34 protein-coding genes and 1 tRNA gene are annotated in these 54,482 nt (G+C 74.3%); 24 read left to right on the top strand and 11 right to left on the bottom strand.

The features are described 5' to 3' along the window. Window positions 1–112: 112 nt before the first annotated feature. Entirely contained in the window at window positions 113–1,630 is a 1,518-nt protein-coding gene (locus AB0469_RS37310) for an FAD-dependent monooxygenase (protein WP_366456020.1), read from the bottom strand. 330 nt (window positions 1,631–1,960) lie between these two features. Here AB0469_RS37310 and AB0469_RS37305 point away from each other — a divergent pair, with 330 nt between their 5' ends. From AB0469_RS37305 to AB0469_RS37270, 8 genes are read left to right on the top strand one after another with little or no spacing between them, the layout of a single operon-like run. Beyond that, a complete protein-coding gene (locus tag AB0469_RS37305) occupies window positions 1,961–2,194 on the top strand; it encodes a phosphopantetheine-binding protein (RefSeq protein WP_366456019.1) in 234 nt (77 codons plus the stop codon). Next, window positions 2,191–3,441 carry a cytochrome P450 gene (locus AB0469_RS37300; protein WP_366456018.1) on the top strand — a complete coding sequence of 417 codons (1,251 nt, stop codon included), beginning with the start codon at window positions 2,191–2,193 and terminating at the stop codon, window positions 3,439–3,441. The genes AB0469_RS37305 and AB0469_RS37300 overlap by 4 nt, the downstream gene beginning before the upstream one ends. Further along, window positions 3,438–4,181 carry a thioesterase domain-containing protein gene (locus tag AB0469_RS37295; protein WP_366456017.1) on the top strand — a complete coding sequence of 248 codons (744 nt, stop codon included), beginning with the start codon at window positions 3,438–3,440 and terminating at the stop codon, window positions 4,179–4,181. Before AB0469_RS37300 ends, AB0469_RS37295 begins: the two co-directional genes overlap by 4 nt. Window positions 4,182–4,240: 59 nt before the next feature. Then, the gene (locus tag AB0469_RS37290; RefSeq protein WP_366456016.1) at window positions 4,241–7,330 is read left to right on the top strand and encodes an acyltransferase domain-containing protein; all 3,090 of its coding nucleotides are present in this window, start codon (window positions 4,241–4,243) and stop codon (window positions 7,328–7,330) included. 41 nt (window positions 7,331–7,371) lie between these two features. Continuing rightward, window positions 7,372–12,852 (top strand): SDR family NAD(P)-dependent oxidoreductase, encoded by a 5,481-nt coding sequence (locus AB0469_RS37285; protein ID WP_366456015.1) that lies wholly within the window; start codon window positions 7,372–7,374, stop codon window positions 12,850–12,852. 9 nt (window positions 12,853–12,861) lie between these two features. Continuing rightward, the gene (locus AB0469_RS37280; protein WP_366456014.1) at window positions 12,862–19,449 is read left to right on the top strand and encodes a type I polyketide synthase; all 6,588 of its coding nucleotides are present in this window, start codon (window positions 12,862–12,864) and stop codon (window positions 19,447–19,449) included. A 4-nt stretch (window positions 19,450–19,453) separates the two neighbouring features. Then, entirely contained in the window at window positions 19,454–22,585 is a 3,132-nt protein-coding gene (locus AB0469_RS37275; protein ID WP_366456013.1) for an acyltransferase domain-containing protein, read from the top strand. Between the two features lie 39 nt (window positions 22,586–22,624). Next, window positions 22,625–25,984, top strand: a complete 3,360-nt coding sequence (locus AB0469_RS37270; protein WP_366456012.1) for an AMP-binding protein — start codon at window positions 22,625–22,627, stop codon at window positions 25,982–25,984. Between the two features lie 123 nt (window positions 25,985–26,107). Here the strand turns inward: AB0469_RS37270 and AB0469_RS37265 are convergent, their stop codons facing one another. Both AB0469_RS37265 and AB0469_RS37260 read right to left on the bottom strand, forming a co-directional pair. Continuing rightward, entirely contained in the window at window positions 26,108–26,869 is a 762-nt protein-coding gene (locus AB0469_RS37265; RefSeq protein WP_366456011.1) for an alpha/beta fold hydrolase, read from the bottom strand. A gap of 47 nt (window positions 26,870–26,916) precedes the next feature. After that, window positions 26,917–28,221: a PLP-dependent aminotransferase family protein gene (locus tag AB0469_RS37260; protein WP_366456010.1), complete on the bottom strand. Its 1,305-nt coding sequence runs from the start codon at window positions 28,219–28,221 to the stop codon at window positions 26,917–26,919. A gap of 200 nt (window positions 28,222–28,421) precedes the next feature. Here AB0469_RS37260 and AB0469_RS37255 point away from each other — a divergent pair, with 200 nt between their 5' ends. The 4 genes from AB0469_RS37255 to AB0469_RS37240 all read left to right on the top strand — a co-directional run bounded on the left by AB0469_RS37255 (window position 28,422) and on the right by AB0469_RS37240 (window position 32,395). Further along, on the top strand, window positions 28,422–29,276 hold the full coding sequence (locus AB0469_RS37255; protein ID WP_366456009.1) for an alpha/beta hydrolase: 855 nt from the start codon (window positions 28,422–28,424) through the stop codon (window positions 29,274–29,276). A gap of 176 nt (window positions 29,277–29,452) precedes the next feature. Continuing rightward, window positions 29,453–30,940 (top strand): MFS transporter, encoded by a 1,488-nt coding sequence (locus AB0469_RS37250; RefSeq protein ID WP_366456008.1) that lies wholly within the window; start codon window positions 29,453–29,455, stop codon window positions 30,938–30,940. Window positions 30,941–31,104: 164 nt separating this feature from the next. Beyond that, on the top strand, window positions 31,105–31,581 hold the full coding sequence (locus tag AB0469_RS37245) for a carboxymuconolactone decarboxylase family protein (protein WP_366456007.1): 477 nt from the start codon (window positions 31,105–31,107) through the stop codon (window positions 31,579–31,581). Between the two features lie 118 nt (window positions 31,582–31,699). Further along, on the top strand, window positions 31,700–32,395 hold the full coding sequence (locus tag AB0469_RS37240) for a hypothetical protein (RefSeq protein WP_366456005.1): 696 nt from the start codon (window positions 31,700–31,702) through the stop codon (window positions 32,393–32,395). On the opposite strand, the gene puuE is transcribed toward AB0469_RS37240, so the two are convergent. After that, complete coding sequence (gene puuE, locus AB0469_RS37235; RefSeq protein ID WP_366456004.1) at window positions 32,389–33,300, bottom strand: allantoinase PuuE; 912 nt, start codon at window positions 33,298–33,300, stop codon at window positions 32,389–32,391. The two genes, AB0469_RS37240 and puuE, sit on opposite strands and share 7 nt — an antisense overlap. A 135-nt stretch (window positions 33,301–33,435) precedes the next feature. Here puuE and AB0469_RS37230 point away from each other — a divergent pair, with 135 nt between their 5' ends. Both AB0469_RS37230 and AB0469_RS37225 read left to right on the top strand, forming a co-directional pair. After that, complete coding sequence (locus AB0469_RS37230; protein ID WP_042811172.1) at window positions 33,436–34,551, top strand: LLM class flavin-dependent oxidoreductase; 1,116 nt, start codon at window positions 33,436–33,438, stop codon at window positions 34,549–34,551. Then, window positions 34,548–35,213, top strand: a complete 666-nt coding sequence (locus tag AB0469_RS37225) for a CE1759 family FMN reductase (RefSeq protein ID WP_366456003.1) — start codon at window positions 34,548–34,550, stop codon at window positions 35,211–35,213. Before AB0469_RS37230 ends, AB0469_RS37225 begins: the two co-directional genes overlap by 4 nt. 115 nt (window positions 35,214–35,328) lie before the next feature. On the opposite strand, the gene AB0469_RS37220 is transcribed toward AB0469_RS37225, so the two are convergent. Further along, complete coding sequence (locus tag AB0469_RS37220; protein ID WP_366456002.1) at window positions 35,329–35,946, bottom strand: ATP-dependent endonuclease; 618 nt, start codon at window positions 35,944–35,946, stop codon at window positions 35,329–35,331. A gap of 160 nt (window positions 35,947–36,106) precedes the next feature. Between AB0469_RS37220 and AB0469_RS37215 the strand changes: the two genes are divergently transcribed. Next, window positions 36,107–36,200: transfer RNA gene (locus AB0469_RS37215), tRNA-Ser, on the top strand. A 305-nt stretch (window positions 36,201–36,505) separates the two neighbouring features. Further along, the gene (locus AB0469_RS37210) at window positions 36,506–38,092 is read left to right on the top strand and encodes an FAD-dependent oxidoreductase (protein WP_366456001.1); all 1,587 of its coding nucleotides are present in this window, start codon (window positions 36,506–36,508) and stop codon (window positions 38,090–38,092) included. A 55-nt stretch (window positions 38,093–38,147) separates the two neighbouring features. Here AB0469_RS37210 and AB0469_RS37205 read toward each other — a convergent pair whose 3' ends face one another. Next, the gene (locus AB0469_RS37205; protein WP_366456000.1) at window positions 38,148–38,741 is read right to left on the bottom strand and encodes a TetR/AcrR family transcriptional regulator C-terminal ligand-binding domain-containing protein; all 594 of its coding nucleotides are present in this window, start codon (window positions 38,739–38,741) and stop codon (window positions 38,148–38,150) included. A gap of 161 nt (window positions 38,742–38,902) precedes the next feature. Here AB0469_RS37205 and AB0469_RS37200 point away from each other — a divergent pair, with 161 nt between their 5' ends. The 4 genes from AB0469_RS37200 (at window position 38,903) to AB0469_RS37185 (ending at window position 43,762) form a co-directional block, all read left to right on the top strand. Further along, a complete protein-coding gene (locus AB0469_RS37200; RefSeq protein ID WP_366455999.1) occupies window positions 38,903–40,072 on the top strand; it encodes an alpha/beta fold hydrolase in 1,170 nt (389 codons plus the stop codon). 127 nt (window positions 40,073–40,199) lie between these two features. Then, window positions 40,200–40,592: a nuclear transport factor 2 family protein gene (locus AB0469_RS37195; protein ID WP_366455998.1), complete on the top strand. Its 393-nt coding sequence runs from the start codon at window positions 40,200–40,202 to the stop codon at window positions 40,590–40,592. Between the two features lie 273 nt (window positions 40,593–40,865). Beyond that, entirely contained in the window at window positions 40,866–41,108 is a 243-nt protein-coding gene (locus AB0469_RS37190; protein WP_366455997.1) for a hypothetical protein, read from the top strand. Window positions 41,109–42,217: 1,109 nt separating this feature from the next. After that, entirely contained in the window at window positions 42,218–43,762 is a 1,545-nt protein-coding gene (locus AB0469_RS37185; protein ID WP_366455996.1) for an FG-GAP-like repeat-containing protein, read from the top strand. A gap of 103 nt (window positions 43,763–43,865) precedes the next feature. On the opposite strand, the gene AB0469_RS37180 is transcribed toward AB0469_RS37185, so the two are convergent. Then, window positions 43,866–44,594, bottom strand: a complete 729-nt coding sequence (locus tag AB0469_RS37180; protein WP_366456021.1) for an SDR family oxidoreductase — start codon at window positions 44,592–44,594, stop codon at window positions 43,866–43,868. 220 nt (window positions 44,595–44,814) lie between these two features. Here AB0469_RS37180 and AB0469_RS37175 point away from each other — a divergent pair, with 220 nt between their 5' ends. Further along, a complete protein-coding gene (locus AB0469_RS37175; RefSeq protein ID WP_366455995.1) occupies window positions 44,815–45,486 on the top strand; it encodes a hypothetical protein in 672 nt (223 codons plus the stop codon). 409 nt (window positions 45,487–45,895) lie between these two features. Here the strand turns inward: AB0469_RS37175 and AB0469_RS37170 are convergent, their stop codons facing one another. Further along, window positions 45,896–47,032 carry a hypothetical protein gene (locus AB0469_RS37170; RefSeq protein WP_366455994.1) on the bottom strand — a complete coding sequence of 379 codons (1,137 nt, stop codon included), beginning with the start codon at window positions 47,030–47,032 and terminating at the stop codon, window positions 45,896–45,898. A 159-nt stretch (window positions 47,033–47,191) separates the two neighbouring features. On the opposite strand from AB0469_RS37170, the gene AB0469_RS37165 reads away from it, so the two are divergent. From AB0469_RS37165 to AB0469_RS37155, 3 genes are all read left to right on the top strand, one after another. After that, the gene (locus tag AB0469_RS37165) at window positions 47,192–47,791 is read left to right on the top strand and encodes a hypothetical protein (protein ID WP_366455993.1); all 600 of its coding nucleotides are present in this window, start codon (window positions 47,192–47,194) and stop codon (window positions 47,789–47,791) included. Between the two features lie 196 nt (window positions 47,792–47,987). After that, window positions 47,988–48,290 carry a hypothetical protein gene (locus AB0469_RS37160; protein WP_366455992.1) on the top strand — a complete coding sequence of 101 codons (303 nt, stop codon included), beginning with the start codon at window positions 47,988–47,990 and terminating at the stop codon, window positions 48,288–48,290. A 185-nt stretch (window positions 48,291–48,475) separates the two neighbouring features. Continuing rightward, entirely contained in the window at window positions 48,476–50,728 is a 2,253-nt protein-coding gene (locus AB0469_RS37155; RefSeq protein ID WP_366455991.1) for an LppP/LprE family lipoprotein, read from the top strand. Window positions 50,729–51,620: 892 nt separating this feature from the next. On the opposite strand, the gene AB0469_RS37150 is transcribed toward AB0469_RS37155, so the two are convergent. From AB0469_RS37150 to AB0469_RS37140, 3 genes are all read right to left on the bottom strand, one after another. Further along, on the bottom strand, window positions 51,621–52,091 hold the full coding sequence (locus AB0469_RS37150) for an RpiB/LacA/LacB family sugar-phosphate isomerase (RefSeq protein ID WP_366455990.1): 471 nt from the start codon (window positions 52,089–52,091) through the stop codon (window positions 51,621–51,623). A gap of 69 nt (window positions 52,092–52,160) precedes the next feature. Next, entirely contained in the window at window positions 52,161–52,379 is a 219-nt protein-coding gene (locus AB0469_RS37145) for a hypothetical protein (RefSeq protein WP_366455989.1), read from the bottom strand. A 725-nt stretch (window positions 52,380–53,104) separates the two neighbouring features. Beyond that, the gene (locus AB0469_RS37140) at window positions 53,105–53,716 is read right to left on the bottom strand and encodes a ricin-type beta-trefoil lectin domain protein (RefSeq protein WP_366455988.1); all 612 of its coding nucleotides are present in this window, start codon (window positions 53,714–53,716) and stop codon (window positions 53,105–53,107) included. Between the last annotated feature and the right edge of the window lie 766 nt (window positions 53,717–54,482).

Genomic DNA, 54,482 nt, shown 5'->3' with positions numbered 1-54,482 from the left:
CTGTGGCCCGTCCCGCCCGTGGGCGAGGTCCCCGCCCCGGCGGCCCTGCTGACCCGGCCGGGGGTCCGGCGGCCGCCGTCTTCCGTGTGCCACCGCACCGGCGGGCGCGGCCTCACCCCCGCAGGGCCGGGCCGAACCAGGTGGTGAGGGCCGTCCGCAGCGCGCCGGCCTCGGCCGCGCCGACGGCGTCCGCGGCCCAGGCCACGTGGCCGTCGGGCCGGATCAGCAGGGCCGCCGGGGCGGGGACCTCGCCCACGGGCGGGACGGGCCACAGCGCGTCCTCGGCGCGGGCCACGACGAGGTCCACGCGATCGGCCCAGCCCTCCGCGGCCGATGCCACCGCGGCGCTCCCGCCCAGGTCGAGCAGGACGGGGCGGGCGGCGTGCAGCAGCCCGTAGACGCCGATGACGCCCCCGTCCGTCTTGAGGTCGGCGTCGAAGACCCGGCGGCCCTCCATCGGGTGGTCCCCGCCGACCGGGTAGCGGACGTCCAGCGCGGTCAGCATGTGCCGCAGGACCCGGTTGACGTCGTCGAAGACCATGAGCGAGCCGAACACCTCGCGCAGCGCGTCCGTCGCCGCGCCGGGGCGGGCCAGCGCCGCCTGCGCCCGGGTGTTGTGCAGCACGCGCTCCCCGACGGGGTGGCGCTCGTCGTGGTAGCTGTCCAGCAGGCTCTCCGGAGCCCGGCCCCGTACCACCGAGGCGAGCTTCCAGCCCAGGTTGACCGCGTCCTGCACGCCCATGTTCAGCCCCTGCCCGCCGGCCGGGAAATGGATGTGCGCCGCGTCGCCCGCGAGCAGCACCCGGCCCTTGCGGTACTGCGCGGCCTGCCGCGCCGCGTCGTTGAACCGGGAGACCCACCGGGGGGAGTGCATGCCGAAGTCCGTGCCGGCGACCCTGACCAGGGACTCCCGGAGCTGCTCGAACGTCGCCGGCTCGTCGCGGTCCGCGACCCGGTCGTACTCGGAGGTGATCACCCGGTACCAGCCGGGCTCGAAGGCGATCGCCGAGTAGTCGCCGCCCGGGGTGCGCCGCACCCAGACGTAGTCCTCGGGCAGGCCGGGCAGTTCCACGTCGCCGATCAGCGCGGTCATCGTCGCCGCGGTGCCGGGGAAGTCGATGCCCGCCAGCCTGCGCACCGTGCTGCGCCCGCCGTCGCAGCCCACGAGGTACCGGGCGCGCAGCTCCGCGGGCGCCGCGTCCCCCGTGTCCAGCTCGACCGTCACCCCGTCCCCGTCCTGGCGGATCCCGCTCACCCCCGCCGACCGGCGCACCCGCACGCCGAGTTCCGCGGCCCACTCCTCCAGGAGCCGCTCGACGGCGGACTGAAGGATCATCAGCGGATAGGGGTGCCTGGACTCGGACTCGTCGAAGTCCAGGTAGAGGCCGGAGAAATGGCCCACCGGCTGCGGTTCCCCCTCGGCCAGGAAGCGGTCCAGCACCCCGCGCTGGTCCAGCACCTCCAGGGTGCGCGAGTGGATCCCGCCGGCCCGGGACTCGCCCGTCCGCTCCGCGAGCCGCTCGACCACCACCACGTCGGCGCCGGCCAGCCGCAGCTCGCAGGCGAGCATCAGGCCCGTCGGCCCGGCGCCCGCGACGACCACGTCCGCGTCCGTACCCGTATGCCCCACGTCGTTCCCCCTCGTTCGACTGCGCCTCTAACGTCGTTAAATCCCCTTCACGTTCACTGAACGCGAATCAGCCGGTCAAGGAACGCCACGGCCGGGGCGGGGCGGGCCGCGCGCGGACTTCCCCTGTCCCGCCGGCGGGACGGTCCTGGGAAGCGGGCCCGCTGACGCACTCTCAACCCCACCGGCCGGGCGGGCACCGGAGCACCGCCGAAGCGGTGTGAGCGGACGCGCATCCACGCGACACTCGATCCGGCCATTCGAGGAATGTGTCCCGCCGGCGGGACGGCGCGGCCGGGGACTCCCGGTCGGCGGAGGAAGGACGGACGGGCAATGGGATCGTTGGGGCAGGAAATCGCGGAGCTCTGGGGAGCACACCTGGGCGGCCGCGAGGTCGGCGTGGAGGACGACTTCTTCGCGATCGGCGGCAACTCGCTGAGCGGCATCAAGATCATCGAGCAGGTGTCCGAGCAGTACGGCGTCCAGCTGTCCGTGCGCGACTTCTACCTGGCGCAGACCCCGGCCCGGGTCGCCGAGCTGATCGAGCGGGCGAGGACGGGGGCGTGAGGCTGACGCCCGGCCCCGCGCGCGACGTCGACCTCGGCGGCGTCGACCTGTTCGACCTGGACCTCTACGCCTCCGGCGACCCGCACCCGATCTGGGACGTGATGCGGGAGCGGGCGCCCCTGCACCACCAGGTCCTGCCGGACGGCCGCGCGTTCTGGTCGGTCACCCGCTACGAGGACGTCCGCCGCGTCCTCTCCGACCACCGCGGGTTCACCTCCGAACGGGGCACGGTCCCCACCCACCTCGGCACGGACGACCCCGCCGCCGGCGTGCTGATGACCTCCACCGACCCGCCGCGGCACACCGAGGTCCGCCGGCCGCTCGGCTCCAGGCTCACGGCCCGCGCGGTCCAGGTCTGGGAGGACCGGATCCGCGCCACGGTCGTCCGCTTCCTCGAACCCGCCCTGGACGGAGGGGTCTTCGACCTGGCCGAACGGGCGCTGCTGCTGCCCGCGCTGGTCACCGGCCCGCTGCTCGGCATCCCGGAGGAGGACTGGGAGGAGCTCGTCCGGCTGACCGCCATGGTGACGGCCCCCTCGGACCCGCACTTCCGCCTGGGCAGCGAGGCCGCGACCCTGGCCATCTCCCACCACGAGCTCCTCACCTACGTCCGCGACTGGGCCAGGACCCACCGGGCCGCCGGCACGGAGGACGAGAGCCTGCTCCACCACCTCACGAGCGTCCGTCCAGGGGGCGAGCCCCTGTCCGACGAGGAGATCGCCCTCGACGGCTACAGCATCCTGCTGGGCGCCAACGTGACGACCCCGCACACCGTCTCCGGCACGGTCGAGGCGCTCATCGAACGCCCCGAGCAGTACCGGAAGGCGGCGGCCGACCCCACGCTGGTCCCCAACCTCGTCGAGGAGGGCCTGCGCTGGACCTCGGCCGCCTGCAACTTCATGCGGTACGCGGTGGACGACGTCGAGATCGCCGGGGGCACCGTCCCGGCCGGCGGCGCGGTCGTGGCGTGGATCGGCTCGGGCAACCGGGACGCGTCCGTCTTCCCCGACCCGCACGCCTTCGACATCACCCGGGCCGGCGCCAAGCGCCACGGCGCGTTCGGGTTCGGCCCGCACTTCTGCATCGGCGCCCCGCTGGCCCGGATGACGCTGCGCGTCTTCTTCGAGGAACTGCTCGCCCGCTTCGAGTCGCTCGAACTCGCCGGCGAACCGCAGCACCTGCGGTCGTACTTCATCGCCGGCATGACCCACCTGCCCATCGTCGGCGAGAAACGGCGGACCCCATGACCACCGGCACCACCACCCCCACCGCCGCCTCGCCGTGGTTCGTCCGGCCGCCGTCCAAGGACGCCCCCGCCCGGCTCTTCTGCTTCCCCTTCTCCGGCTCCGGGGCCTCGGCCTTCAGCGCCTGGCCGGCCGCGATCGGCGGCGCCGAGGTCTGCCCCGTGCAGTTCCCCGGCCGCGAGAACCGGCTGGCGCACCCGCACTACGGCACCTACGAGGACCTGGCCGACAGCCTCGTCGAACAGCTGGCACCGCTGCTCGACCGGCCGTACGCGATCTTCGCGCACTGCTCCGGGGCGATGCCCGCCTACGAGACGGTGCTCCGGATCGCCGAGCGCGGCCTGCCCGCGCCGGAACGCCTCTTCGTGTCGGGCCAGCCGGCCCCGCACGACGCCGCGCGCGACCGGATGCTCACCCTGACCGAACCCGAACTGCGCGCCGAACTGGAGTCGTTCGTCCGCGGCCGCGGCATCGAGCCCCGGCCGGACATGATCGACCTGGGCATGTTCGTCCTCCTGCGCGACCACGCCGCCGCGGGCGCGTACCGCCGGACCGACCCGGCCCGCGTGGACTGTCCCGTCGTCGTCCTGCACTGGAGCGACGACGCCGACGTCAGCCCCGAGGACCTCGAAGGGTGGAGCCGCTACGCGGACCCCGTCGAGTTCCGGGTGGTCCAGGGCGGCCACTACGACTTCATGGACGCGCCCGACGGGCTGCTGGGGCCGCTGTCCTCCTGGCGGTGAGACCGCCGCCGTCCCCCACCCCCCGAGCGAGAAGCCGAGAGAACCGGAAGGGAACGCGTATGAACGGCGCCGCCGCCGACATCGCCGTCATCGGGATGGCGTGCCGGTTCCCCGGTGTGGACGAACCGCGCGCGTTCTGGCGCCTCCTGCTCGACGGGGAGTCCACCGTCGGGACCTTCCCCGCCTCGCGCGCGGCCGGCCGGGACCGTACGTCCCATCCGGACGCGGCCACCCTGGAACAGGGCTCCTTCCTCGACGCCATCGACGGGTTCGACGCGGAGTTCTTCGGCACGGGACCGGACGAGGCCGCCGCCATGGACCCCGTCCAGCGGCTGGGCCTGGAGCTCGCCTGGGAGGCCGTCGAGGACGCCGGCGTCCCGGCGGACGCGCTCGCCGGCCGCGAGGTCGACGTCGTGGTCGGCACCGCCCCCTCCGGCTACGACCTGCTGCGCAGGCTGTCGGGAACCGACCGGGACGACCACTACGCCGCGCTCGGCTCCAACGGGGCGATGATCGCGAACCGGATCTCCGCCCTCTTCGACGTCCGCGGCATGAGCTTCTGCGCCGACTCAGGCCAGTCCTCCTCGCTGGTGGCCCTGGCGCTGGCCTGCGAGCGGATCCGTGCCGGCGCGGTCGACACGGCGCTCGCGGGCGGCGTCCACCTGATCGCCGACCCGGAGGCGGGGGCGGGCCTCGCCAACCTGGGCGCCCTCTCGCCCGACGGCCGCTGCTTCACCTTCGACGAGCGGGCCAACGGCTTCGCCCGGGGCGAGGGCGGGGCGTTCGTCCTGCTGAAGCGGCTCGACCTCGCCCTCGCCGACGGCGACCACGTCTACGCCGTGGTGCGCGGCTGGGGCGTCGGCAGCGGCGGGGCGTCCACCCGGATGCCCGACCCCAGCCCGAGCGGGCAGGCGGCCGCCGTCCTGGCCGCCCTCGCCCGCGCGGACGTCCCCTTCGACAGCGTCGACTACGTCGAGGCCCACGGCACCGGCACCCGCATGGGCGACCCGGCCGAGGCGGCCGGCCTGCGCGAGGTGTTCCGGCGGACCGGCCGCGAACGCCCCCTGGTGATCGGCTCGGTGAAGACGAACGTCGGGCACCTGGAGCCGGCCGCCGGCATCGTCGGCTTCGTCAAGGCGGCGCTCTGCCTGGACCGCGACCGGCTGGTCCCGAGCCTGAACTTCCGCTCCCCGAACCCGGCCATCGCCGGCTTCCACGAACACTTCGAGGTCCTGCGGGACGCGCGCCCCTGGCCGCGGCGGAGCGGCCGGCCCCGGCGCGCGGGCGTGTCGGCGTTCGGCATGGGCGGCACCAACGCGCACGTGATCCTGGAGGAGGCCCCCGGGGCGCCGGCGCGCCCGGAGCCGTCCGCCGGCGCGGCCCCGGCGCCCGCCGTGCTGCCGTGGGTGCTCTCCGCGCGCTCGGAGCCGGCCCTGCGCGAGCAGGCGGCGCGGCTGCGGGACCTGGTGGCCGCGGACGCCTCGCTGTCGGCGGCCGACATCGGCCACTCCCTGGCCACGACGCGCTCCCGGTTCGCGCACCGGGCCGTCCTGCTGGGCGGCGGCCGCGAGCAGGCCCTGGCCGACCTCGGCCTGTTCGCGGCGGGCGGCGACCCGGCGCGGGTGGTCCGCGGGGAGGCCACGGCCCCGGCGGGCCCGGTCGTCTTCGTCTTCCCCGGCCAGGGATCGCAGTGGCCGGCCATGGGGAAGCGGCTGTACGAGGAGTCGGAGGTCTTCGCCCGCTCGGTCGACGCGTGCGCACGGGCGCTCGCACCGCACGTGGACTGGTCGCTGGTGGACGTGCTGACCGGTGCCGAGCCGGCCGCGTCGCTGGACCGCATCGAGGTCGTCCAGCCGGCGCTGTTCGCGATGCTGGTGTCCCTGGCGCGGGTGTGGGCTTCCCTGGGCGTGATCCCGGACGCGGTCGTCGGCCACTCCCAGGGCGAGATCGCCGCGGCCCACGTCGCGGGCGCCCTGACGCTGGAGGACGCGGCCAGGATCGTGGCCCTGCGCTCCCGGCTGCTCGCCACGGTCGCCGGCCAGGGCGCCATGGCCGGCGTCCTGCTGCCCGAACACCGGGTGCGGGAGCTGCTGGGGCGGTGGGGCGACCGCATCGGGATCGCCGCCGTCAACGGCCCCAACTCCACCACCGTCTCGGGCGAGACCGGGGCGGTCCGGGAACTGGTCGCGGCCTGCGAGGCCGCAGGCGCCCGCGCCCGCCTCATCCGGTCCACCGTTCCCGGCCACTCGCCGCTGCTGGACCGGTTCGAGGAGCGGCTGACGGACGGGCTGGGCCGGATCACCCCCCTGCCCGCGACCGCGGCGATCCACTCGACCGTGACCGGCGGCCCCGTGGACCCGGCGGAGCTGGACGCCGCCTACTGGTTCCGCAACCTGCGGCGGACGGTCCGCTTCGAGGCCGCCACCCGGCACCTCGTCGAACGGGGACACACCACCTTCGTCGAGGTCAGCCCCCATCCGGTGCTCCAGGTGGCGGTGGAGGAGACGGCCGACGCGCTCGGGGTCTCGCCGGCGGTGGTGGGCACGCTCAGCAAGCACGACGGGAGCACCGGGAAGGTCCTGGCCTCGCTGGCCGAACTGCACGTGCGCGGCGTGCCCGTGGACTGGGACGCGGTGTTCTCCGCCGGGCGGCCGCGCCGGGTCGCCCTGCCGGCCTACCCCTTCCGGCGGCGCCCGTACTGGCTGACCGCACCCGCGGACGGCGCCGCGCCCGCCGCGGGCGGGGGCGGACCGGACGCGGGCACCGGGAAGGCCGCGGACCTGGGCTCCGAGGCGGCCGTCCTCGCCCTCGTGTGCGCCGAGACGGCGGCGCTGCTGAGCGCCGCCGACCCGGACGCGACGGCCGCCGGGCTCACGGCGAGGGCGACCGAGACCTTCAAGGTCCTGGGCTTCGACTCCGCACTCGCGGTGGGGCTGCGCAACCGGCTCGCGGCCGCCGCCGGAGTGCGGCTCCCGGCCACCGTCGCCTTCATCCACCCCACTCCGCAGCGCCTCGCCCGGCACCTCTTCGACCTCCTCGCACCACAGGTCCAGGAGGTCCCGCCGGCCCCGGAGCCGCAGGAGGGCACCGGCCTGGAACACCACAGCGACGACGACCTGTACGAGCTGATCGACCGCGGATACGTGTAGCCGCGCCTGTACTGCTGAGCAACGGTTTGGGGGAGGCCCTGGTGGAGGATGTCGACAAGCTCCGGTCCTACTTGCGACGCGCCGTCGGCGACGCGCAGGAGCTGCGCGAGCGGGTGCGCGAGCTGGAGGAGTCCGCGCGCGAGCCGATCGCGGTCGTGGGAGTGGGATGCCGCTTCCCGGGCGGGGTGACCTCCCCCGAAGGGCTGTGGGACGTCGTGTCCGGGGGCGTGGACGCGATGGGGGAGTTCCCGGCCGACCGCGGCTGGGACCTGGAGGCGCTCTACGCCGGGGACCCCGAGGAGCCGGGGACGACGTACGCCCGCGCCGGCGGCTTCCTGTCCGGCCTCGCCGAGTTCGACGCGCCGTTCTTCGGCATCAGCCCGCGCGAGGCCCTCGCCATGGACCCGCAGCAGCGGCTGGTGCTGGAGACCTCCTGGGAGGCGCTGGAGCGCGCCGGCATCGACCCGGCCGGGCTGCGCGGCTCGGCGACCGGGGTGTTCACCGGCATCTACGCCGTCGACTACGGCCCGCGGATGGGCGGTGCGGCGGCCGGCGAGGTGGAGGGCCACGTGCTCGCGGGGACGTACACGAGCGTGGCCTCCGGGCGCGTGGCGTACGTCCTGGGCCTGGAGGGCCCGGCGGTGTCCACCGACACCGCCTGCTCGTCCTCGCTCGTCGCGGTCCACCAGGCCGTGCGGTCCCTGCGCTCGGGGGAGTGCGCGCTGGCGCTGGCCGGCGGGGTGTCGACGATGCCCACCCCCGGCGTGCTCGTGGAACTCGGGCGGCAGCGGGGCCTGTCGGCCGACGGGCGGTGCAAGGCGTTCGCGGACGCGGCCGACGGCACCGGCTTCTCCGAGGGCGCGGGCGTGCTCGTCCTCGAACGGCTCTCGGACGCGCGGCGCCACGGCCGCCGCGTCCTGGCGGTGATCCGCGGCTCGGCGGTCAACCAGGACGGGGCCTCCAACGGGCTGACCGCGCCGAGCGCGCTGGCGCAGGAGAAGGTCATCCGGGCGGCCCTCGCCGACGCCGGACTCGCGGCCGCGGACGTGGACGCCGTGGAGGCGCACGGCACCGGCACGACCCTGGGCGACCCCCTGGAGGCGGAGGCGCTGCTCGCCGCCTACGGTCAGGACCGGGAGCCGGGCAGCCCGCTGTGGCTGGGCTCGCTGAAGTCGAACATCGGCCACACCCAGGCCGCCGCGGGCGTCGGCGGCATCATCAAGATGGTCATGGCGATGCGGCACGGGGTCATGCCCCGGACCCTGCACGTGGACCGGCCCTCGCGGCACGTGGACTGGTCGGCCGGCGCGGTGGAGCTGCTGACCGAGGCCCGCGCGTGGACGCCCGGGCGCCCCCGGCGGGCCGGCGTCTCCGCCTTCGGGATCAGCGGCACCAACGCCCACCTGATCCTCGAACAGGCCCCCGAGGAGGAGACCGCGCCCGAGGCCCCCGGGCGGGCGCCCGCCGGACTGCCCGCCTCCGTGCCGTGGGTGCTGTCGGCGCGCTCGGCGGAGGCCCTGCGGGACCAGGCGCTGCGGCTGCGGGACCACGTGGCCGCCGACCCGGACCTGCCGCTCGCCGGCGTGGGCCACGCGCTGGTGTCCACGCGCACGTTGTTCGACCACCGCCAGGTCGTCGCCGGCGCCGACCGCGACGCCCTGCTCGCCGCCCTGACGGCCGCCGCCGACGGCAGCGGCGGCGCCGGCGTGGTGTCCGGCGTTGCCGGGCCGGGCGGCAGGACGGTGTTCGTCTTCCCCGGGCAGGGATCGCAGTGGGCCGGGATGGGCCGGGAGCTGTGGGAGTCCTCCCCGGTCTTCGCACGCCGGATGCGCGAGTGCGCCGACGCGCTGGCACCGTACGTCGACTGGTCCCTGGACGAGGTGCTCGGCGACGCCGACGCGCTGGAGCGGGTGGACGTCGTCCAGCCCGCGCTGTGGGCCGTGATGGTCTCGCTCGCCGAGCTGTGGCGCTCGTACGGGGTGCTGCCCGAGGCCGTGGTGGGCCACTCCCAGGGGGAGATCGCCGCCGCGTGCGTCGCGGGGGCCCTGACCGTCGAGGACGCCGCGAAGGTGGTGGCGCTCCGCTCGAAGGCGATCCTGGCGCTGTCCGGACTCGGCGGCATGGTCTCGGTCGAGCTCCCCGTGGAGGCCGTGCGCACACGGCTGACGGACGGGCTGTCGGTCGCCGCGGTCAACGGGCCCTCGTCCGCGGTGGTCTCGGGCGACGTGGCGGCACTGGACGCGCTGCTCGCCGCCTGCGAGGCGGACGGGGTCCGGGCCCGCCGGGTGCCGGTGGACTACGCCTCCCACTCGGCGCATGTGGAGGCGATCCGCGGGGAGCTCGGGCGGCTGCTGGAGGGCCTGCGGCCGCGCCCGGCCCAGGTGCCGTTCTTCTCGACGGTGACCGCCGGATGGCTGGACACCACGCGGCTGGACGCCGAGTACTGGTACACCAACCTGCGCCGGACGGTCCGCTTCGAGGAGGCGACCCGGGCCCTGGCCGCGGAGGGCTTCCGGTTCTTCGTCGAGGCCTCCGCCCACCCGGTCCTGGCGGTCGGCGTGGAACAGACCCTCGACGACGCGGGCGCCGACGCCGTCGCCGTGGGCACCCTGCGGCGCGGCGAGGGCGGTCTCGCCCGCTTCCACCGCTCGGCGGCCGAGGCCTTCGTGGCCGGCGCCGGTGTGACCTGGCGGACCGCCTTCCCGGACCCGGAAGGCCCGTTCACCGAGCTGCCCACCTACGCCTTCCAGCGGCAGCGCTACTGGCTGGACACCCCCGCCGAGACCGACGCCGCGAGCACCTCCGACCACCCCCTGCTCGACGCCGTCGTCGACCTGCCCGCCGACGCGGGCACCGGCGGCCTGGCGGCCGGCGGGCGCCTCTCCCTCGAACGCCACCCGTGGCTGGCCGGGCACGTGGTCCACGGCGCCGTCCTGGTGCCCGCCGCCGCCCTGCTGGAGCTGGCCCTGTGGGCGGCGCACCGCACGGGCGGCGACCACGTCGGCGAACTCACCCTGGAGGCACCGCTGGTGCTGCCCCGCACCGGCGAGCGCGAGATCCGCGTGGTCGTCGACGCCGGGGGCGCGCTCACCGTGCACTCCCGGGCCGGGGGCGGGACGGAGTGGACGCGCAACGCCGTCGGCGCCGTCGGCTCCGGCCCCGACGCCGGCCCCCGCCCGGCCCGGGACACCGCGGCCTGGCCCCCCGCGGGCGCGGTCGCCGTCCCCTTCGAGGACGAGTACGCCCGCCTGTCCGCCCTCGGCTTCTCCCACGGCCCCCTCTTCCGCGGCCTGCGCGCGGTGTGGCGCGACGGTGACGCCCTCCTCGCCGAGGTGGAGCTGCCCGCCGCCGACGGCGCGGCCGGCCGCTACCGCGTCCACCCGGCGCTGCTGCACGCCGCGCTGCTCCCGGCCGGCCTCGGCGGGATCGTCGACGGCTCCCGGCCCGGGGGCTGGCTGCCCTTCCGCTGCACCGGCCTGCGCCTGGACCGGTCCGCAGCGGGCGTGCTGCGCGTGCGCCTGGCCCCCGCCGGGGAGAACGCGCTGTCCCTGGCCCTCGCCGACACCGACGGCACCCCGGTGGGCGGCATCGAGGCGCTCGGCCTGCGGCCCGCGGACGTCGAGGAGCTGACCGCGCTGGGCTTCGACCACCGGGACTCGCTCTTCCGGGTGGACTGGACCCCCCTGCCCCTGCCCGCCGCCCCCGCTCCCGACCGGCACGCCGTACTGGGCGCGCCCGACGGGGCCTTCGCCGGCCCGGGGGGACCCGCCGTCCCGGGCGCGGCGACACCCCCCGTCGTCATCGCCGAGCTCGGCCTGCCGGACGCGGACGGCGCCGACGCGCCCGCCCGCGTGGAGGAGGCCCTCCACCGCGTGCTGCGCTGGACGCGCGAGTGGCTCGCCGACGACCGGTTCGCCGGCTCCCGCCTGGCCCTCGTGACGCAGGACGCGGTCCGCGACGGGCGGATGCCCGGCACCGACCCCGCGGCGGCCGCCGTCTGGGGATTCGTCCGCAGCGCGCAGACCGAGAACCCGGGCCGCTTCACCCTCGTGGACACCGACGGCACGCCCGCCTCCCTCGCCGCCGTCCCCGCGGCGGCCGCCGCCGACGCGCCCCAGATCAGGCTCCGGGACGGCGCGGCCGCCGTCCCGGCCCTGGCCCGCGCCCACACCGCCGCAGGACCGGACGGCGTACCGCCGCTCGGCTCCGGCACCGTGCTGATCACCGGCGGCACCGGCGGCCTGGGCGCCCTGCTGGCCCGCCACCTCGTCGCCCGGCACGGCGTGCGCCGGCTGCTGCTGGCCGGCCGACGGGGCCCCGGAGCCCCGGCCGCGGCCGCGCTGCGCGAGGAGCTGACCGCGGCGGGAGCCCATGTCGACGTCGTGGCCTGCGACGTCGCGGACCGCGACTCCGTCGCCGCGCTCCTCGCCGCCGTGCCCGCCGGGCACCCGCTGACCGCCGTCGTCCACTGCGCGGGCGTGCTGGCCGACGGGGTCGTCGAGGCGCTGACCGAGGACCGCGTGGACACCGTCCTCGCGCCCAAGGTCCGCGGCGCCTGGCACCTGCACGAGCTGACCCGGCACCTGGACCTGTCCGCGTTCGTGCTCTTCTCCTCGGTCGCGGGCGTGCTCGGGACGGCCGGGCAGGCCAACTACGCGGCGGCCAACGGGTTCCTCGACGGCCTCGCGCAGGCCCGCCGCGCCGAGGGGCTGCCGGCCACCTCGCTGTGCTGGGGCTTCTGGGGCGAACGCAGCGAGATGGTCGCCGGCCTCGCGGACGCCGACGTCGAACGCCTGCGCCGCCAGGGCGTGCTGCCGCTGGCCACGCGGGAGGGGCTCGCCCTCTTCGACCTCGCCCTCTCCCTGGACGAGCCGGTCCTGGTCCCGGCCCGGCTGGACCCCGCCGCCCCCGGCGCGGCCTCGCCGCTCCTGGCCGGCCTGACCGGGACGCCCGGCGGACCCGGCGGGCCGGCCGGCCGCGGGCCCGCCGACCCCGGCATGGCGCGGCGGCTCGGCGCGCTGCCGCCGGACGAGGCGGAGGCGGCGCTGCTCGACGCGGTCCGGACGCAGACCGCGCTGGTCCTCGGCCACCGCGACACCGCCCGGATCGGTGCGAACGCCGCGTTCAAGCAGCTGGGACTCGACTCGCTCACCGCGCTGGAGCTGCGCAACCGGCTGTCGGCGGTGACCGGGCTGAAGCTGCCCGCCACCCTCGTCTTCGACCATCCCAACCCGGCCGCCCTCGCCCGGTTCCTGCTCGCGGCCGTCGCCTTCGACTCCGCGCCCCCGCAGTCCCCGGCCGACGCCCTGGCCGAGGAGATCGAACGGCTGGGCTCCCGGCTGGAGGAGGCCTTCCTCCGGCTGGAGGCGCAGGACAGGACCGCCATTTCCACTCTGCTCGGCGAGCTGCAGGGCCGAGTCCGCTCGATGGCGGGCACCGGGGCACCGGTCGCCATCGTCGACCAGATCACGTCGGCCTCAGCGGGAGAGCTCCTCGCGCTGCTGGACAAAGAGCTCGGCTAGGGGAAAGCGATGACGAACGACAACAGCGCCGATGTCCTCGAATACCTCAGGCGGACGTCGATCGAGCTGATCGAGACGCGGGGACGCCTCCAGGAGCTGACGGACGCCGCCGCCGAGCCCGTCGCGGTGGTGGGCGTCGCCTGCCGCTTCCCGGGTGGCGCGCACTCCCCGGAGGAGCTGTGGGAGCTGGTGCGGACGGGCGCGGACGCCGTCTCGGAGTTCCCGCAGGACCGCCACTGGGACCTGGAGGGCCTCTACGACCCGGACCCGGACCGCCCGGGCACCTGCTACACCCGCTCGGGCGGGTTCCTGGACGGCGCCGGCGACTTCGACGCCGAGTTCTTCGAGATCAACCCGCGCGAGGCGCTGGCCGCCGACCCGCAGCAGCGGCTGCTCCTGGAGACCTCCTGGGAGTCCCTGGAGCGGGCCGGGATCGACCCGCACACCCTGCGCGGCAGCGACACCGGAGTGTTCGCCGGCCTCGCCTACTTCGGCTACGGCAACCACCACGTCACCCCCGAGGTCATCTCGGGATACGCGCAGACCGGCTCCCTGCTGAGCGTGGCCTCCGGCCGGGTGTCGTACGCGCTCGGCCTGGAGGGGCCGGCCGTCTCCACCGACACCGCCTGCTCCTCCTCGCTGGTGACGGTGCACCAGGCGGTGCAGTCGCTGCGCCGGCGCGAGTGCGGGCTCGCCCTCGCCGGCGGGGTCACCGTCATGGCGACGCCCCAGGTGTTCCGCGAGTTCGCGCGGCAGCGGGGCCTGTCGGCCGACGGCCGGTGCAAGGCGTTCGCCGACGCGGCGGACGGCACCGGCTTCTCCGAGGGCGTCGGGATGCTGGTCCTCGAACGGCTCTCCGACGCGAGGCGCAACGGGCGCCGGATCTGGGCGGTCATCCGCGGCTCCGCCGTCAACCAGGACGGCGCCTCCAACGGCCTGACCGCACCGAGCGGTCCCGCCCAGCAGCGGGTGATCCGGGCCGCCCTGGCCGACGCCCGCCTCCAGAGCGGCGACGTCGACGTCGTCGAGGCGCACGGGACCGGCACCACCCTCGGCGACCCCATCGAGGCGCAGGCCCTGCTGGCCACCTACGGGCAGGACCGGGAGCCGGGCAACCCGCTGTGGCTGGGCTCGCTGAAGTCGAACATCGGCCACACCCAGGCCGCCGCGGGCGTCGGCGGCATCATCAAGATGATCATGGCGATGCGGCACGGGGTCATGCCCCGCACCCTGCACGTGGACCGGCCCTCGACCCACGTGGACTGGTCGGCCGGCGCGGTCGAACTGCTCACGCAGGCCCGCGCGTGGCACGGCGCGCCCGGACGCCCCCGGCGGGCCGGCGTGTCCAGCTTCGGCGCCAGCGGCACCAACGCCCACCTGATCCTCGAACAGGCCCCCGAGGAGGAGGCCGCCCCCGGGCCCGCCGACCGGGTGCCGCCCGGCGCGGTCGGCCTGCTGCCGTGGGTGCTGTCGGCCCGGTCGGAACAGGCCCTGCGGGCCCAGGCCGCGCGGCTGCGCGCCTTCGCCGCCGCCGACCCCGGCGCGGACCCCGCCGCCATCGCCGCCGCGCTGGTGTCGGACCGGGCGCGGTTCGAGCACCGCGCCGTCGTCCTGGGCCGCGACCGCGAGGGGCTGCTGGACGCCCTCGCCTCGCTCGCCGAGGGAGCGGAGAACCCCGCGGTGGTGCGCGGCGCGGCCGCGGAGACGGGCGGCACCGTCTTCATGTTCCCCGGCCAGGGGGCGCAGTGGACCGGCGCGGCCCGCGAGCTCTGCGCCGCCTACCCCGTCTTCGCGCAGACCCTCGACGAGGTCTGCGCCCGCTTCGACGCGCACCTGCCCTTCGCCCTGAAGCCGCTCCTCCTCGCCGACGAACCGCAGGGCGCCGACCGCACGGACGTCATGCAGCCCGCGCTGTTCGCCCTCCAGGTCGCCCTGTACCGGACCCTGACCCGCTACGGCCCGCGGCCCGACCGCCTGATCGGCCACTCGGTCGGCGAGATCGCCGCCGCCCACGTGTCCGGGGCGCTCGACCTGGACACCGCGACCCGGATCGTGGCCGCCCGCGGCCGGACCATGCAGGCCGTCACCGAGCGCGGCGCCATGCTGGCCGTCCGCGTCCCGGAGGCCGAGGCCGGCGAACTGCTCGCCCGCTACGCCCGGGTCGGCGTCGCGGCCGTCAACGGCCCCGCGTCCGTGGTGGTCTCGGGCCTGCGCGAGGAGGTCCACGACCTGCGCGACCGGCTCGTCGCCGACGGCCGCTCCGCCAGGCTCCTCCCGGTCGACCACGCCTTCCACTCCCCGCTCATGGACCCGGTCCTGGAGGAGTTCGCCGCGGCCCTGCCCGCCTTCCCCGCCGGCGACGGGCCCTCGATCCCCGTCGTCTCCACCCTCCTGGGCCGCGAGGCCACCGCCGCGGAGCTGACCTCCGCCGCGCACTGGGTGGAGCACGTCCGCGCGCCCGTGCGCTTCCACGACGCCGTCGAGCGCACCCGCGGGGCCGGAGCACAGGTCTTCGTCGAGGTCGGCCCCGGCTCCACGCTGGCGGGCCTCACCCAGGACGCCTTCACCGCAGAGGGCGTCGACGCCCTCGTCGTGGCCTCCTCGCGCCGGGGCCGCGGCCCGGCCGAGGGCCTGGCCGGCGCCCTGGCCGCACTCCACGTCCGCGGCGCGGCCGTGGACTGGACGGCCCTCACGGGCACGCACCCGCCGGTGGACCTCCCCACGTACGCGTTCCAGCACCAGCGCCACTGGCTGGACTTCCAGGCCGGGACCGCCCCGGCGGACGTGGCCTCCGCCGGCCTGGAGGCCCCCGGGCACCCGCTGCTCGGCGCCGCCGTGGACCACCCCGGCACCGGGGAGACGGTCTTCACCGGCCTGTGGTCCCTGCGCACCCACGGCTGGCTCGCCGACCACGCCGTCTTCGACTCCGTCGTCGTCCCGGCCACCGCCTACCTGGACCTGGCCCTGTCGGTGGGCGGGCGCGTCGGCTGCCCGGCGGTCGGGGAACTCTCCCTGGAGGTCCCCCTGGTCCTGCCCGACGAGGGCGGCGTGCAGGTGCGGGTCGTCGTCGGCGCGCCGGACGGGACGGGACGCCGCTCCCTGGACGTGTACGCCCGCCCCGCCGAGGACGGCGCGGACGCCGACGGCTGGACCCGCCACGCCATGGGCGGCCTGGAACCCGACGCCGGACCGGCCGACGCCGGACCGGCCGACGCCGGACCGGCCGACGCCGGGCCGCCGCTGTCCGCGTGGCCCCCGGCCGGTGCCGAACGGCTCGCCTTCGACGGCCTCTACGACTCCCTCGCCGACCGCGGCTTCGACTACGGCCCGGCGTTCCGCGGGCTGCGCGAGGTCTGGCGCCGCGGCGAGGACCTCTTCGCCCTCGCCACCCTCCCCGAGGACGCCGGGGCGGCGGGCGGCGGCTTCGCCCTCCACCCGGCGCTCACCGACACCCTGCTCCACGCCGTGGTCGTCGGCGGCGTCCTCACCGTCACCGACGAGCAGGGCTGGATGCCCTTCTCGTGGTCCGGCGCGACCCTCGCCGGGGAGTGCGGCCCGACCGTCCGCGTCCGCCTCACCCCCCGCGGCGAAGGCGTCGTGTCCCTGCTCCTCGCCGACGAGCGGGGCCGCGGGACCGCCCGCGTCGACGCGCTGACCTTCCGCCCCGCCGTCGCCGAACAGGTGCGCGCGGCGCGCGGAGCGGGCGAGCGCCCGCTGTACGGACTCGACTGGCTCCCGGCCCCGCAGGCCGCGCCGGACACCGCCCCCGCGCCGTGGGCCGTGCTCGGCACCGCGGACGGCCCGGGCGCCCGGCTCGCCGCGGCCGGCGACGCGCCCGTCGCGCTCCACGCCTCCCTCGCCGAGGTGCCCGGCGGCGACGACGCCCCCCGCCACCTCGTGCTCCGCCTGGACGACCTCGTCACCCCCGGGGCCGACCCCGCCACCGCGGTCGGCGACGCCGGCGAGCGCCTCCTGGACCGGGTGCAGCGGTTCCTCGCCGACGAACGGCTCGCCGCCACCACGCTGGTGGTGCTCACCCGCCTGGCCCAGGCCACCGCCGCCGGGGAGGGCGTCGAGAGCCTCCCCGGAGCCTCCGCGTGGGGCCTGGTCCGCTCCGCCCGGACCGAGCACCCCGGCAGGTTCCGGCTCGTCGACGTCGACGACGAGGAAGCCTCCCGGGCCGGCCTCCCGGACGCCCTGCGGCTCGACGAGGACGAGCTGGCGCTGCGCGCCGGAGCCCTCCTCGTCCCCCGCATGGTTCCGGTCGCACCCGCGGACGGGCGGCTCGCACCGCCCCCGGACGGCGCCCACCGGCTGGGCATCCCCCGGAAGGGCACCCTGGAGAACCTCGCCTGGGTCCCCTGCCCCGAGGTGGAGGCGCCCCTGGAGAGCGGCCAGGTGCGCATCGCCGTCCAGGCCGCGGGCCTCAACTTCCGCGACGTCACGATCGCCCTCGGGCTCATCGACCGGACCGCCTTCGACGCCGGGCTCGGCAGCGAGGGCTCCGGCACCGTCCTGGAGACGGCCGACGACGTGACCGCCTTCCGGCCGGGCGACCGGGTGACCGGCATCTTCCCCGGCGCCTTCGGCCCGGTGGCCGTGGCGGACCACCGCCTGCTGGCCCCCGTCCCCGACGGATGGAGCCACGCCGAGGCGGCGTCCGTACCGAGCACCTTCCTCACCGCCTACTACGCCCTCTTCCACGTGATGCGGCTGCGGAAGGGGCAGCGCATCCTCATCCACTCCGCGGCGGGCGGCGTCGGCACGGCCGCCGTGCAGCTCGCCCGGCACGTCGGCGCCGAGGTCTACGCGACCGCCAGTCCCGCCAAGTGGCCCGCCCTGCGCGCCCAGGGCCTGGACGACGCCCACCTGGCCTCCTCGCGCGACCTGCACTTCGCGCAGAAGTTCCTCGACTCCACGGGCGGCCGCGGCGTGGACGTGGTCCTGAACTCCCTCGCGCACGCCTTCGTCGACGCCTCGCTGGAACTCCTGCCGCACGGCGGGCACTTCATCGAGATGGGCAAGACGGACATCCGGGACCCCCGGCAGGTGGCCGCCGACCACCCCGGGGTCGACTACCAGGCCTTCGACCTCTACGGCTCGGCCGGCCCGGACGCCCTCCGGTCGATGTTCCGCGCGGTCATGGAACTGTTCGCCGAGGGCGCCGTACGGCTGGGCCCGGTCTCCGTCCGCGACGTCCGCGACGCGCGCGCGGCGTTCCGGGAGATGAGCCGGGGCCGCCACACCGGCAAGCTGGTCCTCGACGTGGGCGGCGGCTTCGGCGGCGGCACCGTCCTGGTCACCGGCGGGACCGGCGGCGTGGGCTCGCTCGTGGCCCGGCACCTGGTCGCCGGACACGGCGTGCGCAGCCTGGTGCTGGCCAGCCGCCGGGGACCGGCGGCCGACGGGGTGCCCGCGCTGGTCGCGGAGCTGGAGGCGGCCGGCGCCGCCGTCCGCGTCGCGGCCTGCGACATCGCCGACCGGGCCGCCGTCGCCGGCCTGCTCGCGGACATGCCCCCCGGCCGGCCGCTGACCGCCGTCGTCCACGCGGCGGGCGTCCTGGCCGACGGCACCGTCGAGTCGCTGACCGCCGAGGGCCTCCACCGCGTGCTGCGCGCCAAGGTCGCCGGCGCGGTCCACCTGCACGAGCTGACCCGGGAGCGCACCCTGTCGGCGTTCCTCCCGTTCTCCGCCCTCGCCGGCACGATCGGGACCGCCGGACAGGCCAACTACGCCGCGGCCAACGGCTTCCTGGACGGCCTGGCGGCGCAGCGCAGGGCCGCCGGCCTGCCCGGCACCTCGCTGTGCTGGGGCTGGTGGGAGCAGAGCAGCGGCATGACCGGGGACCTGGGCCGGGCCGACCTGTCCCGGCTGCGCCGGATGGGCATCGCCCCCATGCCGACCCCCGAGGCCCTGGCCCTGTTCGACGCGGCCTGCGCGGGCGACCGCCCGGTCCTCATCCCGGCCCGCGTGGACCTCGCCGGCCTGCCGGGCGGGGCCGGCGGGCTGCCGCCGCTCCTGCGCGGCCTCGCCGGCGGCGGCCGCCCCCGCCGCGGCAGGACGGGCACGGCCCCGGACGGGAGCCGCGCCGGGCTGCCCGCCGGGCTGGCGGCCCTGCCGGCCCCGGAGGCGCAGGAGGCCGTCCTGGACTGGGTCCGCGACCAGGCCGCCGTCGTGCTCGGCCACCCGGCCGGCACGGCCGTCGACGCCGACCAGCCCTTCACCCAGCTCGGATTCGACTCGCTGACCGCCGTCGAACTGTGCAACCGCCTCGCCGCCGCGACCGGACTGCGCCTGCCGTCCACGCTCGTCTTCAGCTACCCGACCCCGCGCGAGCTGGGCCCGCACCTCCTCGGCCTGCTGCGCCCCGCGGCGGACCCGCAGGAGGCGCGGGACGCGGAGATCCGGGAAGCGCTGCGGAACGTCCCCGTCGACGCCCTGCGCCGGGCCGGCCTCCTGGAAGCCGTCCTGGCCTGCGCCGAGCCGACCGCGGCGGGGGGCGCCGCGGAGCCGGCGGACGGGGCCGCCGGCGCGGAGGAACTGGCGGGGATGGACCTGGACGCGCTGCTCGACCTGGCCCTGGATGAGAAGAGGTAGTGACATGACCGACTCCGCGGACAAGCCGGCGGAGGGCGCGGACCGGGTCCAGCGGGCGCTGCGCACGCTGATCGAGGAACGCGACCGCCTCCGCCAGGAGAACGAGGCGCTCAGGGCCGGCCGGGGCGAGCCGATCGCCGTGGTGTCCATGGCCTGCCGCTACCCGGGGGGCGTCTCCTCGCCCGAGGAGCTGTGGGAGGTGGTCCGCGACGGCCGGGACGTCGTCGGCGCCTTCCCCGCGGACCGCGGCTGGCGCGACGTGTACGACCCGGACCCCGACGCCGCGGGCAGCGCCTACGTGCGCCACGGAGGGTTCCTGGCGGACGCGGCCGGCTTCGACGCCGAGTTCTTCGGCATCAGCCCCCGCGAGGCGCTGGCGACCGACCCGCAGCAGCGCCTGCTGCTGGAGACCTCGTGGGAGGCCTTCGAACGGGCCGGCATCGTCCCCGCGGACGTCCGCGGCGACGAGGTCGGGGTCTTCTCCGGGGTGAGCTCGACCGAGTACGGGTGGCGCTTCCTGGAGGCGGGCCGCAGCGAACTGGAGGGCTACCTGCTGTACGGGAGCTCGCTGAGCGTGGCCTCCGGCCGGGTGGCGTACGAGCTGGGGCTGACCGGGCCGGCGGTGTCCCTGGACACGGCCTGCTCGTCCTCGCTGGTGGCCCTGCACATGGCGGTGCAGTCGCTGCGGGCGGGGGAGTGCTCCCTCGCCCTGGCCGGCGGGGCGCTGGTGATGTCCTCGCCCGCCGCCTTCGTGGAGTTCGCCCGGCAGGGCGCGCTCTCGCCCGACGGCCGCTGCAAGGCCTTCGCGGACGGGGCCGACGGCACCGGCTGGGCCGAGGGCGTGGGCGTCCTGCTGCTGGAGCGGCTGTCCGACGCCCGCCGCAACGGCCACCCGGTGCTCGCCCTCGTCCGCGGCTCCGCCGTCAACCAGGACGGCGCCAGCAACGGCCTGACCGCCCCCAACGGCCGCGCCCAGGAGAAGGTGATCCGCCGGGCCCTGGCGAACGCCGGGGTCGCGCCCGCCGACGTGGACCTGGTCGAGGCCCACGGCACCGGGACCGTGCTGGGCGACCCCATCGAGGCCGACGCCCTGCTCGCCGCCTACGGCGGGGACCGGCACGAGGGCCGCCCGCTGTGGCTGGGCTCCCTCAAGTCGAACATGGGCCACGCCCAGGCCGCCGCCGGGGTGGGCGGGGTCATCAAGGCCGTGATGGCCATGCGCCACGGCCACCTGCCGAAGACCCTCCACGTGGGGGAGCCCACACGGCACGTCGACTGGTCCTCCGGCGGCGTCGAGCTGCTGGTGGAGGGCCGCGAGTGGACCCGGGCGGACGGCCCGCGGCGGGCCGGGGTCTCCTCGTTCGGGGTCAGCGGCACCAACGCCCACGTCATCCTGGAGGAGGCTCCCGCGCAGGAGCCGGCGCAGCGGACCGCCCCGGGCCCGGAGGTCGCCGGCGGGCTGGTGCCGTGGGTGCTCTCGGGCAGGACCCCGGCCGCCCTGGAGGGCCAGGCGCGCAGGCTGCGGGAGCTGCTCGCCGCCGACCCGCAGGCGGACCCGGCCGCCATCGGCGCGTCGCTGGTGTCGCACCGGTCGCGGTTCGAGCACCGCGCGGTGGTGCTGGGCCGCGGCCGCGACGGGCTGCTGGGCGGCCTCGACGCGCTCGCCGTGGGCACGGAGTCGCCCGCGGTGGTGCGGGGCGCGGCCGGGAAGCCCGGCGGCGTGGCCTTCGTCTTCCCCGGCCAGGGCTCGCAGTGGGCCGGCATGGGACGGCAGCTGTACGCGGCCTTCCCGGTCTTCGCCCGGCAGCTCGACGCCTGCGCCGAGGCCCTGTCCGAGTGGGTGGACTGGTCGCTGCTCGACGTGGTGCACGGGGCGGAGGGGGCGCCCTCCCTGGACCGGGTGGACGTGGTCCAGCCGGCGCTGTTCGCCGTGATGGTCTCCATGGCCGGCCTGTGGCGCTCCTGGGGCGTGGAGCCGGCGGCGGTCGTCGGACACAGTCAGGGCGAGATCGCCGCCGCCTGCGTGGGCGGCGCCCTGTCCCTGCGGGACGCCGCCCGGATCGTCGCCCTGCGCAGCAGGGCCCTGGTGGACCTGATCGGCCACGGCGGGATGGCGTCGGTCGCGGAGTCCGCGGACCTCGTGGAGCGGCGCCTCGCCCCGTGGAGCGGCCGGGTGGGCGTCGCCGTCGTCAACGGTCCCCGCTCGGTGGTCGTGTCCGGGGAGCCGGACGCGCTCGACGAGTTCGTCGAGAAGGCGAAGGCCGACGGGGTCCAGGCCCGGCGGATAGCCGTCGACTACGCCTCGCACTCCCACCACGTGGCCCGGGTCCGCGAGCAGGTGACCGGCCCGCTGGCCGGGGTGCGCCCCGGGCCGTCGGCGGTCCCCTTCTACTCCACCCTGTACGGCGAGGTCATCGACACCGCACGGCTGGACGCCGACTACTGGTACGACAACCTGCGCGAAAAGGTCCTTTTCGAATCGTCTGTCCGGCGGATGGCCGACGACGGCTTCCGGGTGTTCGTCGAGATGAGCCCGCACCCCGTGCTGACCGTCCCGGTCCAGGAGATCGTCGAGGACCTCGACGACGCGCTGGTCCTGTCCTCCTCGCGGCGGGACCGCGACGAAGTGGAGGCCGTGCTCGGCTCGCTGGCCGGACTCCACGTCCGGGGCGGGTCCGTGGACTGGAACGCCCTCTTCGGGGAGCGCTCGTGGGCGGACCTCCCGACGTACGCCTTCCAGCGGCAGCGGTACTGGCTGGCCTCCTCGCACGCGCCGGCGGCGGTGGCGGCGCCGGAGGAGGTCCCCGCGGCGGACGGGCCCGCGGCCGAGGACCGCTCGGTCCCCCTGCCGGACCGGCTCGCCGCCCTCTCCGAGGAGGACGCGGGGGCGCTCGTGCTCGCACACGTCCTGGAGAAGGTCGCCGTCGTGCTCGGCCACGCCTCCAGCGCATCGATCGACCCCGACCAGGAGTTCAAGGAGATCGGGTTCGACTCGCTGCTCTCGGCGGAGCTGAGCAAGCGCCTGACCGCCTCGACCGGACTGCGGCTGCGGGCGAACCTGGTGCTGCGCCAGCCCTCGCCGCGACGGATCGCCGGCCACATCGCGGCCTCGCTGGCCCAGGCCGGACCGCGCTGACCCCCCGGCGGCGCGGCCGCCCGTCCCGCCCCGCGGGGCGTGTCCCGCCGGCGGGACACGCCCCGCGGCAGCGGCCCGTCCCGCCGGCGCCCGGGTGTCTTGAACCGCCGTCGGGCTTCCCCGAAGGTGGGGGTGATCTGCGAGTTCCGCCGATTCCCGGGTCCGTCTGCTGAGGGGTTGATCTGTGTGCCTTCGTTCGGTGTGTCGTCCGCGCATGAAGGGATGTGGCGGGCGCAGGAGATGGCGCCCGACACGCCCAACCACGCGCTGACCATGTGGGACGTGGACGGTGAGCTGGACGGGAAGGCCATCGGATCCGCGTTCCTGCACGTGATGGGCGAGGCGGAGGTGCTGCGCGTCAACTTCGTCGACGAGGGCGGCGGGCTGCGGCTGGTCCCCCGGGAACTGGGGGACTGGCAGCCGTTCTTCCTCGACCTCGGCGACGAGCCCGACCCCGAGCGCGCGGCGCGCGAGGCCCTGGCCGACCTCGTGCGCCGGCCCTTCGACCTGGCGCGGGACCTCCTGTTCCGGCTCGGCGTGGTCCGGCTCGGCCCGTCCCGCTCCCTGCTCGTGATCGCCTACCACCACCTCGTCTCCGACGGCTTCGGTGCCGGCGGCCTGCTGTCGCGCCGCCTCGCCGAGGTGTACACGGCCCTGGTGCGCGGGGAACCGGTGCCGGAGCCGGAGCACCCGTGGGACGCCGCTTCCTTCGCGGCCGAGGCGGTGGAGTACCTCGCCTCCCCGCGGTTCACCGAGGACACGGAGTTCTGGCGGGACTACCTCAAGGACGCCCCCGCCCCCGCCCAGGTCCCGCGCGTCGCCCTCTCCGACGCCCAGCGCACCGCGCTCTCCGAGCCCCTCGGCAGCGCCGACCGCTGGTCCGAGGTGGCCGAGACCATCGGCATGGTGAGCCGGACGCTGACCGTCCCGCGCGCCGAGGCGGACGCCTGGACCGAGGCCGCCCGCTCCATGGGCGTGTGGAAGTCGCAGCTGCTGACCGCGGCGGCCGCGGTCTTCCTGCGGCACCGCTGCGACCGCCCGGAGTTCCTCTTCTCGCTGGCCGTGAGCAACCGGGTCGGCGTCGCGAGCAGGACGCCCGGCCTGGCGGTCAACGTGGTCCCGGTACGGGCGGCGGTCCCCCTCGGCGCGACCTTCGCCGAGGTCGCCGACGCGCTCGTCGACGAGACGTACGAGATCTTCGACCACACCGCCTGCCACTACTCGGACATCCAGCGCGCGAGTGGAACCAGGCTGAGCGGCCGCGGCAGCTTCGGCGCCGTCGTGAACGTCGTCGAGTTCGCCGAGCAGCTCCACTTCGGCGACAGCCCGGCGCGCTACTCCGGCGCCACCACGGGCACCTTCGAGGAGCTGTCGATCGGCGTCTACACCGACGGCAGCGCCGACAGCGACCTGTACGTCCGCCTCGACGCCCCCGCGGGCCTGTACCACCGCGCGGAACTGCGCTTCATCGGGGAGGAGCTGATCGCCCACATCCGCGCCGCGGTCGCCGACCCCGAGCGGCCGGTCGGCGCCCTGGACGTACTGGAGGGCGCCGAGCGCGACCGCGTCCTGGCGGCCCCCGCCGACACGGACGGCCCGGACGCGGACGCCACCGTCGCGGAGCTGTTCGCGCGCCGGGTGGAGCAGGACCCCGACGGCACCGCACTGGTCTCCGGCGACCTGGCACTCTCCTCCCGCGAACTGGACGCCCGCGCCACCCGCCTCGCCGAGGCCCTGCGGCGGCGGCACATCGGCCCCGAGACGGTCGTCGCCGTGGCCCTGCCCCGCTCGGCGGACCTGGCCGTCGCCCTCCTGGGCGTGGTCAAGGCCGGCGCGGCCTACCTTCCCCTCGACCCGGCGGCCCCGGCCGAGCGGCTCGCGGCGCGGGCCGGCGGCGCACCGGCGCGCGCACTCCTCACCGGTGCGGCCACGCGGCAGTCCGCCGGCCCGGACACCGAGGTGCTCGTCCTCGGGGACCTCCTGGCGGAGACCGCCGACGCCGCCCCGCAGCCCGTGCTCCCACCGCACCCGGACGGCCTGCTGGCCGTACTGCCCGGCTCCGGGGCGGCCGGCGGGGCCGAGGTCGCCCTCACGCACCGGAACATGGCGCGCTTCGTCCGGGGCACCCGGTCGCGCGGCGGCAGCGGCACCGTCCTGTGGCACGCGCCCCACACCTCCGCCACCCTCGCCCTCGAACTCTGGGCGCCGCTGCTGAACGGCGGCCGGGTGGTCGTGGCGCCCCCGGGCGAGCTCGACGCCGACGCGCTCACCGAGGCGCTCACCGGCGCGCGGGAGACGAACGCGGTCTCCACGGTGTGGCTGCCCGCCGGCCTGTTCTCGGCGGTCGCGGCCGACCGCCCCGAACGCCTCGCCGGGCTGCGCGAGGTGTGGACCGGCGGGGAGCACGTGCCCGCGGCGGCGCTGCGCAGGGTCCGGGAGGCCTGCCCCGACCTGACCGTCGTCCACGGCCACGGCCCGGTGGAGACGGCCGTGTTCGCCGCCGCCCACGTCCTGGCCGCCGACGAACCGGTGCGCCGGGCGGGCGCGCTCGGCCACCCGGTGGACGGCGCCGCCCTCTACGTCCTGGGGCCCGGACTGGCACCGGTCCCGGTCGGCGTGGTCGGCGAGCTGTACGTGGCCGGACCCGGCGTGGCGCGCGGCTACCCCGGGCGGCCCGGGCTGACCGCCGCACGCTTCGTGCCCTGCCCGTTCGGCCCGCCCGGCGCGCTCATGTACCGCACCGGGGACCGGGTGCGCCGGGGCACCGACGGCCTCCTCGCCTACGTCGGCGGACCCGGCACCCGGGCCGAGGTGCGGGGCGTGCGGGTCGAGCTGGCCGAGATCGAGGAGGTGCTCTGCGAGCACACCGGGGTGGCGCAGTCCGCGGCGGCCGTCCGGGAGGACGGCTCCGGGCAGCAGCGGCTGGTGGCCTACGTGGTCCCGGCGGCCGGCCGGACCGTGTCGGGCGAGGAGCTGCGCCGCTTCGCCGCCGGATGGCTGCCGGAGTCCCTCGTCCCGGCGGTCTTCACCGTGCTGGACCGGCTGCCGGTGGCCGGGGACGGGAGGCTGGACCGGGCAGCGCTGCCCGAGCCGGCGGCCGAGGGCGGGACGTACCGTGCCCCGCGCAACGACACCGAACGGGTCCTGGCCGCGGCGTTCGCCGAGGTGCTGGAACTGGACCGGGTCGGCATCGACGACGACTTCTTCGACCTCGGCGGCAACTCCCTGAGGGCGATCCGGCTGGTGGGCCTGATCCGGGCGGAGCTGAACCAGGAGGTGACCATCCGCAGGCTGTTCGCGGCGCGCACCGTCACCGGTCTGTCCGACATGTGGAAGGACCTCGCCCGGTCCAGCAGGCCGAGCCTGCGCAGGAGGACGCGGGACGGCGCCGTCCTCTGACCGGCCGACGGCGCCGTCCGGCCGGCCGGCGGCGCCGTCCCGCCACCGACGGACCCGGACGCGCAAGGGCCGGGCCGCGGGATCCGGCGGATCCCGCGGCCCGGCAGCCGTGCGCCGCCGCGGTCAGGGGGCGGCGGCCGGGGCGAGCAGCCCCCCGGTGACGGCCGCGGCGATCCGCTCCGGCTGGTCGTCGAGGTAGAAGTGGCCGCCGGGGAAGACCTCCAGGGCGAAACCGCCCGTGGTGTGCTCCCGCCAGGCCCGGGCCTCGGCGACCGTCACCACGGGGTCGCGGTCCCCGGTCAGCGCGGTCACCGGCACGGCCAGCGGGCCGCCCCCGCTCCAGGTGTACGTGCCGACGGCCCGGTAGTCCGCGCGCAGCGCCGGCAGCACCATCTCCAGGATCTCGGGGTTGTCGAGGAGCGTCCGGTCGGTGCCGCTCAGCCCGCGCACCTCGGCCAGCACGTCGGCGTCCCCGTAGTACCGGTAGTGGGCGCCGGACGGGTTGTCCGGCGTGCCCCGGCCGGAGACGAACAGCCTCCGGGGCGCGGGGAGTCCGGCCCGTTCCAGGCGGCGGGCCGTCTCGTAGGCGACGAGCGCGCCCATGCTGTGGCCGAACAGGGCGTACGGCCGTCCGGGGTCCGCGGCCAGCGCGCGGGCCAGTTCCCCCGACACCGCCTCGACCAGCCGTTCCAGGTCCGTGAACGGGGCCTCCCCGAACCGGTCCTGGCGTCCCGGGTACTGCACGGACACCACGTCGAGGTCCGTGGGCAGCGCGTGCGCCAGGGCCTTGTAGGCCGTCGCCGAGCCGCCCGCGTGCGGGAAGCACACGAGCCGCGGCCCGTTCCCCGCGGGCGTGGTGTAGCGCCGGAACCAGGTGCTGTTCACCGTCGTCGTGTCCCTTCGTCTCGTTGCCCCGCGGGGTCCCGGGCCGCTCAGACCGCTTCCGGTGCGAGCGTCCGCGGCGCCGCCGCCCGGCGGGGGCCCGTACCGGCGGAGGCGTGCGCGAGGGCCGGTTCGGAGTCCAGCACCGAGGCCAGCCGGCGGACGCCCTCACGGATCCGCTCCGGGGTGGGGTAGGAGTAGGACAGCCGCATCCGGCGGCTGCCGAGCCCGTTCGTGTAGAAACCGGTGCCCGACGCGTACGCCACCCGCGAGGCCACCGCGCGCGGCAGCATCGCCCTCGTGTCCACGCCCTCCGGCACCTTGACCCACACGTAGAACCCGCCGGCCGGCTCGGTCCAGCCGCACCCCGGCAGGTACTCCTCCAGCGCGCCGAGCATCGCGTCGCGGCGCTCGCGGTAGACCTCCCTGAGCGTCGTGATCTGGCCCCGCCAGTCCTGCGTGGCCAGGTAGCGGGACACGATCATCTGGTTCAGCGTGGGCGGGCAGAGCGTGGCCGACTCGGCGGCCAGCACCAGCTTCTCCCGCACCGCCTGCGGCGCGAGCACCCAGCCGACCCGCAGGCCGGCGGCGAACGTCTTCGAGAACGAGCCCAGGTAGACCACGTTCTCCGGGTCCAGGGAGTGCAGCGCCGGGTAGGTCCGCCCGTCGAAGCCGAGCAGCCCGTACGGGTTGTCCTCCAGCACCAGCACGCCGTACGAGCGGCAGATCTCCAGGATCTCCGCCCGCCGTTCGACGGCCAGCGTCACCCCGGACGGGTTGTGGAAGTTCGGGATCGTGTACAGCAGTTTCACCCGCCGCCCGGCGTTCCTCGCCTGCCGCAGCGCCGCCCGCAGCCCCTCCGGCACCAGTCCGCGGTCGTCGACCGGGACGTGCACGACCTCCGCCTGGTAGGCGGCGAACGAGCCCAGCGCGCCGACGTACGACGGGCCCTCGGCCAGCACCACGTCCCCCGGATCGCAGAACAGCCGGGCCACCAGGTCGAGGCCCATCTGCGAGCCGACCGTCACCACGACCTCGTCGGGGTGGCCGGTGACCCCCTCCAGCGCCATCACCTCGCAGATCTGCTCCCGCAGCTGCGGAAGTCCGTGTGCGGAGGCGTACTGGAGCGCCGTCAGGCCGTCCTCGGCGATGAGCTGCGCGGCCTGCGCCGCGAGGGCGTCCAGCGGCAGCGCGGCCAGGTGGGGCATCCCCCCGGCCAGCGAGACCACCTCGGGCCTGCTGGCGACCGCGAACAGCGCCCGGATCTCGGAGGCCGTCATGCCCGCGGTGCGCGCGGCATACCGGCCGAGATGCGGGTCGAGGCCTCCTCGGCCGCTCTGCGGACAGTGACCCATTGCGTCTCCCCACCTCGTCCAGCCCTGCTGGACGAGCATCGGGGGGCCCGCTCGGGATCCCCTCGCGGCCCGCTCGCGAACCGGTCGCGGCGGGCTGGCGGCTCCCCGGAGCCCGCGGGGCGGGACGGCCGGATCCGGCCCCTCTCCCGGACACCTCCGCCCTTCGTTCTATACAAGCGTATTGAACATCCGTCATAGACATGCGTATAGTCGATCTCGGCAAGCCCGCCACCCACCCGGACCGAGGGAGCACCGACATGACCGCCACCGCCCAGCCCACCCGCGCCACCCTGGACGTCGACGGCCGCGCCCTCTCCTACCTGGACTTCGGCGGCGCCGGCCGCCCCCTGGTCGCCCTCCACGGCCACCTCTCCGAGGGCGCCTCCTTCACGGCCCTGGCCGCCGCCCTCGGCCCCGAATGGCGGGTGATCGCCCCCGACCAGCGCGGCCACGGCGACTCCGACCGCGCCCCCGAGTACACCCGCGCCGGCTACCTCGCCGACCTCCTCGCGCTCCTCGACCACCTCGGCATCGACCGCGCGGTCTTCCTCGGCCACTCCCTCGGCGCGGTCAACGCCTACCACCTGGCCGCCGAGCGGCCGGAGCTGGTCGAGGCGCTGATCGACGTCGACACCGCCGCCGAGCTGCCCGACCGCGGCGCCAGCCCCCTGGCCTTCGTCCTGGGCTTCCCCTACACGGCGCCCACCCGCGAGGAACTCGCCGCCGCCTGCGGCCCCCTCGGCGCCGTCCTCGGCCCCGCCCTGCGCCCGCTGCCCGACGGCTCCGGCTGGCGGCTCCCGTTCCACCCCCGGGACACCGTCGACTCCGAGACGCTCGTCCACGGGGACCACTGGAAGCAGTGGCTCGCCACCGACTGCCCCGCCCTCCTGATCCACGGCCTGCGCAGCCAGGTCCTCCCCGCCGGGCAGGCCGAGGCCATGGTCGCCCGCCGCCCCGGTACCTCCTACCGCCCCCTGGACACCGACCACTTCGTCCAGCAGGCCGACCCCGAGGGCTTCGCCGACGCCGTCCGCACCTTCCTCGCGACCGTCTGACCCGATCCCGCCGCCCACGGCCCGCCACCCCCCGGCTCGTTCGAGCCGGGGGGTGGTCTGCGTACGGCGGAAGCGTCTTGCGTACAGCGTTCCATTACGCGTACGGTGTTCGCATCGAGCAACGCCGTACGCACCACCGAGCGCCGGCCCCGCCGACGCAGCCGAAAGGGAACCCCATGGAAACCCGCACCCCACGCCGCTGGTGGATCCTGATCGTGCTGTGCCTGAGCACGCTGGTCCTGACCGTCGACTCCATGGCCCTGACGGTCGCGGTCCCGTCCATGACCGCCGACCTGGACGCGAGCGCCCAGGACACCCAGTGGATCCTCGACTCCTACATCCTGGTGTTCGCCGGCCTCCTGCTCACCTCCGGCAGCCTCGGCGACCGCTTCGGCCGCCGCCGGGTCATGCTGATCGGCCTGCTGCTCTTCGGCGCCGCCTCGCTCGCCGCGACCTTCGCCGCCGATCCCGCCGAAGTGATCGCGGTACGCGTCGCCATGGGCGTCGGCGGGGCGCTGATCATGCCCTCCACCCTCTCCCTCCTCATCACCGTCTTCGACGAGGAGGAACGGCCGAAGGCCATGGCCGCCTGGGGCTCCGTCTCGATGCTGGGCCTGGTCGGCAGCCCCGTCCTCGGCGGCGTCCTGATCGACCGGTTCTCCTGGCACTCGATCTTCCTGATCAACGTGCCCGTCGTCGCCCTCGCCGTGGTCGCCGCCCTCACCCTGATGCCGGAGTCCAAGGGCCCCTGGCAGAAGCCCGATCCGCTGGGCGCCGTCCTGTCCGCCACCGGTATGACCGCCCTCGTCTGGTGGATCATCGAAATCCCGCAGCACGGCGCCTTCGGCGGCCGCTCCGCCCTCGTCCTGGCCGTCGCCGCCGTCGCCCTCGTCGGCTTCGTGCTCTGGGAGAACACCACCGACTCCCCGATGGTCCCGCTCGTCCTCTTCAAGAACCGCAACTTCAGCGGCGGCTCGCTCTCCCTGGCCCTCGTCCAGATCGGCAACGGAGGCCTGCTCCTGGTCCTCACCCAGTACCTGCAGTTCGTCCTCGGCTACTCGCCCCTCAAGGCCGGCCTCGCCTTCGTCCCGCTGGCCGTCGCCGCCCTCGTCGGCAACGGCGCCGGCGCCGGCCTCGCCGCCCGGATCGGCAACCGCCCCCTGGTCCTGGCCGGCATGCTGGTGATGGCCTCCTCGTTCGCCCTGCTGACCACCGTCTCCGCCGACACCGGCTTCACCGTCCCGGCGGTCGCCCTCGGCCTCCTCGGCCTCGGCGCCGGACTGGCCATGCCCGCCGCGGTGGGCGCGCTGATGGGCACCATCCCCGAGGAGCAGGCGGGCGTCGGCTCCGCCCTGAACGACACCATCCAGCAGGCCGGCACCGCCCTCGGCATCGCCATCCTCGGCTCCCTGCTCACCAGCGGCTACGCGGCGAACATGCCGGCCGGGGCCCCCGCCGAGGCCAGGCACTCGCTCGCCGGGGCCCTGGCCGCCGCCCACGGCGAGCCCGGCCTGGTCCGAGCCGCCCGTGAAGCCTTCACCTCCTCGATGGGCACCACCCTCACCCTCGGCGCCGCCGGCCTCCTCGCCGCCGCCCTGCTGGCCGCCGTGGTCATGCGCGACAAGAAGCCCGCCCCCGCCCCCGAGCCCCAGCCCGCCGCCTGACCCGCCCCGCCCGCCCGCGCAGGCCGGCGCCCCGCCCCGGGCACCGGCCTTCCGGCACGCCCGGACGAGACGCAGGTCACACCCCGCCCCCTGTCACAGAACGCCGGGCGGCCCCGTCTGAAGGGCGTATCCGCCAACGGACCACCGCGAAGGAGCGGCACACCATGGACGCACGGCTCGACTACTTCACCAGCGCCACCGCCGGCAAGGCCCTCAAGCACGTCACCGCGGCGGGCAGGGCCGTCAAGGAATCGCCCCTGCCGGCCGCCACGCAGGAGCTCGTGGCGCTGCGCGTGAGCCAGCTCAACGGCTGCGCGGTCTGCATCGACATCCACACCAAGGAGGCCGCCGCAGCGGGCGAGACCCCCGTACGGACCCACCTGGTCGCCGCCTGGCGCGAGGCGACGGTCTTCACCGGGGCCGAGCGCGCCGCGCTCCGGCTGGCGGAGGAGGGCACCCGGATCGCTGACGCCGCCGACGGCGTCAGCGACGAGGCGTGGGCGCAGGCGGCCCGGCACTACGACGAGGAGCAGCTCACCGCCCTCGCCCTGCTGATCTCCTTCATGAACATGGTCAACCGGCTGAACGTCATCGCCCGGCGCCCGTCCGACGGCGACTACCGGGCCGGCCAGTTCAACTGACGGGGAATCCGGGAGGAGGAGGGGGGCGGCGCCGCACGACGCGACCGCCGTCCCCTCTCCTCCTCTGCGGGCGGGCCCCCTTCCCGCCGCCGGACCACCATCCGGAAGAATCCCCTCCATGACCGTGCGCCCGTCCGAAGACCTGCCCGCCGCGTTCGCCCGCCTCGGCGGTGAGGAGGACGCCCGGGTCTGGAGCGAGCTCTGGGACGACCTGTGCCACCAGGGGAGCGTCTACGACGACAGCTTCCCCGCCCTCCCGCACCTGGCGGCCATCGCCACCGGCCGGGCGCCGGGCGCCCCCCTCGACGCCGTCCTGATGGCGGGCCTCATCGCCTCGGCGGCGGACGAGGAGCGCACCGCCCGCTACGCCGCCGAGACCGCCGCCCTCCTCCCGGTCGCCCGCCGCCTGCTGGACGCCGCGGTCAACGACGCCCCGGCCTTCGTCTACCTCCTCCAGTGCGTCCTGGCCTTCGAGGGCGAACGGGAGTGGAGCGCGAGCCGCCTGGAGGGCCTGTTCGAGCAGGAGTACCGGATCGACTGCCCCGCCTGCTCCTCGGACCTCACCATCGCCTTCGGCCCCGACGGGGCCTTCTCCGCGGACGGCGACCCCCTCATCTGCGACCCCGCCACGGCGCCGCTCCTCCCCGCCGACCCGCCCGCCCTCGACCCGCTCCCCGCCCGCCTGCACGCCGAGGCGAAGCGGGCGGGCCACGAGGACGTCGCCCGGGGGCTGACGTACCTCTTCGGCCGGGCGACCTGCCCGGTCTGCGCCACCGCGTTCGCCGTACCGGACCGGGTCCTGCGGACCTACTGACCCCCGGGCGGGTGCGCGGAGAGCCAGTGCCGCGCGATCTGCTCCCGGGTGGTGACCCACCCGCCGCCGAGCTGTGCGACGTGCCGCAGGAACCCGTCGAGCGCGCGGATGCGGCCGGGCCGCCCGATGATCCGGCCGTGCAGGCCGACGCTCATCATCCGCGGCCGCTCGGCCCCCTCCGCGTGCAGCGCGCCGTAGGTGTCGACGAGGTACGCGAGCATGTCGTCGGCGGTCGTGAACCCGTGCACGATGAGGAACTTGAAGTCGTTGGCGTCGAGTGCGTACGGCACCACGAGCTGCTGCCGCCCGCCGGTCTCCACGTAGAACGGCAGGTCGTCGGAGTAGTCGTCGGAGTCGTAGAGGAACCCGCCCTCCTCCGCGACCAGCCGCCGGGTACGGGGGCTGGTCCGCCCGGTGTACCACCCGACCGGCCGGCGGCCCACGAGCCGCCCGATCGTCGCGACCGTCCGCGCGATGTCGGCCCGCTCGGCCTCCTCGGGCACGTCCCGGTGGTCGATCCACCGCCATCCGTGCCCCGCCACCTCCCACCCCGCGGCCCCCATGGCCCGCGCCGCCCCGGGATTGCGCTCCAGCGCCCGGCCCGCCGCGAAGACCGTGAGCGGCACCCCGTGCGCCGCGACCGTCCGGTGCACCCGCCAGAACCCGGCCCGCGCCCCGTAGGCGAACATCGACTCGGCGTTCAGGTCCCGTCCGCCCTCCACGGGCGGCGCCCCCACGATCTCGTGCAGGTACCCCTCGGAGCCGGGGTCCCCCTCCAGGACGCTCCGCTCGGCGCCCTCCTCGTAGTTCAGTACGAGGCTCACGGCGACCCGCGCCCCGCCGGGCCACCGGGCGTGCGGCGGTTCGGCCCCGTAGCCGACGAGATCACGCTGATTCCCGGACACGGCCCGCACCCTACCGCCGCCCCCGGCGCCGGGCCCGCGGCCCCGCCGGACGGGGACCCCCGGTGGGGGAATACCCCGCGCCCGCCCTCCGTTCCGGGGTATAGTTGAATCGTAAACAACTTTGGAAGGGGAGCCATGCAGTTCGGGATCTTCACCGTCGGCGACGTCACCACCGACCCGACGACCGGACGCGCGCCCGGCGAGCACGACCGCATCAAGGCCATGCTCGCCATCGCGCAGAAGGCCGAGGAGGTCGGCCTCGACGTCTTCGCCACCGGCGAGCACCACAACCCGCCGTTCGTCCCCTCCTCGCCGACGACGATGCTCGGCTACATCGCCGCGCGCACCGAGAACCTGATCCTCTCCACCTCCACGACGCTGATCACCACCAACGACCCGGTGAAGATCGCCGAGGACTTCGCGATGCTCCAGCACGTCGCCGACGGCCGCGTCGACCTGATGCTGGGCCGCGGCAACACCGGCCCGGTCTACCCGTGGTTCGGCAAGGACATCCGCGACGGCATCGACCTCGCCATCGAGAACTACGCGCTGCTGCGCCGCCTGTGGGACGAGGACGTGGTCACCTGGAAGGGCAAGTTCCGCACCCCCCTCCAGTCCTTCACCTCCACCCCCCGCCCCCTCGACGGCGTCGCCCCCTTCGTCTGGCACGGCTCCATCCGCTCGCCGGAGATCGCCGAGCAGGCCGCCTACTACGGAGACGGCTTCTTCCACAACAACATCTTCTGGCCGGCCTCCCACACCCGGCAGATGGTCGAGCTGTACCGCGAGCGCTACGCCCACTACGGGCACGGCACCCCCGAGCAGGCCATCGTCGGACTCGGCGGCCAGGTCTTCATGCGCAGGAACTCCCAGGACGCCGTCCGCGAGTTCCGCCCGTACTTCGACAACGCCCCCGTCTACGGCCACGGCCCCTCCCTGGAGGAGTTCACCTCCCAGACGCCCCTCACCGTCGGCTCGCCGCAGCAGGTCATCGAGCGCACGCTCTCCTTCCGGGACTACGCCGGCGACTACCAGCGCCAGCTCTTCCTGATCGACCACGCGGGCCTGCCCCTGAAGACCGTCCTGGAACAGCTCGACCTGCTCGGTGAGGAGGTCGTACCGGTCCTGCGCAAGGAGTTCGCGAACCTCCGCCCCGCCGGCGTACCGGACGCCCCCACCCACGCCGCCCGCGTCGCCGCGGCGACGGCCCGCACCGACGGCACCACCGCCCCGGAGGAGGCACGCGCATGAAACTCGTCGTCGTATCGGCGGGCCTGAGCTCTCCGTCCTCGACCCGTCTCCTCGCCGACCGCCTGACGGCCGCGACCCTCACCGGCGCGGCTCTCACCCACCGCGACGCCGAACCCGAGGTGATCGAACTGCGGGACCTCGCCACGGAGATCGCCCGGCACTTCGTCACGGGCTTCCCGTCCGCCCGCCTGGCCGCCGCCCTCGACGCGGTGGCGGCCGCGGACGGCCTGATCGCCGTGACACCGGTCTTCGCCGGCTCCTACAGCGGCCTGTTCAAGTCCTTCTTCGACGTCATCGACAAGGACGCCCTCACCGGCACCCCCGTGCTCCTCGGCGCGACCGGCGGCACCGCCCGGCACTCCCTGGTCACCGAACACGCCCTGCGGCCCCTGTTCGCCCACCTGCGCGCCCTCGTCGTCCCCACCGCCGTCTACGCCGCCTCGGAGGACTGGGGCGAAGAGGGCCTGGACCGGCGCATCGCCCGCGCGGGCGGGGAACTGGCCGGCTTCATGGCCCCCGCCGCGGCCACCCCGGACGTGGACACCACCGCCGCGATAGCCGCTCCCCGTTCCCCCACGGGCGCCATCACGTCCCTGCCCGCGTCGGCCGCCGCCACCCTCGTCCCCTTCGAACAGCGCCTGGCGGCCCTGCGGGTGGACTAGGGGGTGTTGCGGAAGTCCCGCACGGCGCCCGGCAGGCACTCTCGCCGCACCGGACACCGCGGGCACCGCAGAGGACTTCCGCAAACACCCCCGGGCCGTGCGGCGGACGCCCCGACTACAGGCAGGCGAGCAGGGCGTCCAGGGGAGCGGGCACCCGGCCGGGGTCGAGGGACTCGGCCAGCAGGTGCCCGTAGCGGATCTTCCGCCCCTTCTTCGTCCCGAGGAACCGCCGCATCCGGTCCTGCGGGCTCCGGCCCCGCTGCGCGGGCTGGCGCGTGAAGGTCCGCCACGGCACGAGGTCCCCCTCGGCCTCCACGATCTCCTCCACCTTCGGCACGCCCAGCGCCCGGATCAGCTCCTCCTCCAGGTCCTTCACGCAGACGAAGACCCCCTGCCCGGGCGCCCCGACCCGGTCCAGAGCACGGTCGTAGAAGGGCCGCTCCTGCTCGTCGCACAGCCCGGTGATCCGCAGCCCCAGCCCCGGCGGGCCCATCAGCTCGGCGTAGCGCCCGACGTTCATCGCCCCGCCCATGGAGAGCACGCAGACCCCCTCCGCGGCCAGCGCCCGCCCGAGGCGCCCGGCGAGGGTCTCCAGCGCGGCGAGATCACTGGGCCCTTCCACCAGCACCACGGCCCGCACCCCCGCACCGGCGGCCAGCTCCCGCGCCACCGCACCGCCCCCGCCCGCGGCCCACCCGCCGACCGCGTCCCGGAATCCCCCCATGTCCGTCATGGGGCCGATTCTGCTGCACCGCGTGCCGGAGGTCAGCCGGATTTCTCCCCGGCCCACCGCACGGGCCCGGCGGCGCCCGCAGGAGGTGTCAGCGCGCGGTCAGCACCCGTGCCGCATGCTGGTTCCCGTGACCGGGCGAAGAGACCGGCCCGGTCACGAGGGAGAGGTGCCCGGAGCGGTTGATCGGGGACCGGCCACTGGCCGTTCGGGTTCCTTGGGGATCCACGCAGGTTCGAATTCTGCCCTCTCCGCCACACCCCCACCCAAGGCCCCGCCGGCCCACGCCCCACCCCGGGCCGCAGGCCGCGAGGTGCCCTGCCCCGTTGTCCGGTTCGGTCACCCCGGCGCCTGACGACGGCTTCGAGACCCAACGGGCAGCACCTGTCCTTCTCTTCGAGCTGCGTCGACAAGGTCGTGCACCACGAACGGCAAGATCTGACTGCCGGTGGCCCGTCGGTCGCTTGTCGGCGCTGTCGGTGCGATGTCGGCGGGCGCTGACACCCTCCGAGGAGTCCGGCCGGGTACCCACCCGGCTCGGAATCCGAGGAGGGGATCTCTCGTGCATGACGTAGTGATCGTGGGGGCCGGTCCGGTGGGCCTGGTCCTCGCCTGCGAGCTCGGCCTCGCGGGCTGTTCCGTGCTGGTGCTCGAACGGGAGCCGGGGCTCGGCTCCCCGTTACGGTCGGCCCCGCTCGGGAGGCGCGGGCTGTCGGCCGCGTCGGCCGAGGTGTTCGACCGGCGCGGCCTGCTGGAACCGCTTCTGGCGGCGTCGGGCGTCCAGGAGGTGTTCGGTGACGCGGCCCCCGAAGCGGGGGCGCCGACGCGCCCCCGCTTCGTCGGCCACTTCGCCGGCATGATGCTCGACGGGGACCGGGTCGACGCCGCCGCCCTCCCCTTCCGGCTTCCCGGAGCGGCGCCCGAACCCATGGTGACGGACCTCGCAGCGGTCGAGACGGTGCTGTCCGAGCAGGCGACCAGACTCGGCGTGGACATCAGGCGCGGCGTCACGGTCTCGGCCGTCTCCCAGAACGGGGAGGGCGTCGTCGCACGAGCCGGCGCGGACGCGTACGAGGCGCGCTGGCTGGTCGGCTGCGACGGCGGACGCAGCGCGGTGCGCAGGCTCGCGGGCTTCGAGTTCGTCGGCACCGAACCGCAGTTCACCGGCTACACCATGCAGGCCACGCTCACCGGCCCCGACCAGCTGCGCCCCGGCTTCCACCTGACACCGGCGGGCATGTACCTCCGGATGCCCGCCGACGGCCACTTCGCCATGATGGACTTCGACGGTGGTGCGTTCGACCGTTCACAGCCCCCGACCCGCGCCCACCTCCAGACGGTCCTGCGCCGCGTGTCCGGCATCGACGTGACGATCGGCGAGGTCCGCATCGCCTCGAGCTTCACCGACCGGGCGATGCAGACGACGGCCTACCGGCGCGGACGCGTCCTGCTCGCGGGCGACGCCGCCCACATCCACTCGCCCCTCGGCGGCCAGGGGATGAACACCGGCATCGGCGACGCCGCGAATTTGGGCTGGAAGCTCGCGGCGACCGTCCACGGTCACGCGCCCGACGGCCTCCTCGACACCTACACCGACGAACGCCACCCGATCGGCGCCGCGGTGCTCGACTGGTCGCGCGCCCAGGTGGCGACCATGCGGCCGGAGCCGTACGCCCAGGCGATCCAGGCCGTGGTCCGCGACCTCATCGGGACCCGCGACGGAGCGACCTACGTGTTCGGGAAGCTGTCGGGCTCGTGGATCCGCTACGACCTCGGCAGCGAGCATCCGCTGGTCGGCCGCAGCGCCCCCGACTTCCGTCTCGAGGACGGCACCCGCCTCGGCGACCTCATGGAGGACGGACGCGGCGTCCTGCTCGACTTCAGCCCCGACCGCCGCCTGCACGCCCCGGCGGCCGGCTGGGAGGGCCGGATACGGTACGCGGCCGGGACCGCGAGCGACGACCTCGGCTCGGGGGCCGTCCTGGTGCGGCCCGACGGCGTGGTCGCCTGGGCGGGCGACCGCCACCCCGACCGCGAGGCGTTCGAGCGGGCCGCCGGCCGCTGGTTCGGCGCTCCGGCCGCGACCGGACTCACCGGCCGGGCCCTCCCCGCCCCCGCACGGCCGGCCGCCGATTCCACTCGGCGGTGAACAACGGCCGGGCCGGCGCAGCGGCGGTCACGAGGAGGACGGGTACCGCCGCTCCTCAGCCCGCGTCCGCTCCGCTCCCGCGGCCGAGGAGCCTGTCCACCAGAAGCTGCGGGTAGCCGGAGTCCGGCAGGTCGATGCCGAAGACCGCCCGGATGTAGAAGGGCGCGATCAGCTGGTCGAGGATCTCCTCCAGCGGTGGCGGGTCCTCCCCCCGGGCCGTGGCCCGCTCGCGGATCTGCTCGATGGAGCGCATGCGCTGCCGGAAGTGCCGGGCGCGCTCGGCCTGCGCCTGGGGGCCGCTCGGCATGGACAGGATGACGGCCCGCACCAGGGCGCGCCCCTCGGCCGTGCGCATGCTCGCGACGCTGGCTTCGGCCCAGGCGATGAGGTCACCGCGCAGGGTGCCGGTGTCGTTCAGCGGCGAGTTCCGCTCGAGGCGGGTGGTGACGGTGTCGGCCAGCAGCGCGTCCAGGCTGCCCCAGCGCCGGTAGACGCTGGTGTGGTTGACGCCGGCGCGCTGCGCGATCGCGGGGATGTTGAGCTCCTCGTCCTCCGGGGCGGAGAGGAGTTCGACGACCGCCTGGTGGACGGCTGCGCGGACCTGTTCGGGGCTCCTGCGGATGCGCGCGCCCGGTTGCTTCTGAGTCACACCCCCATCGTAAGCACAGATATTTGCTTAGATCCAACCGAGCCCCTACAGTCGACCTCACAAGCACAAATCTGTGCTTGCAAACCGGTCGAAGGAGCCCGCGATGCAGCAGCTGCTGTTCCCGAAACAACACCCAGTTCTGGTACGAGACCCTGCGCTCGATGAGCCACATCGCCTACGGCGGCGCCGACTTCGGCGAGGTCGTCTCCACGGCCGCACGCATCACCGAAGGCGACTACGACAGCTGGTACACCCACTGGTCCGCCACCGCCGACCGCGTCGCGTCACAGGCCGAGCAGGCCCTCGCGGCCGGCCACCGGATCAGCGCCCGAGACGCCTTCCTCCGCGCCTCGAACTACTACCGCTCCGCCGAGTTCTTCCTCCACGGCAAGGACTGCGACCCCCGCCACGACCACGCCTACGACCGCTCCGTCGAGTGCTTCAAGGCCGCCGCCGCCCTCTACACCACCCCGCGCATCGAGCCCGTCGAGATCCCCTACGAGAACACCGCGCTGCCCGGCTACCTCTACCGCCCCGACGACTCCGGCACCCCCCGCCCGACGCTGATCATGCACAACGGCTTCGACGGCACCGCCGAGGAGATGCACTTCTTCGGCGCCCTCGCCGCCGTCGAACGCGGCTACACCGTGCTCGTCTTCGACGGCCCCGGCATGCCCGGCCTGCGCCACCACCAGGGCCTCGTCTTCCGCCCCGACTGGGAGAACGTCATCACCCCCGTGATCGACCACGCCGAAACGATCCCCGAGGTCGACCCCACCCGCATCGCCCTCCTCGGCCTCAGCATGGGCGGAGTCCTCGCCCCCCGCGCGGCCGCCTTCGAGCACCGCCTCGCCGCGCTCATAGCCGTCGACGGCCTCTACGACCTCGGCCAGACCTCCGTCCGCAACATCCCCGGCACCCGCGAGGAATCCGAACGCCTCCTGCGCGCCGAATCCGCCCCGGACCTCGACGCCGCCCTCGAACGGCTCATGGCCGAGGACCCGATCGCCCGCTGGGCCCTCCACCACGGCATGTACGTCATGGGCGTCGACACCCCCCGCGCCTTCAACGCCTCCTACCTCGACTACACCCTCGCCGACGGCATCGCGGAAAAGATCCAGTGCCCCACCCTCGTCTGCGACGCCTCCGAGGACGAGTTCTTCAAGGGCCAGCCCGAACAGCTCTACGCACACCTCACCTGCCCCAAGACCCTCATGCTCTTCACCGCCGAGGAAGGCGCCGGAGCCCACTGCCACCCCGGCGCCACGCGCCACGCCAACGCCCGCATCTACGACTGGCTCGACGAAACCCTCACCCCCACCCACCCCTGACCCCCACCCCTGACCCCCACCCCTGACCCCCACCCCTGACCCCCACCCCTGACCCCCACCCCTGACCCCCATCCCTGCCCCCTCACCACCATCCCCGCAGCCCGACCCCTCCCCGGAAGGACCCCACATGCCCCGCACCGACATCAAGACCGCCCTCACCGACCTCCTCCTCAACGAGGACATCACCCTCACCGAGGCCGCCGACCGCCACTTCACCCCCGACTACCGCCAGCGCACCGACGGCGAGTGGGCCGACCGCACCCGGTTCCTCGCCCACATCGCCCACCTCCGCACCCTCGTCGCCTCGGCAGAGATCGAGGTCCACGAAGAGCTCCACGACGGCCACAAGTACGCCGACCGCCACACCTGCCACATCACCAAGAAGGACGGCACGACGGCGGCCATGGAGGTCTACGTCTTCGCCACCATGGCCCCCGACGGCCGCTTCCGGCGCATCGAGGAGACCACCCTCCTCCTCAAGGGCACGAAAGCCGACCGCACCCTCGGCAGCGCCCGCTGACCACCCCCACCCCGCGAGCCGTCACCGTAAGCCGGCCTCCCCGCCCGGTTGCAACCGATCGGGCGGGTAACGGGTCCTTTTGTTCGAGTGGATCTGCGAGTGGTTTCGGTGGATGCCGTATGGACGCGGTCGAAGGGGGGAGAGGCGGCGGTCGCGGGTACCCGGTGGGCCCGGACGGAGGCCTGCGCGAGGAGGCACTGGCGCCGGGAGAAGTCGTTCTGAGCGCCTACCTGGTCCGTCCCCTTTCCGAGGACGGCCGACCCGCCGGCACCTATGACAGCGACCCGCTACGAACTGCGGTTCACCACCCGGGGACTCCAGCTCTGGGACAGGAGCGACCAGCTCTGGAGCCACCCCTGGCGGACCGTACGGCTGGTGGCGGAGGGCGACCTGGTCCTCGTCCACCACCAGGACCAGCTGATCGCGGAGCTTCTGGTGGACACGGTGGACGGCTCCCCGACCGGACTCCTCCTCGGCGCCGCCCGCCTGCACACTCGCGCCGCCCTCCCCCGATGACCAGCCGCCCACACACCAGGACCCTGCGAGGCCCCGCCCTGCAAGGCGTCGACCCATGAGTCCCCGGCACGGCGCTACAGGACCTCCGCCTACGGGCCCTCCTGAGCAGCACGGCGCCGCGGCGCGCCTGCACGCCCGCCCCACCTCCCACTGAGCGCAGCCGGCATCGCCGCGTCGTCCCTGACGTCCCCGTCCAGCGGCCAGAAGGGCCCACAGACCCGCAGGGCCTGGGCGCTCCCCGGGTCTGACCGCGAGGGGCTCCCAGGGCAGGGCATCCCCTGCGTGAGTCCTTCCAGCCGCGGGCCTGGATCGCGTCGAGGCCGGCGAGCCGTTCCGCGCCGTCCGTTGGGGCCCGGGCCCGGCACCAAGATGCCAGACGCCTTGCTGCCAGGCGCCTCGCCTTCCCCGCAGGACCTCGGGCCAGCAGGATGTCGATCACCGGGACGGCGGGGCGGGAGCCCCGCCTCGGGCCAGTGCCGCAAGGCCGGACCGGTGCAGCGCCGGCCCACTCGTTCACACCGTTCGTGCCCGTCACAGGAGGATCCTCATGTCGCGTCGTCTCGCGGCGCGTCCGCTGCACTGTCGCCGCCCTCACAGCGGCGCTGCCCGCCGTCGTCCTGGCCTCCCCCGGGAGCGGGTCCGCGGTGATCGGCCGGGACACGTCGCAGGCCGGCGATGCCGGGACTGCGACGCACATCGCGACCGGGACTGACCGCATGCGTTGACCCAGCCTGCCTGACCGCCTCGGACGACAGCCCGTCCCCCGCCATCACGGTCCTCCTCATCCACGACCTGGCCTGGGCGCGTGCCGGGCCAACCGACGGCCTGGAGCACCTGCGGGCCCGGCCCGGCCCGCCCCGCACGGCCGTCCCGACGTCGTCCTCGTCGTCCGCGCCCGCTGCGACTCCACGGCACGGCATCGGATGCGCGCCCGGCCTGGCCGGTTCCGGTGCCCGCCCCGTTCGCGGGCATCGACCGGCCGGCAGTCCGTTCCGTGCGAGCGCCTCCGCCGCGCCCGCTGCCCGTCTTCCTCACCCCGACCCCGATCTCGATCTCGACCACGGCACCGGCCGTTCCTCCGGCCTGCCCGCACACCCTGGAGAACACGCATGTCCCGCGCTCTGCGCCGTACGTCCGCCACCGCCCTGCTCGCGGCCGGCCTGGCCTCCGCCGTACTGACCACGACGGTTCCGGCCGCTGCCGCCGTGCAGCCCGCACCCCCGGTGCTGCGCGTCATGCCGCTGGGCGACTCGATCACCGACGGCTACCAGAGCTCGACCAACGCCGGCTACCGGCTGCAGCTGTGGCAGAAGTCGCAGGCGCACCCGCGCTTCCGTGTCGACTTCGTCGGCTCGCGGCAGTCCGGATCGGCCCCGGACAGCGACAACGAGGCCCACGGTGCCACCATGATCAACGACTTCCGGGGCAAGGCCGCGGACTGGGTGCGCAGTGCCGAGCCGGACGTCGTCCTCCTCCACCACGGCATCAACGACCTGGACCGCGGGACCGACAAGGCCGGGGCTCCGGCCAGGCTGGCAGCGGTGACCGACGAGATCCTCGCCGCGCGGCCCGGGGTCACCGTCGTGGTGATGGGCCTGATCCCCACGTCAGGCCCGGCCGGCGTGGCCGCCTTCAACTCCGCGGTGCGGAACTGGGTCGGTGCCAAGGCGCAGGCCGGCGCCAAGGTCCGCTACGTCGACGCCCCCGCGCTGGTGCCCGTCGAGATGGCCGACAGCCTGCACCCCAACGACGCCGGCTACCGCAAGATGGGCGACGCCTTCTTCGACGGTGTCGACAAGGCCGTCACGGACGGCACCGCCGTCCGCACCCACAAGGGCCGGGCGGGCACGGAGTCCGGTGGCGCCGACCGGCAGCGCTGGGCCGACTGGGACGGCGACGGGCGCGCGGACCGCGTCCTGGTCGAGGACAGCGGAGCCGTCCGCGTCCTGCTCAACCGCGGCGGCGACGGACGGGGCGGCTGGGAGGACTTCGGGCAGGTCGCGACCGGCCTGACCGCGGACCGGACACGCGTCAGGTTCGCGGACTGGGACGGCGACGGCAGGGCCGACTACATCTGGATCTCGGAGACGGGCTCCGTGTCCGTCTACCTCAACCGGGGCGGCGACGGACACGGCGGCTGGACCCTCGCCGCCAACGTGGCGACCGGACTCACCCGCGACGCCGGCCAGGTCCGCTTCGTGGACTTCGACGGCGACGGCCGCACCGACTACACCCTGGTCCGCCCCGACGGCCCCGTCACCGTCTTCCTCAACAAGGGTGGCGACGGCCGCGGAGGCTGGCAGGACCGCGGCACCGTCGCCTCCGGCGCGACCAATGACCCCAGCCGGGTCCGGTGGACCGACCTCGACGGGGACGGATACGCCGACTACTGCGTGCTCCGGCCCGACGGGTCGGTGGACACCTACCTGAACCGCGGCGGCGACGGCCACGGCGGCTGGTCCGCCCCCGGCACACCCGTCACCACGGGAACGGCGGGTGACCCGCGGTACACGGCGTTCGCCGACTTCGACGGCGACGGCCACGGCGACCACGTCCTGACCCGCCCCGACGGGTCCACGAACGTCCGGCTCTGGAACGGCGGCAACGGCACCAGCGGCTGGACCGACCTCGGCACGGTCGCCGTCGCCGGCTGACCGGCCCGGCTGGTGACGACGTGCAGCGCCCCGCGCATGGGACACCCGTCGGCTTCCTGGTCGGCCGCGTCCGGCCGAACCGGAAGCCGGGGGACGCGAGCGGTCAGGAAAGCCAGTCGGCGTAGCGGGTGGGGGCGAGGTGGGCGTCCTCGTCGGTGAGGACGTCACCCTTGACGACGGCGAACATGCCGGCGGTGGGATCGGTGACGACGGTGCGGCCGTCGCCCTTGTGGGACAAGGTGAGCCGGCCCAGCTCGTCCAGCGAGAAGACCTCGGGTCCGGCGATGCTGCGCGTGCCCCCCAGCGGCGAGCCCGCAGCAACTTCTGCCACGCAGGCAGCCACGTCCTTGGAGGCGATCGGCTGGATCGGTGTGGCGGGTAGCCGGACGGTGCCGTTGTCGGCTGTCCAGGACAGAATCGCGTCGATGAATTCCATGAACTGCGTCGCGCGGACGATCGAGAAGGGAATCGGTCCGGACTTGAGGATGTCCTCCTGGAGCACCTTAGCCCGGTAGTAGTCCAGCTCCGGCACCTGGTCCGCACCGACGATGGAGAGAATGACGAAGTGACGGACGCCGCCTTTCTGGCCCGCGGCCAGAAGGTTGTCCATCGAGGTCTGGAAGAAGGTCAGGGAGGCTTCGTCGAAGGTCGGGGAGTTCGTCAGGTTGACGATGGTGTCCGCCCCCGCCACCGCCTCGTCCAGTCCCCGGCCGCTGATGACGTCGATTCCGGTGGACTGCGAGTGCGGCACTGCTTTGTGCCCGGCGGCGTTCAGATTCGTGACGACCTGCGACCCGATCAGCCCGGTACCGCCGATGACCGCACACTTCATGGCAATGCCTTCCGTCGGGAGATGTGTCCGGAATGTCATTCATCATCCATGGATGGGTGCTTGATGTGAAGTCAGGGTCGCACATCCGGCCACCACCCTGGGGGAAGCCAAACGCTCAGCTGGCCAACCACGACGCCCAGGCCCCGCGACCCGGTGCTCCGTACCGGGACGTCTACGTCGAAGCAGTCGATGACGAGGAACACTGGGTAGCGTCGTTCCGGTGAATCTCAACCTCTTCAACGATGTGCCTGACGGCCTGACTCGACGCGCTCGATCGTTTGTCCAAGCTCACGGAGTCAAAGTCGACGTCAGGCACGTCGAGGACCACAGACAGTGGTGGCTGGAGCGAGACGTCCCGGCGGCGGTCATCGACCGGATGGCAGCTTATGAGGAGCGCTGGGGCGGTCTGGTCCTCCCACCCGCATCTCAGTACGACGGCGGCCCGAGGTATCTCGAAGCGGACTCCCCTGAAGGCTCTGGATCTGAAGGCTGGTGGTTCGAGGCCGGGATGCAGCGAACCGCGGTCCCGTACGGGTTCATGATCGGGCTGGCTGGCGAGTTCGGCATTCATGCAGGTCAGTGGGTGCCTCTCCATGCCACAGTCGAGGGCTGGGTGGAGTCGCTCGCGCTAACCCACCACGCGTCCATGTCGGCGAAGCAGATCAGCAAGGTCACCGGCGATGAGGTCGACGGCATCGCGCTGGACGGGTTCGAGCCGGTGCGCGAAGCAAGGGGCCTGGCCGACTCCTGGTGGCGAGGAGCCGACTCCCTGGTGGCGATCTATACAGGTGAGGCCGAGGCCCTCTCCTTTCCGCAGGGCCGCACCGCGTTGATCTATTCCGGCTTGGACGAGTGGGGCCTGCGCGCAGGCGTCAAGGACAGCACCGGCTGAGGACACGAGGAGTGGTCCGGAGGCCGACGGACTTCAGGGCGGCGGGAACTGGCGGCCGCCGGGAGACCGACGTACTCCCGCCACAGCTGTGCCGCAGGCGCCTTCAGGGCGAAAGCTGCCTGCGGCCGGGAGAGGCCGCGGGAAGAGCAAGTCGTCCATCAAGGAGCCTGGGAGCAAGGCGCGTCGGGCGATGAACATCGCGGGGCGCCGCTACCAGCAATGCCGCCAACGAAGTGGTTGGCCTTACGGGGTGCCCGACGTGGGACGGCGCAGCTGCGGCCGCCCACGCTCATCACACCACTCCTCGGAGCTCGGTTCGCCGGAACCTGGTACCCGGACAAGGCGGAGCGGGTACCCGAGTAGCCGTCACTCGGAGCCTGGCCAGGCTCCGCCCGCGCGGGTGCGAAAGTCACAGCACATCGGGCGTCCAGTGGACCTCGCCCGGATAGACGTGAGCGCCGGGTGACAGGACGCGGGTGCCGTAGTCGACATCGGGGGCCACGACCCAGCCGACGCCGGAGTAGGCGGTGGGGCTGGAGGTGCGGGGGACGCTGCACTGGGCGGTGTCGGTGGTCAGGGTCCGGCCGGCCGGGACGGTCAGGATCTGGAAGTCCGCCGCTTCCGGACAGGTGCGGAACTCGGCGGTCTTCGCGGTGTACTTGAGGCGGGCCTTGACCGTCACCGGTTCGCTGGCACGGTTGGTGATCTCCAGGGCGAAGGAGATCCGGTCGGCCTGGACCCGCGTGCACACCCGCCACTTCACAGCACCCGGACCAGAGTTGGGCGGGCTGCAGCGGCTGTCGGCCCCGATGGAGTCCTTCTCCAAACCGGGCTGCTCGGACGGCGAGGCGGCCCTGAGCCGGGCTGGGCTGTCGGGGCCGTCGGACGCGGCGTTGGACGCGGCGTTGGACGGCGGAGCGGTGGCGGTCGCCGCGTCGGTCGGAAGAGCGTCGGCGGACGCCGAGCCCGGCGTGGACGTGGCCCGCAGGATCGGCCAGGCGATCGCGGACAGGACAGCGCACACCCCGACGCCAACGGCCAGGCGCGCCCGCCTGCTGGCCGGACCCCGGCGCCAGGCCCCGGGGGTGTCCGAAGTGGCGACGGCATCCGGCGGATCTGTCGGGGCGTGACCGGCTGCCTGCCCGCCGCCGGAGGCACCGGCTGAACCGGGCGTGTCGGCGGGGGCGGGTGCGGGGTCGGTGAAGGCCGGGTTCAGTTCGGTCTGGACGCGCAGCAGGCGGGCATCCCATTCGGCGGCTTCGGCCTCGGCCGTCGCACGGTCGGACTTCGCGTACCAGTGGCAGGTGAGGATGAAGGCGCGCACGACCTCCCGGGACGGAATTCTGTCGCCCCGGGCGGCGCCCGAGAACGTCGTACTCGAATACGACTGCTTCTCCCAGGAGCGGGCGGAGAGGGTCTCCATCCGCTTGTACGTCAGGTCCTCCCCGCACGCCGTCCGCACCTTGCGCAGATCGAACGCGAACGCTTCGAGCGGTCCGTCCTCGGGGTTGATCGGGCGCTCCTGACGCCCCTGCCTGCCAGCCAACCGTCGTTCCCCCCAGCTGTCTTGATGACCCATTGATTGATGCGTCGACCAGTGTGGCTGGTCATCAAGCCGCCCACCAACCTGTGGTCGACGAGCTGCCGAGCGGCCCCCGGCCGGGGTGCCGCAGGGGGCTGCTCGCCGACTGGGAGGAGTCCCTCGATGGTGGACATCAGCATGATCCGCAGCACCGCCGCCAGGGCGGCCACGTCTCTGGCGGGCGCGATCGCGCTGCTCGCCGGCGGAGCCGTCACCGCCCCGGTGGATGCGCAGGCCGCTGCCCCTCTCGGGCGGGTGTGCATGTTCGAGGCCCCCGACGGGGCGTACGGGCTCGGACACGCCGCGTTCGCGGTGAAGGTCCGAGGCGAGGCGAACCACTGGATCTACGGCTCGTTCGGCAGCCTCAACGACGCCCCCAAGGCCGGCTGGATCCAGGGCGGGACGTGGGAGCAGGCCCGCGCCCACTTCACCGCCGTCCGCGACCAGGACCACAGCGGTGCCCGGTACTACACCCGCTACCGGTGCGCGAACACCAGGGACGGTGACGTGAAGCGAGCTCAGTCCTGGTACGGCGCGGTGAAGGGCCGCGGCTACAACGCCGTCGGGAACAACTGCCTGCACATGTCGATGGCCGTCTTCAAGGGCTACAGCGACGTCCTGCGCAACGACTCCCGGCTGCCCAGCGCCACCAGGAGGACCCCCGACGACTACTTCGAGAAGGTCCTGCCCGCCGCGCACTGGGAGACCGCGCACAACCTCTGACGCACGGACCGCCCAGGGGCCGGCCGTGCGCCAGCCCCTGGGATCTGGCTCACCACCGCACTCCACGAGACGAGGCCCCCATCACACCGCCACCCGGCCCTCCGACGGCTCCTCCGGTACCCCCGGCCGACCGCCGACACCCCATCCGCCGCCATACCCCCCGCTCCCGCCGGCGCCGCCGACCGCTGCCACCACCATGCCCAAGCAGATCCGCATCGCCCGCCTCGTGCTGTTCGTGCAATGCGACCCGGTGCCGCTGCTCGGCCTCGCCCAGCTCGCCGTGACCCGGGCGGCACGGGAAGCCCTGTCGCCGCACAGCGGCACCGGCTCGTGGATGGCCCCGGTCGTCGACGACGCCCGGCGGGTGGCCGACGCCCAGGCCTTCTCCGCGCAGTACGCCCACGTCGGGGCGGCCCTGGCCCGGCTCGCCGCCGGAAGCACCCTGATCGCCCTGCTCGTGCACCACGACAGCAGCGCCTGGTCCGCCCGCCGCCGCTGACCACAGCCTTCCCGCCCCGGGGCCGCTCCGACAGGCGCGGCCCCAGGGCGGCGAGCACCGCCGCCCGAGGGTGCCGGTTCCGCCAGTCAGACCAGTCCCACGCACAGACGTCTCAAGGAGGATTTCTCATGCTCGGATGGAGGCCGTGGTCGTCCCGCGGCATGACAACGCGGAGGGTGGGCGCCGTGATCGCGGTGCTGCTCGTGCTCGGCTCCGTGCTGGGCGGCTACCGGTGGTGGTCTCACCGCCCGGCCACCCTCACCGTCACCGTCACCGGCCTCGCCGAAGGGGTCCCGGCCGACGTCCTGCTCCGCGGCGGCGGCGTCGACCGCCACCTGACGGGCACCCTGACGCTGTCCGTGCCGCCGGGCCGCTATGTGCTGCGGGGCCTGCCGGTGCGCGGCACGAGCAGCGACCTCTACCCGGTCTTGGGCGAGGCTGTGGTGCAGGCTCCGGCCGGCGGCTCGCCGAAGGCCGAGGTGGAATACGCCGACGAGGTCCCGCACACCACCAAGGTCCTCGACCCCGGCAGCTTCGGCCTGGTTGGCGCGGCCACCGACGAGCCCCTGGTCTTTGCGCCCGGCAGCGCCCCGGCCCGGACCCTCGCCGCCGGGGACGTGCTCGTCGCCGGCATCGGCCCCGCCACCCCCGAGGGCCTGATGCGCAAGGTCACCGCCACCGGCAGGGACGACCGCGGCCGGGTGCTGGTCTCGACCGCGCCCGCAACGATCCGCGACGCGATGCCACGGGGGAAGATCGACGTCAAGGACGTCGCTCTCCGGCCCTACCCAGGGCCGGGCCAGCAGCTGGCGAAACCGGCCACCATGACCCTGGCGAGCCTGACCGACAGCGCCGTTGCCGCCCAGCCGTCCGCGAGCGCGGGCGGCAACCCGTTCAGCTTCGACGGCGATCCGGGAACGTTCACCATCAACGCAGCCCTCCGCAAGGAGACCGTGGCCCCCGGCGCCGAGCTCGAATGCCAGAAGGCGGTCACCCCCAGCTCGGCCCCCCTCGTCGAGACGGACTTCGGCGCCGCCGCACCGCGCCTGGACTTCGCCCTTCACTGGGATCTCGGTGGCGTGCACGGAGCCCGGTGGACGATCAAGACCACCCAGAAGTCGGGCATCCGCCTGGAGATCCCGCACACCATAGACCTCAAGAAGTGCGCCCTGAAGTTCCAGGACCCCCAGATCCCCGTCCCCGTCGGGGAGTTCGTCCTCCCCTCCGGCAGCCCCTTCCCTCTCGTCTTCGTCATGAAGGCCAGCGGCGTCGGACTGCTCGAAGCGAGCTTCGCCAAGCTCGACCTCGCCCTCGACGTCGACCAGGAGGCGAAGCTCACCGCCGGGCTCGACTGGGCCGGCAGCGGACTGCCACGCCCGATCGCATCCTTCGACAACTCCTTCACCCTCCGCAAGGGCCCCAAGGCGACGATCGAGGTGGCGGCCCGCGCCGGGGTCCGCCTCGACATGGACCTCTACGGTGTCGCCGGGCCCTTCCTGGACACCACCCTCGGGTTGAAGCTCTCCGGCCAAGGCGGCGGCAACAGCGCGAACAAGGCCGAACTGAAGGCCGGGATATACACCTCCGCAGGGCTGGGCCTGGACTTCTGGGGTCGGAAGGACCTCTCGGTCGAGATCAGCGACCTGTTCCACGTGGAGAAGAGCATCTGGTCCGTCTTGGGCCCCACACCGCCCGCACCTTCGCCCTCATCAGCGCCTGCCACGGCCACCCCCGCGCTCGACCCGGCCGCTCCGGCGCCGTGCCCCTCCGACGCGGTGCTGCGCGCGGCGCTCGGCAAGCAGATCTCCCGGCCCGGCCCGGCCTGGACCATCGCCACCAGCCAGTGCTGGAACGGATGGGCCGCCGTGACGTGGGGCCCGGAGGCGACCGACGACGTCACGATCAGCGTCTTTCGCCGAGACCACGAAAAGCTCACCCCGGCCGTCGTCCTGGTCCCGTCGCCGGGAGCGGAGGACGATCCGGGCTGGCTGCGGGACTGCCGCACGCTGCAGGCCCTGAACCCACCAGCCGCCCTCACCGACGCGGTCGGCTGCCCGAAACAGCCCGCGCCGGGCGACTTCGACTCGGATTCGGCCCTCGCGAAAATCCGGGAGCTCGGCTACAGCGCGGACCCCGACAGCGCACACGGCTTGCAAGGCCCGCTGCGCGCGATCCGCGCCAGCAGCACTGGCGGTGACGGCTCCGTCCAGGGCGTCTTCCTCTTCCACGGAAACCAGTACGTCGGACGGGACACGAACCCGGTCGACGGGGCCGTCGCCATCACCGGCCAGAACGGCCGGACGGTGACCATCGAGTACCGCACGTACCGGCCCGACGACCCCCGATGCTGTCCCTCCGGCGGCACCACCACCCTCCGGGCCTCCTGGGACGGGACCCGAATCGTCTGGACGCCACCGCCCAACGTCCCGGCCCCCTGATACCCGAGCGCCGCTGCACGGCTCCGGACCGCACCGATGAGCAGCCTCCCCTCGCGCAGTGACCTCACCGTCCGGCGGCTGATCAGCTGGCCAGCGTGAAATCGGCGCCCGGGCAAGCCCTCACCGGAAACGAACCGGCGATCCCGCTACACACAAGAGGCCCCACCTGAATCGAACCATCGCGACCTTCCCCTGAGGCGGCAGAGTTTGTAGCCGCGCTCCGCCGCCTCAGGGCGCCTCGCGGGAACCCCACCCTGGGCGCGATCAGCAACAGGACGGCGTTCAGTCCCACGGGGCTGGGCAGTTGCGTCACGACGGCCACCCTCTCCCGTCATCAGCTGACAACCCTGATGATCCAGTACGAGAAGGCGGGCAGGGAGCGACATCGGGCAGCAGCCGCGACCCGCCAATGTCGGGACCGCCTCCCCACCGCACGTCGGCCTCCAGGCCCTCCAGGGCGAACTGCGGGCCCTGGTGAGGTCGGCCGGGCTGACGGTCAGGGGCGCGCTCACCTACCTCGGAGCACGATCTCCGACGCGCTCAACCAGCCCCGCCCCCCCGACGATCGCCGAGGCCTGCGAGGCCGATGCGCCCGAGCGCTGGTTCCAGGCAGCAGCCGACCTGGCACGCCAGCCCGAAGCCGCTCCCGCCCCGCACGACGTCCTGATCGAGGCAGCGTCGACCCGGGCCCCGGCGGACATTCCCGCACTGGTGAGGAGCCTGGAGGCTACCGGGTACGGCCAGGCGGCCGTCCGGCTGGTGCGAGCGGCCGCCAAGGAGCCCATGGTCGAGTTGGTTGAGAGTCTTCTGGGTGTTGCAGGTAGCGCCGTTCACGCCCCGTCTCGGAGTCGACCATGGTCGTCTCGCTGTGGCTGTGACGCACTCGCCGCCGTCACTGCCTTGATTCAGGGTGTGTGCTTCGGGCGCCGTCGAGCCGTTCGACGCGCGCTACGTTTTCCCGGTCTTCGGTGTCCGTGCTCGCCCGGGCGGCGAACCAAGCGTCGAGGATCTCCTTGAGGAGTGGTTCCGAGGTCAGGCGCAGACTGAGCGCGAGCACGTTGGCGTCATTCCAGCGACGCGCACCGTCTGCGGTGTAGGCGTCCGTGCACAGGGCCGCGCGTACGCCGGGAACCTTGTTCGCGGCGATCGAGGCGCCCGTACCGGTCCAGCAGCACACGACGGCCTGGTCGGCGTTCCCGGCGGCGACGTCGCGGGCTGCCGCCTCCGAGCAGGCTGCCCACTGCGGATCGTCGCCAGGACTCAGCGCCCCGTACGGCACCACGTCGTGTCCGCGGTCGCGTAGTTGCCCGAGGAGTGCGCGAGCCACGGGCTCGTCCATGTCCGAGGAAACGGAGATCCGCATGCCCCGAGAGTAACCGGCTGTGGAACGGACGGCCGCCACGAGTCGCGGAATGGCCAGGCGGTGTTTCCGTCACTTGCGGTCGGAGCCGACCGGATTTGAGCCGGCGTCCTCGCGCTTGCGGAGACCGCGCGTCGACCTCTGCGCTACGGCTCCGCCCACCCCGGCATCGTAGGCAGCCCCCGATAGCTCCCACCGTGCCCAGCCGATGCCGAGCCCGGCGAGCGCTTCGAGTTGCGTGGGGTCGAGCCGGTCGCCGCGCTGGCGCTGGTTGGCCAGCCACATCCCCATACGGTGCCTACTCCTGTCCGCGAGGTACTCGACATGTGGCCGCCCCGGTGTGCCGCCACCTTCCCGCGCGAGGGCCGTCACGCCCTTGTGGAAGGCTTCCGCGCCCCGCCTGGACGTAGTGGCCGCGGCGGACTCCGCGGGCGTCTGGCGGGCCTGTACGACCCTCGCCGGGGTGATGCCGAGCGCGCCGAGCCGGGTCTGCTGCTCGGCGTTCAGCCGGCGGAGTCCCGTCGTTGGATGGAGAGCCAGCGGCCGATGTCCTCGCCGTGATGGGTGACCCCGGGCACCGATGCCAGAGGTTCCTCCAGCTCGGCGGCGCTGACTTTTGGAGGGTCGATCCGTCGCCTCGTTGCACCGGGTTGGCGTCACCTCGCTGACACTGGTCTGTAGCAGAGTCGCAGGTCAGGCGGTGTGATGGGTAGTCAGTGGCGCGGCCGTGAGGTCGTGTTCGCATCCGCCGTGCACACGTGGGCGAACCCGACTGCTGTGCCCGGGAGCGCCGTAGCGGGTCCATTCCTGTATCTATCCGGGCTTCGAAATGAATCAATGTCGAGGGGATGGAATCTGGCCTGGGAGGGTCTCTCGGTCAAGGTCTGCGGGGTCTGGTAGGTGCATGTCGGCAGCAGACCGGGGCGGGGGAACCCCGCTGGGGGATGTCCGTGCGCTGAGGTTCCGGTCTTTGGCGGCTGTCAGCCGCCAAAGACCGTGTTCTTCTGTTGGGATGCTCAGCTCTGGGACAGGGTGTGCCAGGTGTGGTCGTCGGTGTCTCCGCCTGGGCCCCAGCAGTCGTAGAGCCAGGTTGTTTTGGGGCCGCGATCGGTTTTGTTCCAGTTCTGGCCGTCGATGTCCAGGCACTTGCCGGTCTGGTAGTTGACCAGGAGTTCTTCTCCTGGGGTGCCGTCCCAGTACCATTCCTGGTTGTCGTTTTCGGCGATGCAGGTGTGCAGGCGGATTTCCGTGCCGTTGGGAAGGTCTCCGCCCTGGCCTGGCAGATCGAGGCACAAATGTTCGCCTGCCAGACCTGCGGCGTTCCGGATCAGGAACTTCGGCCTCGATTCGGTCGATCCGTCGGCGTGTTTGTAGCGGAATGGGTCCGTGGGCCAGATCTCCCACTGTTGGTTGTCGTTCCAGCTGCACCAGTAGACGCCGACGCGGTCCCCCGATTTGGCTCCGCTGTCTTCTGGTATATCCAGACATGTCGATGTCCTGTTGTTTACGAGAAGTCGGTTGAAGCCAACGGTGATTTCAGCGTGGGCTGGAGCGGTGCCGACGGTCAGTGCCGCGAGCACAGCGGCGGCCGTCCCGAACAGTCTCGTGCGCAGAAACGGTGTGTTCACGGACTCTCCTTTGATTGTGGGGGTCGCGAAAGAACTGTGGCTGAGCCCAACCCGGCGCCCCGAACGGTCGTTTGGATGCTAGGGGGTTCTTCGTCGGACTTTCCGCCCGTGGGCGGAGAATGGCTGTGGTCCGTTACTTGTGGCGCAATCTTTACGACCAAGTGGACAGGTTGGATCAAGAAGGGGTGTGGATGCCGGCTGCGGTGCGTGGCCGTGAGTGATGTCCCTTTGCGGACCCCCAGCCGTGCAGACGTCCTCGATCGGGTGGCACGCCAGAGGGTTCTCCGCTCGGCCCACCCCTACTGATGCCAGCGCGGTCCGCAGAGTGGACCGCGCTAATGGGCTGGAGGCCCAGACCCCGTGAAACGGGGTCACCTCCCATGTTCTCGTAAGGAAGGCCTGAGGCCGACGGAGCCGGCCCGCCCCGGTGGAGCGTAGCGGGCCCGTCCGGAGCGAAGCGGAGAGCCGGCCGAGCATAGGCGAGGCCAGTCTCTCCTGCGAGGCGGCTTCCATCCTTCAGGCTGGAGCGAAGCGCAGGCCTACCGGCCCGAAGGGCCGGCCCTGGCCCGCGAAGCGGGCCCCGCCGAGCGCAGCGAGGCGGCCTCCCTTACCCGGGCCGGAGCGAAGCGCAGGCCCACCGGCCCGAAGGGCCGGCCATGGCCCGCGAAGCGGGCCCCGCCGAGCGCAGCGAGGCGGGGTCTCTTCCCCAGCGCTGCGCGCTGGGGAACCAAACCGTATGCGTGTGATACCCGGCAGGGGTTGCGCA

The organism is Streptomyces sp. NPDC093801 (assembly GCF_040701585.1).
GTDB lineage: Bacteria > Actinomycetota > Actinomycetes > Streptomycetales > Streptomycetaceae > Streptomyces.
This window is presented reverse-complemented; position numbering and strand designations above follow the sequence as displayed.

What these genes read in the sequence shown, in the direction of transcription:
- AB0469_RS37305 (WP_366456019.1), top strand. Translation starts at nt 1,961, where the DNA reads ATGGGATCGTTGGGGCAGGAAATCGCGGAGCTCTGGGGAGCACACCTG.
- AB0469_RS37295 (WP_366456017.1), top strand. Translation starts at nt 3,438, where the DNA reads ATGACCACCGGCACCACCACCCCCACCGCCGCCTCGCCGTGGTTCGTC.
- AB0469_RS37290 (WP_366456016.1), top strand. Translation starts at nt 4,241, where the DNA reads ATGAACGGCGCCGCCGCCGACATCGCCGTCATCGGGATGGCGTGCCGG.
- AB0469_RS37280 (WP_366456014.1), top strand. Translation starts at nt 12,862, where the DNA reads ATGACGAACGACAACAGCGCCGATGTCCTCGAATACCTCAGGCGGACG.
- AB0469_RS37275 (WP_366456013.1), top strand. Translation starts at nt 19,454, where the DNA reads ATGACCGACTCCGCGGACAAGCCGGCGGAGGGCGCGGACCGGGTCCAG.
- AB0469_RS37260 (WP_366456010.1), bottom strand. Translation starts at nt 28,221, where the DNA reads ATGGGTCACTGTCCGCAGAGCGGCCGAGGAGGCCTCGACCCGCATCTC.
- AB0469_RS37255 (WP_366456009.1), top strand. Translation starts at nt 28,422, where the DNA reads ATGCGTATAGTCGATCTCGGCAAGCCCGCCACCCACCCGGACCGAGGG.
- AB0469_RS37250 (WP_366456008.1), top strand. Translation starts at nt 29,453, where the DNA reads ATGGAAACCCGCACCCCACGCCGCTGGTGGATCCTGATCGTGCTGTGC.
- AB0469_RS37245 (WP_366456007.1), top strand. Translation starts at nt 31,105, where the DNA reads ATGGACGCACGGCTCGACTACTTCACCAGCGCCACCGCCGGCAAGGCC.
- AB0469_RS37240 (WP_366456005.1), top strand. Translation starts at nt 31,700, where the DNA reads ATGACCGTGCGCCCGTCCGAAGACCTGCCCGCCGCGTTCGCCCGCCTC.
- AB0469_RS37230 (WP_042811172.1), top strand. Translation starts at nt 33,436, where the DNA reads ATGCAGTTCGGGATCTTCACCGTCGGCGACGTCACCACCGACCCGACG.
- AB0469_RS37225 (WP_366456003.1), top strand. Translation starts at nt 34,548, where the DNA reads ATGAAACTCGTCGTCGTATCGGCGGGCCTGAGCTCTCCGTCCTCGACC.
- AB0469_RS37220 (WP_366456002.1), bottom strand. Translation starts at nt 35,946, where the DNA reads ATGACGGACATGGGGGGATTCCGGGACGCGGTCGGCGGGTGGGCCGCG.
- AB0469_RS37200 (WP_366455999.1), top strand. Translation starts at nt 38,903, where the DNA reads ATGAGCCACATCGCCTACGGCGGCGCCGACTTCGGCGAGGTCGTCTCC.
- AB0469_RS37195 (WP_366455998.1), top strand. Translation starts at nt 40,200, where the DNA reads ATGCCCCGCACCGACATCAAGACCGCCCTCACCGACCTCCTCCTCAAC.
- AB0469_RS37190 (WP_366455997.1), top strand. Translation starts at nt 40,866, where the DNA reads ATGACAGCGACCCGCTACGAACTGCGGTTCACCACCCGGGGACTCCAG.
- AB0469_RS37185 (WP_366455996.1), top strand. Translation starts at nt 42,218, where the DNA reads ATGTCCCGCGCTCTGCGCCGTACGTCCGCCACCGCCCTGCTCGCGGCC.
- AB0469_RS37180 (WP_366456021.1), bottom strand. Translation starts at nt 44,594, where the DNA reads ATGAAGTGTGCGGTCATCGGCGGTACCGGGCTGATCGGGTCGCAGGTC.
- AB0469_RS37165 (WP_366455993.1), top strand. Translation starts at nt 47,192, where the DNA reads ATGGTGGACATCAGCATGATCCGCAGCACCGCCGCCAGGGCGGCCACG.
- AB0469_RS37160 (WP_366455992.1), top strand. Translation starts at nt 47,988, where the DNA reads ATGCCCAAGCAGATCCGCATCGCCCGCCTCGTGCTGTTCGTGCAATGC.
- AB0469_RS37150 (WP_366455990.1), bottom strand. Translation starts at nt 52,091, where the DNA reads ATGCGGATCTCCGTTTCCTCGGACATGGACGAGCCCGTGGCTCGCGCA.
- AB0469_RS37145 (WP_366455989.1), bottom strand. Translation starts at nt 52,379, where the DNA reads ATGGGGATGTGGCTGGCCAACCAGCGCCAGCGCGGCGACCGGCTCGAC.